Below are 55,889 nucleotides of genomic sequence, written 5' to 3' on the forward strand. Positions count from 1 at the left end.
TGGTAGAGCGTCACCGGATAGTCGCCCGGTGCAACCGTTCGTGCGAGTGCCGGCCGATCGGGCTGGGCGAGGGGATCGGCGGCGACGATGCGTCCCGAGGTCAGTTCGACATTACCCATACGGATCACGCCGATCGACCGTCCGGAAAGCTCGGCGTCACTGAGCGTCACCAGCTCGAAATTGCTGCTGGCCCTGCTAACGTCCCAACCGGCCGCCAATGCAGAAGCCGGGGCATGCACGGCAGCAGCGCAAAGAACAAGGCGCGCCGCTCGCATGATCCGGTTCCGCATGGAAAAGCTCCTTAGAGATCGAGAACCAGGCGCTCCGGATCTTCCAGGCTTTCCTTGACGCGCACGAGGAAGGTGACCGCTTCCTTGCCATCGACGATGCGGTGATCGTAGGAAAGCGCCAGATACATCATCGGACGGATGACCACCTGGCCGCCGATTGCAACCGGCCGCTCCTGGATCTTGTGCATGCCGAGAATGCCGGACTGCGGTGCGTTGAGGATCGGCGAGGACATCAGCGAGCCGTAAACGCCGCCATTGGTGATGGTGAAGGTGCCGCCCTGCATGTCGGCCATGGAGAGCGAGCCGTCACGGGCGGCCTTGGCAAGACGGCCGAGGTCCTTCTCGATCTCGGCGATCGACATCTGGTCGGCGTCGCGGATGACGGGAACGACGAGGCCCTTATCGGTGCCGACGGCCATGCCGACATGGCAGTAGTTCTTGTAGATGACGTCAGTGCCGTCGATCTCGGCATTGACCGCCGGCAGTTCCTTCAGCGCATGCGTCACCGCCTTGGTGAAGAAGCCCATGAAGCCGAGCTTTACGCCGTGCTTCTTCTCGAAAATGTCCTTGTACTTGTTGCGCAGGTCCATGACCGCCTTCATGTCCACCTCGTTATAGGTGGTGAGCATGGCGGCGGTGTTCTGCGCATCCTTGAGACGCTTGGCGATCGTCTGGCGCAGGCGCGTCATCTTCACGCGCTCTTCGCGCGAAGCGTCCTCGACCGTCGACGGGCCGCGCGCCGCGGCGGGCGCTGCCGCCGGGGCGGCGGGAGCGGAAATGCCCTTGGCGACGGCGGCAATGACATCACCCTTCAGCACCTGGCCGCGCTTGCCGCTGCCGTCGATCTGGTCGGCGGAGAGATTGCTTTCGGCCAGCATCTTGGCAGCCGCCGGGGCCGGCGGCATGGTGGAGACGGAAGCGCTCGACGACGCTGCAGCCGCAGCGGCGACCGGTGCCGGCTGAGCAGGAGCGGCCGGCGCTGGCTGGGCAGGAGCGGCGGCCGGTGCGGCAGCAGCCGGCGCGGCGGCAGCGACGGCACCTTCGGCGATCTGGCCGAGCAGCGCGCCGAGGCCGACGGTTTCGCCGGCGGCAGCGACGATTTCCGAAAGCGTGCCGGAGACGGGTGCCGGAACTTCGATGGTCACCTTGTCGGTTTCAAGCTCGAGAATCGGCTCGTCGGCCTTGATGGCGTCGCCGACCTTCTTGAACCAGGTGCCGACGGTTGCCTCGCTGACGGATTCACCGAGAGTTGGAACGCGGATTTCTGTGGCCATTGTTCAGATCCTGATTTCGTGTGTGTTCGTTTTTAAGCGTTTCAGACGGCGGGCGGCCGCAAGATGATCGAGGGCATCGGCAGGATATCGAAACGGAAACCGAAACCGGAGGTGATGATCGGGTCGCCGTCGGCAAGAGCCTGCGCCGCCGTCCGATCCTCGACTTCGACGACCGCCATGCCGAAGGCGCCTTCGCCCTCGAACACGGGACCGACGGCAATTGCCGATCCCGCAAAGGCCTGACGATGCCAGTATTCGACATGACGCTTCATCGCCGCCATTTCCTCCGCCGTCCCGTCATGCGGGAAAGTGGGGCGCGGCGGCAGCAGTCTCAGAAAGAAGTAAGCCATCGCGCCCCCCTTGATTTAACCGCCCAAGGCATCCTCGAGGAATGCGGCGAGCTGTGACAGATGCTTCGACATCAGGCCGGTCGCCGGCGAAGCGGCGGCCGGACGGCCGGTATAGCGGACGCGCTGGTACTTCGCATCGATATGGGCAAGCACCCATTCGAGGAAGGGGTCGATGAACGACCATGCGCCCATATTTTTCGGTTCTTCCTGGCACCACACCATTTCGGCGTTGCGGAAGCGCGACAGCTCGTTGATGAGCGCCTTTGCCGGGAACGGATAAAGCTGTTCGACGCGCAGCAGGTAGATGTCGTCGATACCGCGCTTTTCACGCTCTTCGAGAAGATCGTAATAGACCTTGCCGGAGCACATGACGACGCGGCGGATCTTGTTGTCCTTCTGCAGCTTGATCGGGCCGTCCTTGATCACTTCCGCATCGTCCCAGAGCAGGCGATGGAAAGCCGATTCGCCGGCCAGTTCGGCCAGCGTCGAAACCGCACGCTTGTGGCGCAGCAGCGACTTCGGCGTCATCAGGATCAGCGGCTTGCGGAAGTCGCGCTTCAGCTGCCGGCGCAGGATGTGGAAGTAGTTCGCCGGCGTCGTGACATTGGCGACCTGCATATTGTCTTCCGCGCAGAGCTGCAGGAAGCGCTCCAGGCGGGCCGAGGAGTGCTCCGGACCCTGGCCCTCATAGCCGTGCGGCAACAGGCAGACGAGGCCCGACATGCGCAGCCACTTGCGTTCGCCGGACGAGATGAACTGGTCGAAGACCACCTGCGCGCCGTTGGCGAAATCGCCGAACTGCGCTTCCCAGAGCGTCAACGCATTCGGACGTGCAAGCGAATAGCCGTACTCGAAACCGAGCACCGCCTCTTCCGAAAGCATCGAGTTGATGACTTCGTAGCGCGCCTGCGTCGGCGAAAGATTGGCGAGCGGAATGTAACGTTCCTCGGTCTCCTGATCGTAGAGAACCGAGTGGCGCTGCGAGAAGGTGCCGCGCTCGCAATCCTGGCCGGACAGGCGGATCTTGTGGCCTTCGAGGCAGAGCGCGCCGAAGGAGAGCGCTTCTGCCATCGCCCAGTCGATGCCCTCGCCGGTGGCGATCATGTTGGCCCGGTTTTCCATGAAGCGCTGGATTGTGCGGTGTGCGTTGAAGCCTGCCGGGATCTCCGAGAGCTTGCGGCCGATCTCCTTCAGCGTCTTCATCGGCACTGCGGTTTTGCCGCGACGCTGCTCGTCGGCATTGTCGGCGGTGCGCAGGCCCGACCACTCGCCGTCCAGCCAGTCGGCCTTGTTCGGCTTGTAGCTCTGGCCGGCCTCGAACTCCTGCTCGAGATGCGCGCGCCAGTCGGCCTTCATCTTTTCGACTTCGCCATCCGTGAGCAGGCCTTCGCGAACCAGGCGCTCTGCATAAAGCTGCAGCACCGTCTTGTGGCCACGGATGACCTTGTACATCTTCGGCTGGGTGAAGGACGGCTCATCGCCCTCATTGTGGCCGTAGCGGCGATAGCAGAACATGTCGACCACAACCGGCTTGTGGAACTTCATGCGGAATTCGGTCGCAATCTTGGCGGCGTAGACCACGGCTTCCGGGTCGTCGCCATTAACGTGCAGGATCGGCGCCTCGATCATCTTGGCGACGTCCGACGGATAGGGCGAGGAACGCGAAAAGGCCGGGTTCGTGGTGAAGCCGATCTGGTTGTTGATGATGACGTGCATGGTCCCGGCGACGCGGTGGCCGCGCAGACCCGACAGACCGAGAATTTCGGCAATGACGCCCTGGCCGGCGAACGCCGCGTCGCCGTGGATCAGCAGCGGCAGCACCTTGGAGCGTTCGGACAGCGGAATGATATCGCCTTCCCATACCGTCGCGCTCATGTCCTGCTTCGCGCGAGCCTTGCCCATGACGACAGGGTCGACGATTTCGAGATGCGACGGATTTGCCGTCAGCGAGACGTGCACCTTGTTGCCGTCGAATTCGCGGTCGGAGGACGCGCCCAGATGGTACTTCACGTCGCCGGAACCTTCGACTTCGTCGGGCGCATAGGAACCGCCCTTGAACTCGTGGAAGATGGCGCGATGCGGCTTGCCCATCACCTGGGAGAGCACGTTCAGACGGCCGCGATGGGCCATGCCGAACACCGCTTCCTTGAGGCCGAGATGGCCGCCGCGCTTCAGGATCTGTTCCAGCGCGGGGATCAGCGATTCGCCGCCATCGAGACCGAAGCGCTTGGTGCCCTTGAACTTGACGTCGAGGAACTGCTCGTAACCTTCGGCTTCGATGAGCTTGGCAAGGATCGCCTTCTTGCCTTCGGCGGAGAAGGCCACGCCCTTGTCGGGACCTTCGATGCGCTCCTGTATCCAGGCTTTCTCCTCCGGATTGGAGATATGCATGAACTCGACGCCGAGCGTCGAGCAGTAGGTGCGCTCGAGGATCTCGATCATCTCGCGGATGGTCGCGTATTCCAGGCCGAGCACATTGTCGATGAAGATCTTGCGGTCGTAATCGGCTGATGTGAAGCCGTAATTTTCCGGCGACAGCTCACGATAGTCGTCGACGGTAGCGGCGATGCCGAGCGGATCGAGCTTGGCGTGCAGATGGCCACGCATGCGATAGGCGCGGATCATCATGATGGCGCGCACCGAATCGCGGGTCGCCTGCAGCACGTCGGTGGTATCGGCGGGCTTGCCGGCGGCTTCGGCCTTCGCCTTCACCTTGGTTTCGATCGCCTTCTCGACGATGCCCCAATTGCCGTCGAGCGCCGACACCAGATCGCCGCCGGCGGCCAGCGGCCAGTTCTTCTTGCGCCAGGAAGCTCCCTTGGCCGCCTTCTTCACATCGGCAGGATCGTCTTCCAGTGCCTTGAAGAAGGCACGCCACTGGTCGTCGACCGATGCCGGATCCTCTTCGTAGCGCGCATAGAGCTGCTCGATATAGGCCGCGTTGGCGCCATCCAGAAACGAGGTGATCTGAAACTGCTCGTTGGCTTCTTGCCGTGCCATGGTGATATGCGGACGCTTCCGTCCGCCTCCTGACTTTGATGAATTTGCCGGCTTCGTCACCGGCTGCCGCATTCCGATTGCCGCCTATCCGCGGCGCATCTGCTGGTCTCGTACAGTCACACCGGGCGGAAACGCAGATGCCGTTCTTCCGCCCGGTCTATATGGCTGGCTTAGCCCTTGAGGACTTCAACCAAGGTCTTGCCCAGACGGGCCGGAGACGGCGAGACGCGAATGCCTGCCGATTCCATCGCCGCGATCTTCGATTCCGCATCGCCCTTGCCGCCGGATACCACGGCGCCGGCATGGCCCATGGTGCGGCCCTTCGGCGCCGTGCGGCCGGCGATGAAGCCGGCCATCGGCTTCTTGCGGCCCTTCTTGGCTTCGTCCTTGAGGAACTGCGCAGCGTCTTCTTCTGCCGAGCCGCCGATCTCACCGATCATGATGATCGACTGCGTGGCTTCGTCGGCCAGGAACATTTCCAAGACGTCGATGAACTCTGTGCCCTTGACCGGGTCGCCGCCGATGCCGACAGCCGTCGTCTGGCCAAGGCCTTCGTTGGAGGTCTGGAAGACGGCTTCATAGGTCAGCGTGCCCGAGCGAGAGACGATGCCGACCGAACCCTTGCGGAAGATCGAACCCGGCATGATGCCGATCTTGCATTCTTCCGGCGTCAGAATACCCGGGCAGTTGGGGCCGAGCAGGCGCGACTTGGAGCGGTCGAGGCGCGCTTTGACGCGCACCATGTCCATGACCGGGATGCCTTCGGTGATGCAGGTGATGAACGGGATTTCGGCGTCGATCGCCTCGATGATGGCGTCGGCCGCACCAGCCGGCGGAACGTAGATAACGGTCGCGTCTGCGCCGGTCTTTTCCTTGCCTTCGGCAACGGTTGCGAAGATCGGCAGGTTTTCACCCTTCGATCCGGTCCAGGTTTCGCCGCCCTTCTTCGGGTGGATGCCGCCGACCATCTGCGTGCCGTAATAGGCAAGCGCCTGTTCGGTGTGGAAGGTTCCGGTCTTGCCGGTCAGACCCTGAACGAGGATCTTGGTGTCTTTATTGACGAGAATAGACATTCTTTCCGATCCTTCAAATTAGCCGTTGATCGCCGCGACGATCTTCTTGGCCGCATCGTCCAAGTCGTCAGCCGCCGTGATCGCGAGACCCGACTCGTTCAGGATCTTCTTGCCGAGCTCGACATTGGTGCCTTCAAGGCGCACGACGAGCGGGACCTTGAGGCCGACTTCCTTAACCGCGGCAATGACGCCCTCGGCGATGACATCGCACTTCATGATGCCGCCGAAGATGTTGACGAGAATGCCTTCGACCTTGGGGTCGGCAGTGATGATCTTGAAGGCCGCCGCAACCTTCTCCTTGCCGGCGCCGCCGCCGACGTCGCAGAAGTTGGCCGGCTCCTTGCCGTAGAGCTTGATGATGTCCATCGTCGCCATGGCAAGGCCTGCGCCGTTGACCATGCAGCCGATATTGCCGTCGAGCGCGACATAGGCGAGGTCCCACTTGGAGGCCTCGATTTCCTTGGCGTCTTCCTCGGTCTCGTCGCGCAGCGTCCTGACGTCGTCGTGGCGGAAGAGCGCGTTGCCGTCGAACGACATCTTAGCGTCGAGAACGCGCAGATGGCCGTCCTTCATGACGATCAGTGGATTGACCTCGAGCAGCGCCATGTCCTTCTCGTTGAAGGCCTTGTAGAGCGCCGGGAAGAGCGACTTGGCGTCTTCTGCAGCGGCACCCTCGAGCTTGAGGGCGGAGGAGATCCTGGCGACGTCGGCAGCCGTCACGCCGGCTTCCGGATCGATGGCGATCGTCTGGATCTTTTCGGGCGTGTCATGGGCGACAGCTTCGATGTCCATGCCGCCTTCGGTGGAAACGACGAAGGCCACGCGGCCGACCGAGCGGTCGACCAGCAGCGAGCAATAAAGCTCGCGAGCAATGTCGGCGCCGTCCTCGATATAGAGGCGGTTGACCTGCTTGCCGGCTTCGCCGGTCTGCGCCGTCACCAGCGTATTGCCGAGCATTTCCTTGGCGTGGGCGACCACTTCGTCGATCGACTTGGCGAGACGCACGCCGCCTTTGGCTTCCGGCGACAGTTCCTTGAACTTGCCCTTGCCGCGGCCGCCGGCATGGATCTGGCTCTTGACCACATAGAGCGGGCCGGGAAGCGACTTGGCGGCAGCCTCGGCCTCTTCGACCTTGAGGACGGCCACACCCTCGGCAACCGGTGCGCCGTAGCCCTTCAGCAGAGCCTTGGCCTGATATTCATGAATGTTCATGGGTTTATCCCTGTTTCGATGACTTCGGCGCCGATTACTTGAGGGCAGGCGCGATGTTGATGCAGGCTTCGCAAAGACCGGCGACGGCGCCGACGGACTTGTCGAAGGCTTCCTTCTCGGTCTTGTTGAGGTCGATCTCGATGACGCGCTCGACGCCGCCGGCGCCGATGACGGTGGGAACGCCGACATACATGTCCTTGACGCCGTACTGGCCGGTGAGATGGGCCGCGCAGGGCAGAACACGCTTCTTGTCCTTGAGGTAGGATTCGGCCATCTCGATCGCCGAGGCGGCCGGCGCGTAATAGGCCGAACCGGTCTTCAGCAGGCCGACGATTTCGGCGCCGCCGTCCCGGGTGCGCTGGATGATCTCTTCCAGGCGCTCCTTGGTGACCCAGCCCATGGTGACGAGATCGGTGAGCGGGATGCCGCCGACCGTCGAATAGCGAGCGAGCGGCACCATCGTGTCGCCGTGGCCGCCTAGAACGAAGGCCGTTACGTCCTGGACCGAGACATTGAATTCCTTGGCGAGGAACAGGCGGAAACGCGAGGAGTCGAGAACGCCGGCCATGCCGACGACCTTGTTGGCCGGAAGGCCGGAAAACTTCTGCAGCGCCCAGACCATCGCATCGAGCGGGTTGGTGATGCAGATGACGAAGGCGTTCGGCGCATATTTCTTGATGCCGGCCCCGACTTGCTCCATGACCTTAAGGTTGATGCCGAGAAGATCGTCACGGCTCATGCCCGGCTTACGGGGAACGCCGGCGGTGACGATGCAGACGTCAGCGCCTTCGATGGCGGAATAGTCGCTGGCGCCGGTCAGATTGGCGTCGAAGCCTTCGACCGGGGAGGACTGTGCGATATCGAGGCCCTTGCCCTGGGGAATGCCGTCGGCAATGTCGAAGAGGACGATATCGCCCAGTTCCTTCAGGCCGGCGAGATGCGCCAGCGTGCCACCAATCATGCCAGAACCAATGAGTGCGATCTTGTTACGCGCCATTTCGCTGTTTCCTTTGCGATCAAATTCGTCGAACGACGCTGAGGCACCGCTCAATGACGCAATCGCATAGACCCAAAGCCCAAAAATGGCAATCCATTAATTTTGATGTAGCGTTTTCAATCGTTTAGATACAAAAATTCTTACGTAAACGTAAGATAATTTATCACCGGGTTGTTACTCGGCGGCGCGTTTGTCATGGTGCAGCGCAAGATATTCGGCGCTCCGCATTTCGAAGAGACGCGACGCCGTGCGGTCGAATTCGAAGCCTTCGGTGCCCCGGCGGCCGACGAGCAGGTCCTCCGGCATCGCCGCCGCCGAAATGTAAAGCCGTACGGCATGATCGTAGAACGTATCGACCAGAATGATGAAGCGCTTGATCTGGTTCCGTTTTTCTGGTCCGAGCAGGGGAACGTGGTCGACGAAGACGATATCGAAGCGTTTGGCGATGGCCAGGAAGTCGGCAGCACCGAGCGGCTTCTCGCAAAGATCGGCGAAAGAGAACCGCGCCATGCGGTCGGCGGCGAGCGGCACATGGACGGCGCGCCCCTTCATCGGAATATCGAGTGGCTGCGCCTTGCGCCCATGCAGCGCCTGCGTCCAGGACGCCTCCATCGCCATGTCGTTATGTTCGTTGATCGGCACCAGATAGACCGGCTGGCTGTTCAGCTTCTCCATCCGGTAATCGGTCGGCGAATCCAGGGTGACGACATCGACATGCTCCCTGAGCAGCGCGACGAAGGGCAGGAACAGGCCGCGGTTGAGACCGTCCTTGTAGAGATTGTCCGGCTCGACATTCGACGTCGCGACCAGCACGCATCCCCGCGCGAAGAGTTCGGAGAACAGCCGCGACAGGATCATCGCGTCGGCAATGTCGGTGACCGTGAATTCATCGAAGCAGAGCAGTTCTGCTTCCTCGTAAAGGGCTGCGGCGACCGGCGGCATCGGATCGGCCTGCTTCGTCTCGCCGTTCTTGAGCTTCAGCCGGTGCGCCGCGATACGGTTGTGCACATCCGCCATGAATTCATGGAAATGCGCCCGCCGCTTCTTCCGGCACGGCGCCATCGAGAAGAACATATCCATCAGCATGGTTTTGCCGCGTCCGACGCTGCCGTGGATATAAAGCCCCTTGATATCGCCTAAGGCTTTCTTCTTCGAGGCGAACAGCCAGCCGAGCGCGCTCGATTTCGCCGCCGGCCGCTGCTGCTTCAGCCCGGCGAGCACCCGATCCAGGCTTTTGGCCACATCCATCTGGGCGGAATCGACCTGCAAAGCACCGGAAAGCGTCAGCGATTTAAGCTGTTCGCAGACGCTGAGCGCATAATCTGGCATTGGCTGCATAAGGGCATGTCCGCCTGTCGGTCATCGGCGGGGCGCCGCCGGATCGTTTACCGGGCCGGTTTGATTACCGCGCCGGTTAATTACCGGCTGAGGCTGATCGGCTGACCGGTATTCGTCTGGCCCTGGAAGCGGTTGTCGGCCGTCTTGTAGACGCTGCCGATCTGGTTGCCCGAACGGTCCTTGAGCAGCACCTGCTTGCCTGCGACTTCCCAGGAGCCCATCGCCGTCAACTCGCCGACGCAACCGCGCGTGCCGCCGCGCGACCCGCTGCCGAGATTGGTCAGCGTCAGGAACATGTCGCAGCTGCCGTTGACGCGCCAGTTTCCGACCATCGATTCCTTCGTGACGTCGAGCGCATTCGCGGCGACCGCGCCCGGCTGGGCACCTGGCATCGGCGATGTCGACGCCGGCGCGGCCGGGAACTGCGAGCTGCCGGTCGGCGGCGGAAGCTGTCCGCCCTGCACGGAGGGAACTGGCTGCGCCGTCAGCGGCGCCGGAGCGGCGCTGGGAGAGTTGGAGCTGTAGTCATATGCCGTACGCTGACAACCGGCTAGCGCGAGAACCACCACCAGACCTGTCATCGCATATCGCAACTGCATCATCATACTCCTGAAATTCGGCTGTCGCCGCAGAGAAACGGGCTTGAGACAAGATCCGATTATCGTAATTCGCTTTGGTTAATCAAGTCGCGCGGCATAAATTGCCCGTGACAACAACTAACCGAAAAACGATACAGTTCAACTGTCCCGCTGCAAAACTTCCTGCACATAGAATTTGTCAGCAAGGTGTTGCGCGCGCTGGTGTCTGTCCGGATCCTTGGTCGAACGCTCACAATATCTCGGAACAACGGTCGAGTGCGTTTTCCGGCGATCTAGACGGCTTCTCGATCGAAGCCGTCTATTCCACCATCGGCATGCACGGGATCAGACCCGGCGCTCGACCATCATTTTCTTGATTTCGGCGATAGCCTTGGCCGGATTCAGGCCCTTGGGGCAGGTCTGCGCGCAGTTCATGATCGTGTGGCAGCGATAAAGGCGGAACGGATCCTCGAGATCGTCGAGGCGTTCGCCGGTCGCCTCGTCTCTGGAATCGATCAGCCAGCGATAGGCCTGCAGGAGAACGGCCGGGCCAAGGTAGCGGTCGCCGTTCCACCAGTAGCTCGGACAGGAGGTGGAGCAGCAGGCGCAAAGAATGCACTCGTAAAGACCGTCGAGCTTCTGCCGGTCCTCATGGCTCTGCTTCCATTCCTTGGCCGGCGTCGGCGACACCGTCTTCAGCCAGGGCTCGATCGAACGATGCTGGGCATAGAAGTTGCTGAGATCGGGCACAAGATCCTTGACGACAGGCATGTGCGGCAACGGATAGACCTTCACCGCGCCCTTGATATCGTCGAGACCCTTGGTGCAGGCCAGCGTGTTCGTGCCGTCGATATTCATCGCGCACGAGCCGCAAATGCCTTCGCGACAGGACCGGCGCAGCGTCAGCGTCGGGTCGATCTTGTTCTTGATATAGAGCAGGCCGTCGAGCACCATCGGACCACAGTCGTCGACATCGATGTAAAAGGTGTCGATCGACGGGTTCTGGCCATCATCCGGGCTCCAGCGGTAGACGCGGAACTCACGGGTGTTCGTCGCACCCGCCGGCTTCGGCCAGACCTTGCCTTCGCGCATCTGAGAATTCTTGGGGAGAGCGAGTTCAACCATACCAGGTTCCTCTTGAAATCAGTAAACGCGGGCCTTCGGCTCGATCTTGTGCGGATCGATGCCTTCCGCGATCAGGTCGGTGTGAACCGGGCGGTAATCGAGCTTGACGTCGCCTGCCTCGTTGACCCAGGCAAGCGTATGCTTGCGCCAGTTGACGTCGTCGCGGCCGGCGAATGCGCCCTCGGTATAATCCTCGCGGGCATGCGAACCGCGGCTCTCCTTGCGGGCCTCGGCGCCGTAGATGGTCGTGATGGCGTTGGCCATCAGATTCTGCAGCTCCAGCGTCTCCACGAGATCCGAGTTCCAGACCATCGAGCGGTCGGTGACCTTGATGTCGCGCATTTCCTGCCAGATCGCCGAGATCCGCCGGCACCCGGATTCCAGCGATTCCTGGGTGCGGAAGACGGCGGCGTCTTCCTGCATGGCGCGCTGCATCTTCTCACGCAGGTTAGCCGTCGGCGTGCCGCCGCCGGCGTAGCGCAGACCGTCGAAGCGGTCCATGATCTTGTCGCAGGCGGGGACGTTCAGATGCGGGATCGGCGCTGCGCGGTCGATGACCTCGCCGGCGCGGATCGCAGCGGCCCGGCCGAAGACCACCAGGTCGATCAGCGAGTTGGAGCCGAGACGGTTAGCACCGTGCACCGAGGCGCAGCCTGCCTCGCCCACAGCCATCAGGCCGGGGATGATCCGCTCCGGATTGGCGCCGTCGGCGTTCAGCACTTCGCCCCAATAATTCGTCGGAATGCCGCCCATATTGTAGTGGACGGTCGGCAGAACCGGGATCGGCTCGCGGGTGACATCGACGCCGGCGAAGATCTTGGCGCTCTCGGAAATGCCCGGCAGCCGTTCGTGCAGCACGGCCGGGTCGAGATGGTCGAGATGCAGGAAGATGTGATCCTTGTTCTTGCCGACGCCGCGGCCTTCGCGGATCTCGAGCGTCATGCAGCGTGAAACCACGTCGCGCGAGGCGAGGTCCTTGGCCGACGGTGCATAACGCTCCATGAAGCGTTCGCCCTCGGAGTTGACGAGGTAGCCGCCTTCGCCGCGTGCGCCCTCGGTGATCAGACAGCCCGAACCGTAGATGCCGGTCGGGTGGAACTGCACGAATTCCATGTCCTGCAGCGGCAGGCCGGCGCGCGCCACCATACCGCCGCCGTCGCCGGTGCAGGTGTGGGCAGAGGTCGCCGAGAAATAGGCGCGGCCGTAGCCGCCGGTCGCCAGCACCACTATCTTGGCGGCGAAGCGATGGATCGTGCCGTCATCGAGGCACCAGGCAACGACGCCCGTGCAGCGGCTGCCGTCTTCCGACATGATCAGGTCGAGTGCGAAATACTCGATGAAGAATTCGGCATTGTGGCGCAGCGACTGGCCGTAGAGCGTGTGCAGGATGGCGTGGCCGGTCCGGTCGGCGACGGCGCAAGTGCGCTGCACCGGCGGGCCTTCGCCGTAATTCTGCATATGGCCGCCGAACGGGCGCTGGTAGATCTTGCCTTCCTCGTTGCGCGAGAACGGCACGCCGTAATGTTCGAGCTCATAGACCGCCTTCGGCGCTTCCATGGTCAGATACTGCATGGCGTCGACGTCGCCGAGCCAGTCGGAGCCCTTGACGGTGTCGTAGAGGTGCCATTGCCAGCTGTCGGGGGTCATGTTGCGCAGCGACGCGGCGATGCCGCCCTGCGCCGCAACCGTGTGCGAGCGGGTCGGGAACACCTTGGTGATGCAGGCGGTGCGGAAACCCTGCTCGGCCATGCCGAGCGTGGCGCGCAAGCCGGCGCCGCCGGCGCCGACGACGATCACGTCATAGGAGTGGTCGACGTAATTGTAGGCCTTGCCGTTCTGGGCGGGGGAAGTCGGTGCCATATCGAGCTTATCCTACGAATGCGATTTTCAGAATGGCGAAGAGACAGAGGCCGGCAATCACGATCGCAAAGAAGGTGTTCAGCATCAGCAGAGCGATCTTGCCGAACTCGCCATGCACGTAATCTTCGATGATGACCTGCATGCCGAGCTTCATATGGATGACGCCCGAGATCACCATCAAGCCCATGACGACGGCGACGAAGGGGTTCGACAGGGCGCGAACCACATCCGCATAGGGCGCGCCGGCATAGGCGATCATGAAGATGACGAAGAACAGGATCAGCGGAATATTGGAGACGGCGGTCAGCCGCTGACGCCAGAAATGGCTCGTGCCTTCCTTGGCGGAGCCGAGCCCGCGAACCTTGCCGAGGGGGGTGCGCATATCCATGAGAGGACCTTCAGAAGCGAATGAGGAAGCCGATCACCCAGACCAGCACGGTCAGACAGAGCGACCCGATGATGTTGGCGATGGCAAGCTTGGTGGAGACTTCCTTCTCGAAGCCGTGGCCGAGGTCCCACATGAGGTGGCGGAAACCGCCGAGCATGTGGTGCAGCAAGGCCCAGGTGTAGCCGAGCAGCACGAGCTTGCCGAGAAGGCTGCCGAGCACCCAGTTGGCCCAATCATACGACGCTTGGCCGCTTGCCGCCGCGATCAGCCACCAGGCGACGAGCAGCGTGCCGACATAGAGCGCCCCACCTGTAATGCGGTGGACGATGGACATGACCATGGTGGGAATAAGTTTGTAGACTTGCAAATGCGGCGATAAGGGCCGGTTATTTGTCACGTTCGCCATCAGAACCTCGCGGCGGCTTCTCTGCGCTCCCGGATTTCGGAGCATGCTCAGTCAACCACACGAATGACAAAATTCTCTGTGTGCGTTGCATCAATTGCGACGTTTACTCACCGGAAAGCCCGACGACAAGCACAATCGCTGTCTGCTTTTAATTTAATCGATTCGGGTTACCGGGAAGTTTGCGGGCTAACGAAACTGGGCCTTCGCGCTCAATACTTGCGCCGCGCCTCCCTTTGATTGGACAAGCCGCAGCTTTTGGCGCAATCTGGCATTAACGATTTGTTAACGATTGGATTTCCGGAGTTCGGCACCATGTTTCGCAGTCTGTCCCCAGTCATCCTGCTTGCGCTCGCGGCGCTTGCCGCATTCCCGGCCACGGCAGGCGAGCGCCGCCATGACTATCGCTTTGCCGGCCATCGCCACGTGTTCCATGGCGGATTGTTTCTCGGCGAACGTGCGAACTGGCGCGATCGCAGCATCCGTTTCGACCATGCTTACGGCCGCCGGCCCGGCAGGATCAGGATGCCGATACTGACGCGGTTCTCGGCAGCCGCGACACATCGCACGGCTCACCACAGCCTCGTCATCCTCGCGCCGCGGGCGCCGGGCTGGGATGGCGGCGGCACCTATTCCGGTTCCGCCTACGTCTATCAAGCCGATGGCGGAACCTATGTCGGCGGCGACGGCTACAGGTTCTATCCGAACGTGCGGTCGGAGCCGCTGACCCCGAAGGCGAAAGTTATCGACGTCGCCGTGCAGGACGATCCCTGCTCATACGAAGCCAATGTCTGCATCATCCGGCCTTGAGAGCTGACGCGAAGCGCCACACCGTCGTCTTCTTGATGTCGCTGTCCTCCAGCTCCCGCGTCACCGGCACCTGATAGACTGCGCAGAATTCCAGCCGGTCCCGAGGCAGATAGCTGCGCCCGGGATCGCCGACCATCACCGGTCTTCCCTCGCCAGCCAGCTTCGAGAACCAGGGAATAAGTGCGTCGGCGAAGCCGCGGTCGTAAAATACATCGCCGGCAAGCACGATATCCGCCTCGACGCTCGCACCGACGAGGTCGGTGCCGGTAAATCCGAGCGCAACATGATTGGCCTGGGCATTCAGCCGGATTGCCGTCTGCGCCCAGGGATCGATATCGGCAGCCACGACCTCCCGGGCGCCGGCCATGACAGCCGCAATGCCGACGAGGCCGGAGCCGCTGGCAAAATCCAGCACGCGCTTGCCGAGCACCATATCCGGATGATCGAGGATGTAGCGTGCCAATCCCTGCCCGCCCGCCCAGGCAAAAGCCCAGAAGGGCGGCGGCAGGCCGATGGCTTCCAGCTCCTCCTCTGTCTTCAGCCAGAGCTCATGCGCCTCGCTCGCCAGATGGAGTGAAATCTCCGGCACATGCGGCGGCGCCATCAGACTGGTATTGGCGCGGATGAAGGCTTCCGGATCGGTTTTCAAAGGTCGTCAGCGCGGCGGATTGTCGAGCCCGCCCATGCGGCAGACTTCGGCCCATTCGTCGTCGGTCACCGGCTGCACGGAGAGACGCATGGAGGTGACGAGCGACATCTTGGCAAGCTTCTCGCTTGCCTTGACGTCCTTCAGCGTCACCGGCTTCGGCATGTCCATGACGGCGCGGATATCGACGCAATCCCACTTCGGATCGCCCTTGGCGGTAGAATCGGGATGCGACAGGGCACAGACTTCGACGATGCCGACGATCTCCAGCCCGTCATTGGAATGGTAGAAAAAGCCCTTGTCGCCGATCTGCATCGCCCGCATATTGTTGCGCGCCAGATAGTTGCGCACGCCCGTCCATTCGGTGCCTTTTTCGCCGGCGGCCTTCTGCTGCTCCCATGACCAGGAGGCAGGTTCGGACTTATAGAGCCAATGCGCCATGCTTTAAGCCTCCGGCTTGTTGAAGACCCAGTTGAAGGGCTTGATCTCAACGCTTTCGAACAGCCCGGCCTGGGCGTAGGGGTCGGCATCGGCGAGCGCCTTTGCCTCCTGCGCCGTCTCCGCCTTGACGAGCACCAGACTGCCGCAGGCCTTGCCCTCGTCATCGAGGAAGGGACCGGCCATGGAGAGCTTGCCTTCGGCATTGAGCTTGTCGAGATAAGCAAGATGCGTCGGCCGCGTCTCCATGCGGACGTTCAGATGTCCCGGCTTGTCCTTGCAGAGCAGGGCGAAAAGCATGTCTGTTCTCCTATTCGGTGGTGATGGGACGCGTCATCAACTGCTCGATGGCGTCCGATATATCGAGCCTGCCGTCGATGATGGCGGAAACGGCGTCGGTGATCGGCATGCTGATCGAAAGCTCCGCGGCAAGCCGCGAGGCGACCGAGGCGGCGAGCGCACCTTCCACCAGTGCGCCCTGCAGCGGGTCGGCCTTTTCGCCGCGCCCGAGCGCGATGCCGAAGCGCAGGTTGCGCGATTGATGGCTGGTAGCCGTCAGCACCAGATCGCCGAGACCGGAGAGCCCGCGCACCGTGTCCGCCTGGCCGCCTTTGGCGACGACGAAGCGCGACATTTCCGCGAGGCCACGGGCAATCAACGCCGCACGCGCGGATTCGCCGATGCCACGGCCCTCGACGATGCCGCAGGCGATCGCTAGCACATTCTTCAGCGCACCGCCGAGCTGCACGCCGATGCGGTCGCTGGAGGCGTAGAGCCGGAAGGTGCGGCCCGATATCGCCTGGGCGAGCCGCTCGGCAGTCTCCATATCCGCCGCCGCGATCGCCATCGCCGTCGGCAGGCCTTTGGCGATGTCGGCGGCAAAACCGGGGCCGGACAGCACCGCCACCGGATGGTCCGGCAGCTCCCGCTCCAGCATGTCGGTCAACAGATTGCCCGTCGCCCGCTCGATGCCCTTCGCGCAGGTGACGACGACGGCATCCCTAGACAGATAGGGGCCATATTGCCGTGCCGCATCGCCCTGCGCTTGCGACGGCATCGCAAAAAGCACGATGGAGGCGCCGGCGATCGCCTCCGCCTCGGCGGAAAATTCGAGCGATTCCGGCAGGGCAATGCCGGGCAGCACCGCATCATGCAGACGCTCGGCCCTGAGATCGGCCATCAGTGACGGATTGCGTCCGACAAGTATCACCGCGCTGCGGCCGGCAAGGGCGATGACGGCGGCAAGCGCCGTTCCGAAAGCACCCGATCCGATAACGGCGATTTTTTCGCTCATGCCTTGGCTCCTCTCTTTCCAAAGCCGATCAGCCTTTCGGCATTGGCATCGAGCGGCCAGCGCGAACGCGGCTGCACGTCGAGCGGATCGGGCGCGATACCTATGGCCATGCGCTCCAGGCCTGCCCAGGCGATCATCACCGCATTGTCGGTGCAGAGGCTCAGCGGCGGCGCGATGAAGCGGAAGCCGTTCTTGTCGCAAAGACCCTGCAAAGTCGCCCGCAATTCGAGATTGGCGGCGACACCGCCGGCAACGACCAGCGCCGGCTTTTCTGCGGTGGCCGAAAATTCCGCCTTGAACCGCTGCAGACCTCGGCCGATGCGGTCCTTCAGCGTGCGCGAAATCGCCCGCTGGAACGAGGAACAAATATCCGCCACGTCCTGATCGCTGAGCGGCGCGACCTCCTGCGCCGCCTGCCGCACGGCCGTCTTCAGGCCGGAGAAGGAGAAGTCGAGCCTTGCCTCGCCGACCAACGGCCGCGGAAAATCGAAGCGGCTGGCATTGCCGTCCCGCGCCATGCGTTCCACCGCCGGACCGCCGGGATAGGGCAAGCCGAGCAGTTTTGCCGTCTTGTCGAAGGCTTCGCCGAGCGCATCGTCGATCGTCGTGCCCCAGCGCTCATAATCTCCGACGCCGCGCACCAGGATGAGCTGGGTATGGCCGCCGGAGACGAGCAGCATCAGATAGGGAAAGGAAAGCCCGTCGGTCAGCCGCGCCGTCAGCGCATGGCCTTCGAGATGGTTGACCGCATAGAGCGGCTTGCCGGCGGCCTTGGCGATCGCCTTGCCGGTCATCAATCCCACCAGCAGCCCGCCGATCAGCCCCGGCCCTGACGTGGCCGCGATGGCGTCGACATCGGCCAGCGACACATTGGCGCGCTTCAGCGCCGCCTCGATCAGCTCGTCCAGCGCCTCGACATGGGCGCGCGCGGCGATCTCCGGCACGACGCCGCCATAGGCACTATGCTCATCAAGCTGGGAAAGCACCACGTCGGAGAGTATTCTGGAATGCCCCTCCGCATCGCGCTCGACGACCGCCGCGGCGGTCTCGTCGCAGCTCGTCTCGATGCCAAGGATGCGCAGAAAGGGAACCATAGGGCCTGTTCGTTCATTGCGATGGGGCCGAAACCCGGTTACGAGAACTCCGGTAACAACGGAACAGAGCGGATGCAAACAAAACCTTTCCGGATCGGCACGCGAGGCAGCCCGCTGGCGCTCGCCCAGGCGCATGAGGCCCGCGACAGGCTGATGGCGGCGCATGGCTTGCCTGAAGAGATGTTCGAGATCGTCGTGCTGTCGACGAAGGGCGATCGCATCACCGACCGGTCGCTGGCCGAGATCGGCGGCAAAGGCCTCTTCACCGAGGAGCTCGAACAGAAGCTTGTCTCGGGCGAGCTGGATTTCGCCGTGCACTCCACCAAGGACATGCCGACGCACCTGCCGGACGGTCTTCATCTCTCCGCCTACCTGCCGCGCGAGGATATCCGCGACGCCGTCGTCGGCCGCACCGCACCCAAGCTGATCGACTTGCCGCATGGCGCCACCGTCGGCTCCTCGTCGCTGCGCCGCCAGGCGCTGATCCGCCGCATGCGGCCCGACATCAACGTCATAACCTTCCGCGGTTCGGTCGAAACCCGGCTGCGCAAGCTCGAAGAAGGTCAGGTGGATGCGACGCTGCTGGCGCTTGCCGGCCTCAAACGTCTCGGCAAGGTCGAGGTGCTGACCGATATCCTCGATCCCGACACCTTCCCGCCGGCGCCGGCCCAGGGAGCGATCTGCATCGAAAGCCGCGTCGGCGATACGGGGACCGACGACCTGCTGGCCGCGGTCAACGACGCCGCGACCTTCGACACCGTCTCCTGCGAACGCGCTTTTCTCGCCGCCCTCGACGGTTCCTGCCGCACGCCAATCGGCGGCTATGCCGTCTGCGAGGGCGACCTCATCCGCTTCTCCGGCCTGATCATCACACCCGACGGTCGCAGCCAGCATGCCGTGACGACCGACGGACATCGCCGTGATGCCGCCGCCCTCGGCACCCGCGCCGGCCAGGACGTGCGCGCAAGGGCCGGCAGCGCCTTCTTCGACGACTGGCACTGAAGCGGCCATGCGCGTGCTCGTCACCCGCCCCGCGCATTCGGCCGAGACAACCGCACAACGTCTGCGCGACATGGGCCACGAGCCGCTGCTGCTGCCCCTGCGTCGGCCACAACATGACAGTGCCGCAGCCGCCGGCGCGCTTGCCGCCACCAGCGGCGCGATCGCGGTGACCAGCGCCGAAGCCATGAGGGTGCTGTCGGCTCTCGGCGAGACACTTGGTCCGCACCTAGACCGCCCGATTTTTGCGGTCGGCGAGATGTCGGCGCAAGCGGCGCGGCGCCTTGGCTTCCGGTCCGTCACCGCCTCTTCGGGCAACGGCCGCGACCTCGCCGATCTCGTCGCCGCGCAGAAAACGGAGAGGTTGCTCTATCTCGCCGGCCTGCCGCGCGCCGAAACCTTCGGAGGCAGACTGCGTGAACTCGGCATCCGCTTTTCCATCGCCGAATGTTATCGCATGCAGCCGGTCGCTCCCGGCCCGACCGACATCGAGGCGATTTTTTCGGGCCATGGCCCGGATGCCGTTCTGTTCTATTCCCGGCAGACGGCCGAGGATTTCTTTCAGGTGGCGGAGCTGCGATCAGCTCTGTCGGAACAGGGCGGAATCCGCCTCCTCTGCCTCAGCGAGGCGGTGGCGCAGGCCATTCCGACCTTCCTGAAGGGAAGCGTGACGATTTCGCCGATGCCGGATGAGATAAGCCTTTTGTCGCTGCTTTGAATGCCCTAGCTGCCCAAATTTGATCTAACCTCTTCCCTTAATTGGCATCACTGTCTAGTTTCGTTGCAATGCAGGATAAAGAGGACCTCATGGTATCGGGAAACCCGCCACGCCATTCGAAGAGCGCCGACGAGCCGGTCACGATCGACCTTGAAGCACAGGATTTCGCCTCTGCAGCCGATACCGAAAAGCCGGTGGAGAATGATGTCGGCGATACTGACAACCGCCCCGCCGAGGCCAGCGTGACGCCCGAAACCGAAGCCGCGTCGCTGACCGAGCATGAACGCGCCGAACAGGAACAGCCGGAATTCGAAGGCCAGCCCGGGACGGATGCGCGAGAAGAGGAGCCTGCAGCTCCGGAACCTTCCTTCACGCCCGCTCCAGAACAGCAGGCGCCGCGGGGCGCCGGCACCTCCGCTCTCATCGCTGCCGGCATCTTCGGCGGCCTCGTGGCGCTGCTTGGCGCAGGCGCCATTCAATATGCCGGATACCTTCCGGGTTCCTCGGCGCCGCAGACGACGTCGCCTGACATCGCCGATCTTTCCAGTGAGATCGACGGCCTGAAACAGACGGTCGCCAATCTCGCCGCCAATCCCGCAGGTACCGGCGACGGCGCGCTTGAGACACGCCTCGCGGCGCTGGAAGCGGCTGCGAAAAACCCCGCAGCGGCGACGCCGGCCGATTCGACAAATGTTGAGGCGCTCAACCAGAAGATTGCCGAGCTCAGCGGCCAGGTCGATCAGCTGCGCGCCACACTTGCCCAGTCCTCCGTGCAGCAGACGAGCAATGGCGCCGATATCGCCAAGCGCCTCGAGGAAGCCGAAAAGAAGCTGAACGAACCGCGCCAGGATGTCGCCGTCGCCCGGGCGATCGCGGCAGCCGCCCTCAAGGCGGCGATCGATCGCGGCGGCCCGTTCCTCGCTGAACTCGAGACCTTCGCCGGCGTCGCGCCCGACGATCCTGCGGTTGCCGACCTGCGTAGCTTTGCCGAGATCGGCATTCCCTCGCGCGCCGAGCTCGTGCGCCAGGTTCCCGACGTTGCGACCGCGATCGTCGAAGCCGTCAACCAGCCGGATCCGAACCAGAGCTGGTCGGACCGGCTGATGGCGAGCGCAAAATCGCTGGTGACCGTCCGTCCCGTCGGCAATATCGAGGGCGAAAGCGTCGAAGCGATCGCCGCCCGTATGGAGGATAAGGTGAAGAACGGCGACCTGCCCGGCGCTTCCGCTGAATGGAATTCTCTGCCGGCTCCCGGAAAGCAGGCGTCCGCCGCCTTCAAGCAGTCGCTGGAGGCGCGCATCCGGGTCGAGGAACTGGTCGGCGGGGCGCTGTCGAAAGCGGTCAGCGGCGCCGGCAAGGAGGGCTGAGACATGATCCGACTCGTTGTCTTCGCCCTGCTCGTATTGCTTCTAGCCTATGGCTTCTCCTGGTTCGCCGATCGTCCCGGCGATCTCTCGCTGATCTGGGAAGGCCAGATCTACCAGACGAAGCTGATCGTCGCGGTGAGCGCGATCATCGCTCTGATCGCCGCCGTGATGATCGTCTGGTGGTTCGTTCGCCTGATCTGGACCTCGCCGCATTCGGTGACGCGTTATTTCCGCGCCCGCAAGCGCGACCGCGGCTATCAGGCGCTGTCGACCGGCCTGATCGCCGCCGGCGCCGGCAATGCGCTCCTTGCCCGCAAGATGGCGGCCCGCTCGCGCGGCCTCATCCGCGCCGATCAGGAGCCGCTGATCAACCTGCTCGAAGCCCAGGCCGCCCTGATCGAGGGCCGCCACGACGAGGCGCGCGCCAAATTCGAGGCCATGGCCAACGACCCGGAAACGCGCGAGCTCGGCCTGCGCGGCCTCTATCTCGAAGCCCGCCGTCTCGGCGCCAACGAAGCCGCCCGCCAATATGCCGAAAAGGCGGCCGACAACGCTCCCTATCTGCCCTGGGCCGCCCAGGCGACGCTCGAATATCGCAGCCAGGCCGGCCGCTGGGACGATGCGATCCGCCTGCTTGAACAGCAGAAGGCTGCCCGCGTCGTCGAAAAACCCGAAGCCAACCGCCTGCACGCGGTGCTGCTGACGGCGCGCGCCATCGAGAAGCTGGAAGGTAACCCGGCCGGCGCCCGCGATGACGCGTTGCAGGCGCTGAAGCTCGCCGCCGACTTCGTCCCGGCCGCCCTCATCGCCGCCAAGGCCTTGTTCCGCGAAGGCGGCCTGCGCAAGGCCGCTTCGATCCTCGAACAGGCGTGGAAATCGGCGCCGCATCCCGAAATCGGCCAGACCTATGTCAGAGCCCGCAGTGGCGATTCCACGCTCGACCGGCTGAAGCGCGCCGAGCGGCTGGAGGCGTTGCGCCCGAACAATGTTGAATCTCTTCTCATCGTCGCCCAGGCCGCGCTCGACGCGCAGGAATTCGCCAAGGCCCGCGCCAAGGCGGAAGCGGCCGCGCGGATCGAGCCGCGCGAAGCTGCCTTCCTGCTGCTCGCCGACATTGAGGAGGCCGAGACCGGCGATCAGGGCCGCGTGCGCCACTGGCTCGCCCAGGCGCTGAAGGCCCCGCGCGATCCGGCCTGGGTGGCGGACGGCTTCGTCTCCGACAAATGGCTGCCGGTGTCGCCCGTCACCGGCCGTCTCGATGCCTTCGAATGGAAGGCGCCTTTCGGCCAGATCGAAGGTCCGCTCGAAGACGGTTCGGCGCCCGCCGCGATCGAAACTGCCCTGAAGACCCTGCCGCCGCTGCGTGACGTCAGGCCGGAAAGCCCGGTCAACGATCACCGCATCATCGAGCTGGAGCGCGCCGCGACGATCGCCGAGGCCGTGCGCCCCGCGCCGGCGCCGGCAAAGCCGAAGCCCGTCGAACCGGTCGCCGGCGATAAAGCGCCGGTGCCGAACGAAGCAAAGCCCTTCTTTGGCGGGCTGCCGGATGATCCCGGCGTTCGCGATTCCAGGGCGGAACCGGAACCCAAGACACGGCTTCGCCTTTTCTGAAATGGAATGAAAACCGCATGTTCGAACGCTTTCAGGCATTCTTTCAGAAGCTCACCGCCGACCACCCCAGGAAGGGTTTCGCCCCGGATGATCCGCGCATCGCGGTGGCGGCGCTGTGCATGCAGGTCATGGAGGCCGACGGGCGGATCAAGGCCAGCGAGAAGAAGCGGCTACGCAAACTCCTGAAGGAACAGTATGCGCTCGACGGCAAACAGCTTAACGCCCTGATGGCCGCCGGCCTCGAGGCCGAAAGCTCCGCGGTCGACTATTATCGCTTCACATCCGACCTGAAGCGGCACCTGAACACCGAGCAACGGCTAGAGCTGATCGGCATCCTCTGGGACATCGTCTATGCCGATGGCGAACGCAGCGAGATGGAAGATCATGTGATCTGGCGTATCGCCGATCTGTTGGGCGTTTCCGCGCGCGAGCGCATCCAGAAACGGCAGGAGGCCGCCGCCAGGGTGACGGATGTCCGGGTTTTACAAGATGATTCCGACTGAGCGAATTCAGCACCGCGACGAGCGTCCGATCCTCATCGTCCTGCATCAGGAGCGATCGAGCCCCGGCCGCGTGGGTCAGTTGCTCGTCGAAAAGGGCTACCGCCTCGACATCCGCCGACCGGTGCTCGGCGAGCCGCTTCCGCCAACGCTCGAAGATCATGCCGGTGCCGTCGTCTTCGGTGGGCCGATGAGCGCCAATGATCCGGATGACTTCATCAAGAAGGAAATCGACTGGATCAGAATTCCGCTGCGGGAAAAACGTCCCTTTCTCGGCATCTGCCTCGGTGCGCAGATGCTGGTGCATCATCTCGGCGGCAAGGTGCAGGCGAATACCGACGGCTCGACCGAGATCGGCTGGTATCCGTTGCGTCCGACCGAGAAGGGCCGGCTGCTGATGCATTGGCCGAAGATGGTCTATCATTTCCACCGCGAGGGTTTCGAGCTGCCGCATGGCGCCGATCTCCTCGCCGAAGGCGATGCCTATCCGAACCAGGCCTTCCGCTACGACGGCAACGCCTGGGGCCTGCAATTCCATGCCGAACTCACCCGGGTGATGATGCATCGCTGGGTCGTGCACGGCGCCCATCGCTTCATCCTGCCGAACGCCCAGCAGGGCCGCGAACATCTCGAAGGCCGCATGCTCTTCGACGCGCCGCTGAGAGCCTGGCTGACCGAATTTCTCGATATCGTCTTCGAAGGCAAGACGGCGAAAGCCGTCTCCCCGATCACCCTTTCCGCATAGGCCGCCGCGGCCCGGCAGCCGCGCTCTATGCCGATGCGCTGGGCGCGTCGAGGGAATCGATCCGGCGCAGTTTTGGGAAACTCGAAGCCCAGATCGCCGCAACCGCTAGCGTTCCGATACCGCCGATGACGACTGCCGGCACCGCGCCGAAGATCGATGCCATCGTGCCTGCCCTGAATTCGCCGAGCTCGTTCGAAGCGCCGACGAAGACCATGTTGACCGCATTGACCCGGCCACGCAGGTGATCCGGCGTCCAGAGCGCGATCAGGCTTTCACGCACATAGACCGATATCATGTCGGCCGCCCCCATCAGGGCGAGTGCGGCAATCGAGACCTCGGTGCTGGTCGAGACGCCGAAGATGATGGTTCCGACCCCGAACAGGGCAACGCCGATGAACATATAAAGGCCGGCGCGGTGCTTCAGCGGATAAGCGGCCAGAAAAATCGCCATCACGATGGCGCCGAGCCCGGGAGCGGCCCGCAGCAATCCGAGGCCCCACGGCCCGAGCGTCAGGATATCGCGGGCGAAGATCGGCATCAGCGCCGTAGCGCCCCCGAGCAGCACGGCGAAAAGATCGAGCGAGATCGCCCCGAGTACAACTTTCTCGGCGCGGATGAAACTGAAACCGCCGAGGATCATCGCCCAGCTCTTCGCTTCGGCCGTCGTTTTCTGTTCCGGCTTCGGGATCATATAGAGCAGGGCCGCGCCGAGGATGGAAAAGACCACCGCAACCGTATAGGCCGTCGAGGCGCTGATGCCGTAGAGCAGACCGCCGAGCACCGGTCCGGTGATCGCCGCAAGCTGCCAGGACGAGGAGTTCCAGGCGACCGCGTTGGAAAGCGCATGCTCCGGCACCAGATTGGGCGCGAGGGACTGCACCGCCGGCGACATGAAGGCGCGTTCGATGCCGAAGATCAGGAGCACCGCGAACACCGGCCAGGGCGCGAACGTGTCGGTCGCCGTCATGACGAGCAGCGCCAGCGTGCAGAGCGCGCTCACCAGCGAGCACAGCGCCGCGATGGCGCGGCGATTGTGCCGGTCTGCCACCGAGCCGGTGACGAGGATGAGCAGCAGCGACGGCAGGAACTGCACCAGGCCAATCAGGCCGAGATAGATCGCCTTGCCCGTCTGATCGTACATCTGCCATCCGACGGCGACGCTGACGATCTGCTGCGAGAAGGAGAGCAGAAAGCGGGCAAAGAAGAAGCGGGTGTAAGACGAATGCCGGAACGCGGCAAAACGGTCTCCGGTGGGCGAAAACGACATGAGCCTTGTCCGAGGAAGCAGGCGCCGGAATGGTTGCGAGGCCGCCCGTTAAACATGATTTGCCCTGCGTTCCCACACGGCACTTGCTCGTTTAGTTGCCAATGTCTACATGTCTGTCAACAACCAATTGGAGATGACGATGTTTGCCTTGTTTCAAACCATTGATTTGGTTTTGAATATTTATACGTGGATCCTGATTGCCAGCGCCGTTTTCTCCTGGCTCTATGCGTTCAACGTCATCAATTCCAGCAACCAGTTCGTCAATTCGGTCGGCATGTTCCTCTATAATGTCACCGAGCCGGTGCTGAAGCCGATCCGTCGTCGGCTGCCGAACCTCGGCGGCATCGACATTTCGCCGATCATCCTGCTGGTGATCATCTTCTTCCTGCGCACCTTCCTTTGGACGACAGTCTATCCGCTGGTCTCTTGAGCCCTCCCTGGAGGCTCTTCGCCGATCATCTGCGCCTGACTGTACGGCTGACGCCGAATGGCGGGCGCAACGCGTTCGACGGCGTTGAGACGGACAGCCAAGGCGAGACTTATCTGAAGGCGCGCGTCACCGCCGTTCCGGAAAAAGGAAAGGCCAATAAAGCCCTGATCGCGCTCGTTTCCAAATCGGTCGGCGTTGCCAAATCCAGCGTCAGCCTCGTTTCCGGCGAAACCGCGCGCAAAAAAATCCTCCGGATCGAGGGTGACCCGGAGGATTTGGCAAAAAAGCTTGAAACACTTTCAGGCTGAGCGATCAGCCTTTCGTCTTCTTGGCACGCTCGATGGCCTCGAGGATAAGGGCGCCGGCTTCGCCGGAATCGCCCCAGCCGAAAATCTTCACCCACTTGCCGGGCTCCAGATCCTTGTAATGCTCGAAAAAGTGCTCGATCTGCTTCAGCGTGATCTCGGGAAGATCGGTATAATCCTTCACCTTCTCATAGCGCAGCGTCAGCTTCGGCGACGGCACGGCAATGATCTTCTCGTCCTTGCCCGAGTTGTCTTCCATCTTCAGGACGCCGATCGGGCGCACGTTGATGACGCAGCCGGGAACGAGCGGGCGGGTGCTGGCGATCAGCACGTCGATCGGGTCGCCATCTTCCGACAGCGTGTGCGGCACGAAACCGTAATTGCCCGGATAGGTCATGGGCGTATAGAGGAAGCGATCGACGACCAGCGTGCCGGCGTCCTTATCCATTTCATACTTGATCGGATGACCGCCGACCGGAACCTCGACAATAACGTTGACGTCTTCAGGGGGATTATTACCGATGGAAACGGCGTCGATGCGCATACGAAACTCCTGCGAGGTTGAATTGCTCGCAGCCAGATAATCAGTTTCATGCGGCAACGCAACATTGGAGATCACCAATGCGTGATGGCGTCGGCACCCAACCACATCAAAATTCTAGCAGGAGATGAGCGAACTGCAGGCTGGACGGCTCAGTTCCAGATGAAGCCGATTTTCTTCAACTGCTTGTGGTCGAAACTTTCCATGCCTTCGCAGAAATCGATCCCGCCGTGATGGCGGTAAAAGCGGCTGGCGGTCTCGTTTTCCTCGAGGCACCAAACGACCAGCCCATTGCAGCCGAGTGACTTCAACAACCGGCGCGCCTCGCCGAACAGCATACGGCCGAGACCGATGCCCTGATATTCGGGACGAAGGTAGAGCTCGTAGATCTCGCCTTCCTGCGGCAAAGCGCGGGCGCGGTTGAGTCCGAGCGTCGCATAACCGGCGACCGTTCCGGCGACATCGAGAACCAGCAATGTTGCAGGTCCGCGCGTTGCCTTGCGCCACCAGTTTTCGCCGCGTCGCTCGATCATCTGCGTCAGGGCGCGATGCGGAATGATGCCTGCGTAAGTGTGCTGCCAGGCGAGCCTATGGGTTTCCGATATGGCTCGGGCATCGTGCGGTTCAGCCCGCCGGACATCGATCGACAACGTCTTCATAACGTTTACTCTGGTCCTGCCGGGGGCAATTAACCATACGCGATGACGCATTCGGCTCGATTGCCCACAGACTTAACATGTGGACGACAGTCAAAATTTAACGCTTTTTTAACGATTGTCACAAGTCGGAATCGACGCAGCGCACAATAAAAAACCCCGGCGCGGAGGCCGGGGTTTTTAAGGAGTAACTCCAGACGCTCAGAGAGCCGCCTTGGTCTTTTCGAACCGCTTGCGGTCGTTGGCGTCGAGATACATCTTGCGCAGGCGGATGGACTTCGGCGTCACTTCGACCAGTTCGTCTTCCTGGATCCAGGAGAGCGCGCGCTCGAGCGTCATGCGGATCGGCGGGGTAAGCTTGACGGCTTCATCCTTGCCGGCGGCGCGGATGTTGGTCAGCTTCTTGCCCTTCAGTACGTTGACTTCGAGGTCGTTGTCGCGCGTATGGATGCCGATGATCATGCCCATATAGACCTTTTCGCCGGCATCGATGATCATCGGGCCGCGGTCTTCCAGGTTGAACAATGCATAGGCAACGGCTTCGCCGGCTTCATTGGCGAGCAGCACGCCGTTGACGCGGCCGCCGATCTCACCCTTGTAGGGCTGATAGCTGTGGAACAGGCGGTTCATGATCGCCGTGCCGCGCGTATCCGTCAGCAGTTCCGACTGATAGCCGATCAGCCCGCGGGTCGGCGCGTAGAAAACGAGACGGACGCGGTTGCCGCCCGACGGACGAAGCTCGACCATTTCGGCCTTGCGCTCCGACATCTTCTGCACGACCACGCCGGAATGTTCTTCGTCGACGTCGATCAGGACTTCTTCGATCGGCTCCAGGAGCTGGCCGCTCTCATCCTTGTGCATGACGACGCGCGGACGCGAAACGGCAAGCTCGAAGCCTTCGCGGCGCATGTTTTCGATCAGGACGGCGAGTTGAAGTTCGCCGCGGCCGGAGACGAAGAAACTATCCTTGTCGGCGCTTTCCTCGATCTTCAGCGCGACGTTCCCTTCGGCTTCCTTGAACAGGCGGTCGCGGATGACGCGGCTGGTGACCTTGTCACCTTCGGTGCCGGCCAGCGGCGAGTCGTTGACGATGAAGGACATGGTAACGGTCGGCGGGTCGATCGGCTGCGCCTTCAGGGCTTCCGTCACGGACGGATCGCAGAACGTATCGGCGACGGTGCCCTTGGAGAGCCCGGCGATCGCGACGATGTCGCCGGCATGCGCTTCTTCGATCGGCTGACGCTCGATGCCGCGAAACGCGAGGATCTTGGAAATGCGGCCCTGTTCGATCAGCTTGCCGTCCTGTCCAAGAACCTTGACGGCCTGGTTCGGCTTGATCGAGCCGGACGCGATGCGGCCGGTGATGATGCGGCCGAGGAAGTTGTTGGCCTCGAGGATGGTGCCGATCATCCGGAACGGCCCTTCCTCGACCTTCGGCTCGGGCACGTGCTTGACGACGAGGTCGAGCAGCGGCGCGAGGCCTTGGTCAGTCGGGCCTGCCGGATCATAGTTCATCCAGCCGGCGCGGCCGGAACCGTAGAGGATCGGGAAGTCGAGCTGCTCGTCGGTCGCATCGAGCGCAGCGAAAAGATCGAAAACTTCGTTGACCACTTCGTCGGCGCGGGCGTCGGGACGGTCGATCTTGTTGATGGCAACGATCGGGCGCAGGCCGACCTTGAGGGCCTTGCCGACGACGAACTTGGTCTGCGGCATCGGGCCCTCGGCCGCGTCCACGAGAACGATCGCGCCGTCCACCATCGACAGAATGCGCTCGACCTCACCGCCGAAGTCGGCGTGGCCGGGCGTGTCGACGATGTTGATGCGGGTATCCTTCCACTCGATCGAGGTCGCCTTGGCGAGAATGGTGATGCCGCGCTCTTTTTCGATGTCGTTGGAGTCCATCACGCGCTCCATGACGCGCTGGTTCTCACGGAACGAGCCGGATTGTTTCAGAAGCTCGTCAACAAGGGTGGTCTTGCCATGGTCAACGTGCGCGATGATCGCGATGTTGCGAAGTGCCATATGTCATAATCTCTGAGGCTGGGGCGCTACGCCAAGTGGACGCGCCATTTACGTTTGGCGCGCTCTTACCGTTTTTTTCGCGATTGCGAAAGGGGGTCGCGCGCGAAAGCTGCGGCATGGCTGTCGCCATGCCGCACGGGTCTCTGTCATCAAATTGTCTCAAGCGTCGCTGCCTGTCAATTCCTCGAAGGTCGCAAGTCCCTTCTTGACGAGCATCGCATCCGGCCTCGGCAGCTTGCCGCGGAAGCCCCTATAGGCATCCTCCGGATCGACCGAGCCGCCGGTGGAATAGATGTTTTCCTTGAGCTTTTTCGCCATCTCGCCGTTGAAGGCGTCGCCCGTCTCCTCGAAGGCAGCAAAGGCGTCGGCGTCGAGCACCTCGGACCACATGTAGGAATAATAGCCGGCCGAGTAGCCGCCGGAGAAGATGTGCTGGAAGTGCGGTGTGGCGTGGCGCATGACGATCGATTTCGGCATGTCGATCTCGGCCAGCACCTCCGCCTGCACTGCCATTGGGTCCTCGACCGCCTCGCGCGTATGGAAGGCCATGTCGACCAGCGCCGACGAGGTGAACTCGACGGTGTTGAAGCCGGCATTGAAGGTGCGGGCCGCCAGCACCTTGTCGAGCAGCGCCTGCGGCATCGGTTCGCCGGTTTCGAAATGCACGGCATAGCGCTTCAGGATATCGGGTACCGTCAGCCAGTGCTCGTAGAGCTGCGACGGCAGTTCGACGAAATCGCGCGAGACGCCGGTGCCGGAAACCGAGGGATAGGTGACATTCGAAAGCATGCCATGCAGCGCATGGCCGAATTCGTGGAACAGCGTGCGCGCATCGTCGAGCGACAGCAGCGCCGGCTTGCCTTCGGCCGGCTTGGCAAAATTGCAGACATTGTAGATGATCGGCAATTCGCCGTGGCGGCCGTTCTTCAGTTCGAGCTTGTGCTGCGATTGCAGCGAGCTCATCCAGGCGCCTGATCGTTTCGAACCGCGGGCGAAATAGTCGCCGAGGAACAGGGCGACCAGCCTGTCCTCGCGGTCCCTGATTTCGAACACCCTCACGTCAGGGTGATAAGCGGCGACGCCCTTCTTCTCGACTGCATGGATGCCGAACAGCCGACCGGCGACGTCGAAGCAGGCCTCGATGATCTTCTCGAGCTGCAGATAGGGCTTGAGCTCGGCCTCGGAGAAATCGAACTTCCTTGCCCGGATCTTTTCGGAATAGTGGCGCCAGTCCCAGGGCATGACCTCGTGGTTCCGGCCCTCTTCGGCGATCAGCGCAGCGATGTCGATCTCCTCCTCCCCGGCGCGCTTCACCGCCCGCGCCCAGACCGCCTTCAGCAGGCCGTTCACCGCTTCCGCCGTCTTCGCCATGGTGTTGTCGAGCTTCAGCTCGGCGAAATTGCCGTAGCCGAGCAAGCTCGCCACCTGATGGCGCAGCGCCAGCATTTCCCGAATGACGGCGCGATTGTCCGTCTCTCCGCCGTTTTCGCCGCGCGCCACCCAAGCCTTGAAGGCCTGCTCGCGCAAATCACGGCGCTCGGAGAAGGTGAGGAACGGCTCGATGATCGAACGTGACAGTGTCACCGCGAATCTGCCCTCCTCGCCGCGCTCGCGCGCCGCCGCAGCCATCGCGTCGCGCAGGAATTCCGGCAATCCGTCGAGCTCGGGCCCATCGGAAAGCACCAAGGCCCAGGCCTTTTCGTCGGCCAGCACGTTCTGGCCGAATTGCGTTCCGAGGCCGGCAAGCCTTTCGTTGATTTCGGCAAGTCTCTCCTGCTCGGCCTTCTCGAGCTTGGCGCCCGACTTGACGAAGCTCTTCCAATGGCGTTCCAGCACCCGCGTCTGTTCCAGCGTCAGGCCGAGGCTCCCGCGCTTCTCCCAGAGCGTGTCGATGCGTGCAAAAAGCGCGGCATTCATGCCGATCTTCGAATAGTGGCGCGACATCTTCGGCGAGATCTCCCGCTCCAGCGCCTGGATCACATCATTGGTATGCGCACCTGCCTTGTTCCAGAACAGCGCCGAAACGCGCGACAGCGCATCGCCGGCAATCTCCAGCGCCGTGACCGTGTTGTCGAAGGTCGGCGCATCGCTGTTCCCGGCGATCTCGTCGATTTCCTGTTCATGCGCGGCCAGCGCCGCATCGAAGGCGGCAGCAAAATCGCCGTCATCGATGGCGTCGAAACGCGGCAGGCCGTGCAGGCCGTCCCAATTGGTGAGCGCCGGATTGAAATCATGGGGAGAAGGCATGGGAGAATCCTTTTGGTATGCGACTGGATGGATCAATATAGGAGGGCCGCCATGGAATTGGTATGTTTCGGCAGCCAGGCTTTTGTCTCGCGCCCAGCAATCTGATGCACGCCAGCCAAATTGGTGGACAAGCCTTGTCACGTGCAAATTAACCATTTGTTAACGATTGACGCGAATCACGCGCAAGCGCTAGTTTCCGGGTGATCTTCCTGCCAGGGGACATGCGCCATGGAAATTTTTTCCCTGCGGTCTTCTCAGAGTTTGCTATTTAAAAACAACCCCAATAACGCAAAAAATTCGAAGACTGTCGATATTCACATCGAGATCAAGGCTCCGGCCCCCGTCTCGTTCCAGATCGAAGACAATCCCGACGAGGGGCCCGATTTTACTGCCGTCAGCCCCGGAGAGCTGCGCACTTACGCCCGCCAAAGCTTCGACAGCGGCGTGATCGATCAGAACACCTACGCCGCGATCTCCGAGCCTCTGCCGATGCACGCAATCGATCCGCTCGGCAACATCATCGACCTCTCCGGCGTCACCGACGGCACGAGCTTTAATTTCCTCGATTATTACAGGAACCAGCTGCAGGTCGCCATGTCGATCGGTAATTCCAACGACGTTCAGACGCTGAAATCGATCGTCAATTTCCTGGATGGCTGAATCAGGCCTTGCGCCAGCCGATGAGGCCGGGCGTCGCGTGCCATAACGCTTGGGCGGCAAAACCCATGAAGAGGACGCCGGAGCAGCGCACGATCAGCCGTTCATGGGCGCGATAGAAGCGCCGCACGGCGCCTGCGCCGATAATGCCGATCAGGATGACGTCGGCCGTCACGAATCCCAGGAAGGACACGCCGAGAAGCACCGGCAGTGCCTCGAAATCGAGCGCGCCGGCAGAACCGGCGACCAACGCGGTGAAGGTGGCGAGCGCCACCGGATAACCCTTCGGATTGGTGACGCCGAAGATCAGGCCGCGGCGAAACGGCCGCTCGACCATGACAAGCGGCTGCCCCTCCGCTTTCGGCTTGGCATTGACCGCGCTCCAGCCGATCCACGCGAGGTAGAAACCGCAGGCGAGACCGAGCAGATCGAAGACGAAGGTCCCGATCGTCTTCGCGCCGACGATCGCGATCAGCGCAAGCGACGACCAGATCAGATCCCCGACCAGATGTCCCATCATGAAGAAGGCCCCGGCCTTGCGCCCCTGCCCGGCGCCGATGCCGAGCAGCTGCAGGAAGGCGGGTCCGGGAATGAGCACATAGAAAAGCGCCGCCAGGAAGGCGCCGAACAGCAGGGACTGCGTCATGGAAATGCTCCGGAGGATATTGATCGCAGAGTAAGCCATCCGCGGCGTCGGTCAAGGCGGTTGAACGTCCGATCGGGTAATGAGCGCCATCAGGGCGGCTTCTGCCCAAACGGCCATCTGCTTCTAGCCAGGTGAGAGAGCCTCAACAATTTGGCAACACTCTTCTGCAACGTTTCCGCTTTAATTTCATGATCATGGATATGGGTGCGAATTTGAAAGCAATTCATTCGAGGCCCTCGCGACGAGCGTCAAATCGTTTGGGCAACGACAAGCTAGGCCGGTGCTCGGTTGGTGGTCTGCTCGCGAAGGAGAGGAACGTCTCGTTCGCAGCGACGGAGCATGCGTCCGTTTTCTCGGTTTCGCCAGTCGGGATGATGAACGCGGCAGAGAAACGACAGGCGCTGGATGCGGTTCGAAGCGACAGGTGCCAATCGCTCAATACAACTGTACGTGCAGCAGCGTGATGTCTTTAACCCTTCCGGTTCCCGCCTCTTAATCTGGCGTCTTGATTACGCCTTTTCCTTGCAAACTTCTGGACAGTTGCGCATCAAAGGGCTTTACACAGCTCACGGTTACGACAGCGCCGCAGCACGGACTGTCTGGCTTGAGCGATCCTAAGTCCACTGTTGTCCAAGTGGGGTCAAAGACGCCGGCAGGTAGGAGCAATGTGGTCGCTTAGTCCTGGCGCGACTGCTTGATCTCGACAGGCGTCCTCATGATGATTTCCCGGTGCGGGAACGGGATCGACACGCCGGCTTCCTTGAACGCGTCCCAAAGCGCCATCAACACCTGGCCCCTGACATTCGTCAGACCATTTGCGGGATCGGAGATCCAGAAGCGGAGCCGGAAATCAAGCGACGAAGCGCCAAAAGATGTAAGCCAGCATACCGGCGCCCTGTAGTCGTTGGCAACGCGATCCACCGTAGAGGCAGTCGCGATTGCGATTCGAGCGACTTCATGTGGATCGCTGTCATAAGCCGTACCGAAGTCGACGTCGATCCTGACATAGTCACTGGAGAACGACCAGTTGACGACCTGTTGGGAAATGAAGTCCTCGTTGGGGATCAGGTATTCTTTGCCGTCACGCGTAATGACCGAGACGAACCGCGAGCGCAAATCGCGGATCGAACCGAAGGTATCTCCGAGCGTGATCGTGTCGCCTGGCTTGATGGATTTATCGAGCAGGATGATGATGCCCGAGATGAAGTTCGATACGACCTTCTGAAGGCCGAAGCCTATTCCGACGCCGACTGCGCCGGAAAATACGGTCAACGCCGTAAGGTCGATGCCAGTCGCTGACAAGGCAATTGCGCCGGCGATCATGATCAAGCCGATTTTTATGAACTTGCTGATCAGGACCTTGATCGATGGCGAAAGATCGCCCGACCTCTGCACCCAACGGGACAGGACATTGCCGACGAGAACCGCCACCCAGATGAGCGCGACGGCCAAGACGACCGCTTTCAGCACAAGGAGAAGTGAAAGCCGCACGGCCCCCAGATTGACAGCCAGGCCATCGAGCGCGGAAAGCACCGGGCCGTCAAGCCGAAGCGCGTACAGCGCGACGTAGCTCCAACTGACGATGGCGACCGTGCGCGACAAGGTAGGATTATGGATAATCTTGGTCAGCACGGAGATGATGAACCACGCCGCCGTCAGCGTCAGGGCAGTCGCCACGAGCCACCGTTGCGACGGCCAGGTGTTTTGGGTGAGGGCGACGTTTGCAAGCCACAGCCATACCGCAAGAAAGAGCCACTTCAAGCGCCGCATGAAGGCGATGATGACGCGCAAGAGGTCCGGATTACCTTTGATGCGCCTGGCTTTCGCTTCCAACGCGGGTTCAGTGCGTGATGCGAGGAACGACGCTGCGACGTAACCGACGGCGATAATCCCGAATTGGTAGAGCGTCCATTCGCTGAAGACAAACGTTCGGAACCACTGTTCGAACGCGTCGATTGTCTGCCTGACATCCATGGTTCCGGCCTTTATAGCCCTTCAAGGCAGATAAAGGCGTCGACACGATTTTTGTTCAATTATCCACATCCGGGGCATCTGGTGATCTCAACTATTTTGAGATGAGTGACAATTGCCGCTGCTTCCACGAAAACGCCCGCGCGGCAAAGCCGGCGGGCGCATTTACAATTCGAAAGCGAACCGGTATTTACTTCGCGAGGTTCCGCTTGCCGAGCGTGCGCAGGCGCAGCGCGTTGAGCTTGATGAAGCCGGCTGCGTCCTTCTGGTCGTAGGCGCCCTGATCGTCCTCGAAAGTGACGAGCTTGTCGGAATAGAGCGACTTTTCGCTTTCCCGGCCGATGACCATGACATTGCCCTTGTAGAGCTTCAGCGTCACTTCGCCTTCGACATGCTCCTGGCTCTTGTCGATCAGCGCCTGCAGCATCTCTCGCTCCGGCGAGAACCAGAAGCCGTAATAGATCAGCTCGGCGTAACGCGGCATGATCTCGTCCTTGAGATGAGCGGCCCCGCGGTCGAGGGTGATCGATTCGATGGCGCGGTGCGCCGTAAGCAGGATCGTGCCGCCGGGGGTCTCATAGACACCGCGCGACTTCATGCCGACGAAGCGGTTCTCGACGAGGTCGAGGCGGCCGATGCCGTTGTCGCGGCCATAGGTGTTGAGCGTTGCGAGCAGCGTCGCCGGCGACATCTCGACGCCGTTGATCGACACGGCATCGCCCTTGCGGAAGCCGACCTTGATCACCGTCGCCTTGTCAGGCGCGGCTTCGGGAGAGATGGTGCGCATATGCACATACTCGGGCGCCTCCTGCGCGGGATCCTCGAGAACCTTGCCCTCGGAGGAGGAGTGCAGCAGGTTGGCGTCGACGGAGAACGGCGCCTCGCCCTTCTTGTCCTTGGCAACAGGGATCTGATGCTGTTCGGCGAAGGCCAGCAGTTCCGTGCGGCTCTTGAACGCCCAGTCGCGCCACGGCGCGATGATCTTGATGTCGGGGTTCAAGGCATAGGCCGACAGCTCGAAACGGACCTGGTCGTTGCCCTTGCCAGTCGCGCCGTGGGCGATCGCATCGGCGCCGGTCTTGCGGGCGATATCGATCAGGTGCTTGGAAATCAGCGGACGGGCGATCGAGGTGCCTAGTAGATAGACGCCTTCATAGACGGCATTGGCCCGAAACATCGGGAAGACGAAATCGCGCACGAACTCCTCGCGCACATCCTCGATGTAGATCTCCTTGATGCCGAGCATCTCGGCCTTCTTGCGCGCCGGCTCCAGCTCTTCGCCCTGGCCGAGATCGGCGGTGAAGGTGACGACTTCGGCGCCGAGTTCCGTCTGCAGCCACTTCAGGATGATCGAGGTGTCGAGACCGCCGGAATAGGCGAGCACGACTTTCTTCACGTCTTTGTATGATGCCATGATGATGAGGTCCGTTGCATAAAGGCCGGCGAAAACCCGGTGTCGCGGCACTTTTAGCGAGATTGGCGCGTGACGCAAGGGCAAGTGCGGCGCCACCGGCGCGATAGCGTTTGACAGCGCGAAAGCGGAGCCCATATTCGCCAACGTCCGAACAATGATCGAGGAGGGGCTCCCCGTGACGAATCTTCAAGAGATTTTCAAGAAATCCAATGTTGCGGTCGTCACCGGCGGCGCGTCCGGCATTGGCCTGGCGGCGGCGAAATATTTCGCCGGCCGCGGCATGAGCGTCGTCATCGCCGATCTCGGCGGCGATCGGCTGGCCGCTGCCGCCGACGAACTCAAGGCCATTGCCGGCGAAGAAGACGTCATGGCTGTCGAGACCGACGTCGCCAGCCGGGACTCCCTGGAGGCGCTTGAACGCGCCGTGCTCCAGCGTTTCGGCCGCGTGCACGTGCTGATGAACAATGCGGGCATCGGCCCGGAGACCTCGATCTTCAGCCCGCAGGCCAACTGGGACCACATCCTTGCCGTCAACCTGATGGGCGTCATAAACGGCACACGCACCTTCGGCCCTAAGATGCTGTCGCACGGCGAGCCTGGCCTCATCATCAACACCGGCTCGAAACAAGGCATCACCACGCCTCCCGGCAATCCAGCCTATAATATCTCCAAATCGGGCGTGAAGGTCTTTACCGAGGCGCTCGAGCACGAGCTGCGCAACATCGAAGGCGGAAAGATCTCCGCCCATCTGCTGATCCCCGGCTTCGTGTTCACCGGCCTCACCAAGGGCGACCGCGCGGAAAAGCCAGCTGGCGCCTGGACGCCGGAGCAGACCGTTGACTTCATGGTGGAAAGCCTCGAACGCGGAGATTTCTATATCCTCTGCCCCGACAATGATGTTGCCCGTCCGGTCGACGAACGCCGCATGGCCTGGGCGATGGGCGACATCATCGAGAACCGGCCGCCGCTGTCGCGCTGGCACCAGGACTATGCCGACAAGTTCAAGGCCTTCCTGGAGCAGAAGTGATCGGCGCTAATGTCGCCCGGAAGTGTGCAGCGGTTCGGGATAATGACATGCATGAACCAAGCAGCGAATGCGCGTTGCATGATCAAATTTAGTGCGACGCGCATGAGAAGGTTTGGTTGGTAATTTTTCTGAAGGCCAAATAAGAAATCGTCGGATCTGCCCGGCTTTCAGAGTACGCCCATGAATTTCCTGCCCAGCCTGCCGACCCTTCTGGCTTTCGCCGCCGCTACGCTGCTGCTCGCGGCAACCCCGGGGCCCGACATGACGCTGTCGATCAGCCGTTCGCTGGCCCAGGGCAAGAAGGCGGCTCTGTTCGTCGTCGTCGGCACCAGCCTCGGCATCGTCGTCCACACCATGCTGGTCGCCTTCGGCATATCGGCGCTGATCACCGCCTCGCCGACCGCCTTTCTCATTCTGAAAACCGGCGGCGCCGCCTACCTGTTCTGGCTCGCCGTGCAGGCGATCCGTTTCGGCTCGAAGCTCACTGTCACCAAGGTCGAGACGCAGAAAGGCACGGCGCTTGCCAACATCTCGTCGGGCTTCTGGGTCAATCTTCTGAACCCCAAGGTCATCATCTTCTTCATGACCTTCCTGCCGCAATTCGTCAGCGCCGGCGATCCTGCCGTGACGCAGAAGCTGCTTTTCCTCGGATTTTGCTTCATCCTGATCGGCATGCCGGTTAATGCCGCCGTCGTCTTTGCCGCCGACTGGCTGGCCTCCTGGCTGCAGAACAACAGAAAGGTGCTGCGCGGCATGGACTATACCTTCGCCGGCGTCTTCTCGATCTTCGCCGCCAAGATCCTGCTTACGCAGGCGAAATAATCGCGGTCGGCGCAAGCCGATCCGCACGCGGTCGGACCGGTTAACCAGCCACGACCTAGCAGATCAGCCCGCTGTCGGGTTCAGCCGATCAGCAAAGCATCGTCATCCAGCGTCTGGCCGCGCATCTTGCGGAACATGGCGATCAGGTCCTCGACCTGCAGGTTCTTTCGGTTGTCGCCCGCCACATCGAGGACAATCTCGCCGCCATGTAGCATGATCGTGCGGTGGCCGTAATCCAGCGCCTGGCGCATGGAGTGTGTCACCATCATTGTCGTCAGCTTGCGCTCGGCCACGATCTTCTGCGTGAGGTTCATCACGAACTCGGCCATCCCGGGATCGAGCGCGGCCGTATGTTCGTCGAGCAGCAGCACCTCCGACCCGGCAAGTGTCGCCATGACGAGCGAAACGGTCTGCCGCTGCCCGCCGGAGAGCAGATCCATGCGGTCCTTCAGCCGGTTTTCCAGCCCGAGATTGAGTTCGGCGATCCGCTCTTTGAAATAATCGCGCCTCTTGCCGCCGAGCGCCGGCACAAGCCCGCGCTTCTCGCCGCGGCGGGCCGCCAGAGCGAGGTTCTCCTCGATCGACAATGAGCCGCAGCTTCCCGTCAAGGGATCCTGGAAGACGCGTGCCACCAGGCCGGCTCGGGCCGCGGTCGACTTGCGCGTCACTTCAGTCTTGCCAATCAGCACCTGTCCCTCGCTCGGGATGACATCGCCGGCGAGCACGCCGAGCAGCGTGGATTTGCCGGCGCCGTTGGAGCCGATGACGGTGACGAAGGAGCCCTGCTCGATGGTCAGGCTGACGCCGTTCAGCGCCTGCTTCTGCAGCGGCGTGCCGCGCCCGAAAACGACCTTTATGTCCTTGACGCTGATCACGATGCGGCACCTCTGCGAAGGCGAGGAAGAATGAGCGCGAAGGTCACGAGAACCGCCGTCACGAAATTGAGGTCGGAGGCCTGCAGCCCGATGACGTCGCTCGACAGCGCCAGCTGGATGGCGATGCGATAGAGGATCGAGCCGAGCACGCAGCCGATGAGCGCGATCAACAGCCCGCGGCGCCCGAGCAGGGTCTCGCCGATGATGACGGCGGCAAGACCGACGACGATGGTGCCGACGCCAGAGGTGACGTCGGCAAAACCGTTGGTCTGGGCAAACAAGGCACCGCCGAACGCCACCAGCGCATTCGAGATCGCCATGCCGAGATAGATCTGCCGGCTGGTGTCGACGCCCTGAGCCCGCGCCATCCTGGCATTGGCGCCGGTCGCGCGCATGGCCAGCCCGGCGTCGCTTTCGAGGAAGCGCCAGACCAGGACGAGCGCGACGATGACGAGAACGCCGACGAAGAGCGGCCGCACATAGAAATCGCGCAGGCCATGGCCGAAGAACGGGCTGATCATCGTATCGGCATTGATGAGGGCGACGTTGGGTTTGCCCATCACTCTGAGGTTGACGGAAAACAGCGCGATCATCGTCAGGATCGAGGCGAGCAGGTTGAGGATCTTGAAGCGCACATTGAGCAGCGCCGTCACCATGCCGGCGGCGGCACCGGCCGCCATCGCGATCAGCGCGGCAAGCCAGGCATTAACGCCGGCGATGATCAGCACGGCGGTTACCGCTGCACCCAGCGGAAAGGAACCGTCGACCGTCAGGTCGGGAAAATCGAGGACTCGGAAGGCGAGATAGACGCCGAGAGCGACGAAGGAATAGACCAGGCCGAGCTCGACGGCCCCCCAGAATGCGATTTGGCTCAAGGCATTCAGCCCCTTTTTGTTTCCGTTCCGCCCGTCGCGAAACCGCAGCCTTGTAATACTTCAGCCGCCCCCGCGCAAACGGGAGCGGCTGAATGTGAATGGTCGATGGACCGGCGGCCGATTAGTCGATGACTTTGTTGGCCCGCGAAAGCACGCTGTCGGGCAGCGTGACACCCATCTTGGCAGCAGCCCCTTTGTTGACGACGAGATCGCTGCCGGCGGCGGTCTTGACCGCGATATCACCGGGGTTTTCGCCTTTCAGCACGCGCACGACGATTTCGCCCGTCTGCTTGCCGACGTCGTAATAGTTGAAGCCGAGAGCGGCGATCGATCCGCGCGACACCGAATCCGTATCGGCGGTGAAGAGCGGCAGCTTGCTTTCTTCGGCAACCGCGACGGCGCCTTCGAGCGCCGAGATGATCGTGTTGTCGGTCGGAATGTAGATCGCATCGGCGCGGCCGACGAGGGCGCGGGCCGCACCCTGAACCTCGGCCGACTTGGTGGCGGCTGATTCGACCACCTTCAGCCCGGCCTTTTCGGCTTCTGCCTTCAGCACGGCGAGCAGCGAAACCGAATTCGCCTCACCTGAGTTGTAGAGATAGCCGATGGTTTTCACATCAGGCAGGATTTCCTTGATCAACGCCAGGTGCTCGCCGACGGGCGACATGTCGGAAAGGCCCGTGACATTGCCGCCCGGCTTGTCCATGTTCTTGACGAGCTGGGCGCCGAGCGGGTCCGATACGGCCGTGAAGACGACGGGAATGTCGCGCGTCGCCGAGACGACGGCCTGGGCCGACGGCGTGGAGATCGGCACGATGACATTGGGCTCGTCGCCGGCGAACTGGCGGGCGATCTGGGCTGCGGTCGCCGGATTGCCCTGCGCCGATTCGAACACGAATTTCAGGTTCTCGCCTTCCTTGTAGCCGGCGGTCGTCAGCACGTCGAGAACACCCTTGCGGGCCGCATCCAGCGCCGGATGCTCGACAATGGCCGTCACCGCGACGGTCACGTCATCGGCTTTAGCGGGCAGGGAAAGGACCAAACTGGCGGCAAGAGCGAGCAAAATCGGGCGCATGGTGTATCCTCCATATGATTTTGGCGGCACTTTTAGGAAAAGCGCCTCCTGAAATCAATCGCTGAGAATTGTAGCGAAGATCAAACTTGCTGATCAGTCGTCGGCGCCGTGATTGGCGATCATCATCGCTTCGAAGGCTAGCCGCTCGGTCTTGCGCATGCGTTCGGATTCCGATTTCAGCTGGCCGCAGGCGGCAAGAATGTCGCGGCCGCGCGGCGTGCGGATCGGCGAGGCATAACCCGCCGAATTGATGAAATCGGCGAATTTCTCGATCTGCTCCCAGTCCGAACACTGGTAGTTGGTGCCGGGCCAGGGGTTGAACGGAATGAGGTTGATCTTTGCCGGCACGCCTTTCAGAAGCTTGATCAGCCCCTTGGCATCCTCCAGACTGTCATTGACGTCCTTCAGCATCACATATTCGAAGGTGATGCGCCGCGCATTGGAAAGGCCCGGATAGGCCTTGCAGGCGTCGATCAGTTCCTTCAGCGGATACTTCTTGTTGATCGGCACCAGAATATCGCGCAGGTCGTCGCGCACCGCATGCAGCGAGATCGCCAGCATGACGCCGATCTCCTCGCCGGTGCGGAAGATTTCCGGCACGACGCCGGAGGTGGAAAGCGTCACGCGACGTTTGGACAGCGACAGTCCGTCGCCATCCGTCGCGATCAGCAGGGCCTGCTTGACCGCATCGAAATTATAGAGCGGCTCACCCATGCCCATCATCACGATATTGCTGACCTTGCGGCCTTCGGCCGGCATGATGGTGCCCTGCGGCGCTTCGCGATCCGGGAAGTCGCCGAGCCGGTCGCGGGCGAGCAGCAGCTGCGACAGGATCTCCTCTGCCGTCAGGTTGCGCACCAGCCGCTGCGTGCCGGTGTGACAGAAGGAACAGGTCAGCGTGCAGCCGACCTGGCTGGAAATGCACAGCGTGCCGCGGCCCTCTTCCGGAATGTAGACGGCTTCGATCTCGACCGGGCGGCCTGCGCCGCGCGCGGGAAAGCGCAGCAGCCATTTGCGGGTGCCATCGTTGGAGACCTGCTCCTCGACGATCTCAGGACGCGCGATGGTGAAATGCTGCTTCAGCATTTCACGCATGTCCTTGGCGACATTCGTCATATGGTCGAAATCGGAGACGCCCCGCACATAGATCCAGTTCCAGAGCTGCGCGACGCGCATCTTGATCTGCTTCTCGGCCACGCCTTTTTCCCTGAGCGCCGCCGCCATTTCCTCGCGCGACAGCCCGATCAGGGAAGGCTTTTCGGCGCCGGAAGAGGCGTTCGGCGCCCGTGGCTTGGTGACATCAATCGCATCCATGACGGACATGGTCTTTAGATCCCGAATTCGAACACGTAACCGCCCCGCAAGCCCCGCGGACTTCAGGAACAAGCCGGAAGAGGTGAGGCGCATGACGGCACATGGGCAGAAATTGAATGGCGGAACGGCGACTGATATCGCGATCTGTCCGCTGTCGGCCCGGCCTTTAGCATCATTTTGCCGGCGCGTCACTACAGATGGAAAACAGCAAGGGCCGGCGCAAGGCCGGCCCTTGAAATTCCGTTGGCCAAAAGGGCGCCTACTTGCAGCTTTCGATCTGTTTCAGCGCCGCCGAGATGCCCGAGAGCGAATAGCTGTAGGACGTGCCCGTGCCCTTGCGCGAGACCGCATTGACTGTCATCGAATGACCGGTCTTCATCGCCGCGACGAGGGCCGGCTCCTGAGCAGCGTTCTCGACCCAGCCGGCCTTGTCCTTGGTGAACATCACGAAGGTCTTGTTGTCGATGACGACGTTGATCTTCGAATTTTCCTTCACCGTATAGCCCATCATCGCCTGCGGCTCGTAGGAGATGTTCTGGCCGGGGCGCTGCGAGACGATGAAGAAATTGTCGCCGTGGTCGACGCTTGCCGGCTGCTTTGTCGTCGGCACGGACAGCACGTAGCAGACGGTGCTGGCGCCCGACTTGTAGGAATAGGCGCCCCACGCCTGGAACTGCTGAATGCGAGTCGGCGCGGCCTGCTGCGCTGTCGCAACTCCGGCCATACCAAGGGTGAGTGCGAGGGCGGATACGATACTTCTTACAAACATGGATTCCTGCCGGTTCCTGCGATTCAAGGCCCGAAGCGATCATAGCGGGCGGCGCATAATCACGATCTGCTTTATTTTGACTTAACTCAGGTTACCAAATGGTCAACAATAGCTGCGATTTGTATGTGCCTGTGTCATTTCAGCTCGACCACGACTTTTGCCCCTTGCTGAAATCGGCGCGATGCCGGTGCGCCGATGGCACCGGCCGGCCGTTCGGGTGAATCTAAGACACAAAGATTCAGGCAAGAGTTTGACCTTTCAAAAATCCGTTGTACCTCATTAAGACTTTGGAAATCCGGGACGAAATTTCCGCCGCAGGGGGCTCGTGAGACGACATGGATGCCGAGGAAAGACGGCGTTTTGCTGCCCTCGCAAAGGCTGTCGCAGACGATCGCGACCAGCAGGCCTTCTCCATCCTGTTTGACTATTTCGCCCCGCGTCTGAAGACCTGGCTGATGCGCCGGAAAATGACCTCAGGCGAGGCCGAGGAGCTGGTTCAGGAGATCATGATCGTGCTCTGGCACAAGGCCTATCTTTACGATGCCACGCGGTCTTCACTCTCGACCTGGCTCTTTCGCATTGCCCGCAATCGCCGCATCGACCTGCAGCGCCGCGCCAACACCCGCATCTTCGACGAGACGGACCCGGCCCTGCAGCCGCCGGCCGACATCGGCGCCGAAGAAATCATCGTCAATGACGATCGCGACGCCAAGATCCGTGCCGCGGTCGGCCAACTGCCGCAGGAACAGCGCGACATGCTGCGTGCCGCCTTTTTTCTTGGCCAGTCGCACGCCGAGATCGCTGAAGCGACCGGGCTGCCGCTCGGCACGGTGAAATCACGGATTCGGCTTGCCTTCGGCAAACTCCGCAAGGTGCTGGAGCAGGAGTTCGGCTGAACCGGCGCCGGCTCTTCAAATCGTTTTCATCGTATCCGCTGGCGGGTCGGCAAGGACGCGATCCGCCGCGTCGTAATGGCCTGGCCGGATATGGCTGCGTACCATGGCGAAGGCGGCCGAAAGCACGGCGACATCGTCAGAAAAGCCGACGACGGCGAAAATATCCGGGATCATGTCGACCGGCATGACGAAATAGGCGAGTGCTGCGAGCAGCACACCGCGCACCTTGGTCGGTGTTTGTGGATCGAGCGCGCAGTAAAAGCCGGCGACGACGTCGCGTGAGAACGGGATCTGCCGCACGGCGCGACGGAAAGTCGGCCAGAATTTCTGCCGCACCGTCTTCTCCCGCCGGCTCTGGGTGTCCTCGTCGCCCGGCAGCAGGATTTCCCCGAATTTGACCTCGTCCATCCCTGACATCCTTTCGTCCCTGCGCACATATGGTGATGACGCCCAGGCTTTCAATCGGCCCCTTTCAATCGGCCCCGTTCAACCGGCAAGGCCTTCAGCCGAGACGTCGTGCCGCCGCCTTCTCCATCGCCTTGGCGAGCTTGAAATCCAGTTCCGTCAGTCCGCCGGCATCATGCGTGTTCAGCGTCACATCTACTCGGGAATAGACGTTGAACCATTCGGGATGATGGTTGAGCTTTTCGGCCGTGATCGCTGCCTCCGTCATGAAGCCGAAAGCCTCGATGAAATTCGAAAACTTGAATGTCTTCGAGATCGAGGAAGCCGCGTCATTGATCGCCCAACCGGCAAGCCCCGCGAGTTGCGCCTCGACTGCCGCCCGTTCCAGTTTTTCCCATTTCATGCCATGTTCCTCTTGTTCTTCCGACAGGTCTACCGACGCCTATCAGTATCCTCTTCGTTTGCATGGGCAATATATGCCGTTCTCCGCTTGCCGAGGAAATTTTTCGCCATTTTGTCGCCGAGGCCGGGTTGAATGGCCGTTTCACCGTCGATTCCGCCGGCACCGGCGGCTGGCATGAGGGCGAGCCGCCCGACCGGCGTTCGATCGCCACCGCGCAACGCCATGGCATCGACATAGCCGCGCAGCGCGCCCGCCGCATCCGGCCAACTGATTTCAGCAATTTCGAGCTGATCCTTGCCATGGACCGCGACAACCTGGCGACGCTTGGCAAGATCGCGCCGCCCAAGGTGAATATCCGCCTGTTTGGCGATGCCGCGCTAGGCTGTGGTGACAAATTAACGAATTGGGATTCCGTTTGAGGAGCAAATCAGATTCAACGCTGACTTTTGGAGGTCAGCGATGGAAGGTGAAGTTCTCCGGGACGATCAGTGGGATCTGTTGAAGCCGTTCGTGCCTGGCGGTCGCAAAGGCAGGCGGGGTCCCCGCAGCGACGGACGGCGGTTCTTCGATGCGATCTTGTGGCTGGCCCGCTCCGGTGCGCGTTGGCGCGATCTGCCCGAAGACCGCTTCGGCCCGTATCAGACAGTCAAACGGCGTTACTACCGCTGGATCGATCAAGGTGTATTCGACCGGATATTTGAAGCGGTGGCTGCCGATCCGGATATGGAATGGCTATCCATCGATGCCACCGTGATCCGAGCACAGGCGCAAGCGGCTGGCGGACGCCGTAAAAGGGGGGATCGCAAGCCCAGGCTCTCGGCCGCTCCCGTGGCGGGTTTGGCAGCAAAATCCATGCTGTAGTGGATGCCCTCGGGCTGCCGGTTCGTTTCCATCTCGGCCCAGGACAGCAGAACGACATGGCTCCGGCTTGCGACCTCGTTCGGGGACTGCCAGCCAAACAGGTGCTCGCCGACCGCGCCTATGATGCCGACAGCCTGCATGACATCATCCTTGATCAGGGCGGTGAACCGGTCATTCCGCCGCGACGCCATCGCAAGCACCAGCATGCTTACAATCGCATCGCCTACAAGCAGCGCTGGGGCATCGAGAGCTTCTTCGCCAAGCTCAAACAATGGCGACGTCTCGCCACACGCTACGACAAACTCGCAGCCAATTTCCTCGGCTTCATCAACCTGGCAAGCATCATGCTTTGGCTCAAATAGTTAATTTGTCACCACGGCCTAGAGCCTTTCCTGGTCAGAGTGAAGCATTCTGTTGGCTCAAACGGAGTCGGATGGTCGACCGGCCGGCGCGTGTCGTAGCCAAGCTCTACGGCCAAGCCGGCCGGTCGATCAGCCGGCCCGTTTCAGCCAACCCTCCCGCAGATTTGCCCGGCAAATCTGCAAGACTTGAAAATCGCCGGACGCACTGATCGCTTCGCCATAGCGAAGCGGTGCGGCCGGTGGGCCGGGCATCTCTAGCCAGGATCAAAGGCGATCGGCTCGGACGTACCTAGGGGTATGCCCGTCGCCAATCGCCTCTGCCCTGACGAAAACCTGCTCCGGCAGAATGCTTCAATCTAACCAGGAAAGGCTCTTGGAACGGGAGAGGATATTCCCGATCCCTATTATGGCGGCCCCGATGGTTTTGAGCTGGTCTATACCAGGCTCTTGACCGGCTGCAGCAAGCTGCTCGAAACGCTGGGCGTCAAGCGGGCCTCGTGCAGCGGAAACACTTCTTCGGTCAGGTAAGGCCCGCCGCCCACCGATTCGCGCGATGAAAGCAGCACGAAGCGCGGCGCCGTGAAAGTTGCGGTGTGAAAGTTGCCGCGCCCGGCCAGATACTGCACGACATCGTCGAGCCGCGACGATTTGAGCCGTGCCAGCGTCACATGCGGCATGAATTTGCGGGGATCCGGCGGCAGGCCGATGCGCTGGCAGATGCGCTCGATCTCACCCTGCAGCGCGTACATCTCAGGCGATTGCGAGACGCCTGCCCAGACCGAATGCGGTTTCTTCGAGCCGAAGGAACCGATGCCTTCGAGGCGGAACTGGAATTCCGGCCGGTCGATCCGGTCGAGGCGTTCGACGATTTCATCGGCGGTGCGGCCGTCGACATCACCGATGAAGCGCAGGGTGATGTGGTAATTCTCCACATCGATCCATCGTGCTCCGGGGAGGCCGCCGCGCAGCAATGAAAGGCTCATCGCCGCATTGCGCGGAATTTCGAGGGCGGTAAACAGTCTCGGCATAACGAGCACTCCCCGAATCTTTTGCAGGTGCTTACACGGAATCATGCAATCAATGAGCGCGCAAGCCCCTATTTCTTCACAGTAGAAATCGTCCCGACGAAATTTGTGACATCGGCTTCCATCTTCTGAACCATGACATCCACGCCTTTCGCATTCGGATGCATGCCGTCGCTGAGTTTGAGCCCTGCATCGAGCACCACGCCGTCAAGGAAGAAGGCATAAAGCCGAACTCCGTGTTTCTCCGAAAGTTTCCGATAAATCGGATTGAAGCGTTCGGCATAATCCGCGCCCATATTCGGTGGCGCCATCATGCCGACGAGGAGCACGGCAATGCCGCGTTCCTTCAACCGCGTTATCATCTGGTCGAGATTCCTTTCGCTCTCTTCGGGCGGAATGCCGCGCAGCGCATCGTTGGCGCCGAGCTCCAGGATGACGCCATCGGTGCCGTCAGGCACTGACCAGTCGATGCGGGCCAGCCCCCCTGTCGTCGTATCGCCCGAAACGCCGGCATTGGCGATGGCGACGTCGAGGCCCTTCGCCTGCAAGGCCGCCTGCAGCTTTTCGGGAAAGCCGTCGCCGGGCGGCAGCTGATAGCCTGCCATCAGGCTGTCCCCGAATCCGACGAGATTGATTGTCCGCGCATTTGCGCCGGCGGCAAAGATTAGCGAGAGGGCAATGACGGTGAATTGAAGGACGGCAACTTTAAATCTCATCCTGCTTTCCCTAGATTGGCGGGGTGCCGTTATGCGGCAATTTGATTACGGGCTTATATAGGGCGATTTCCGTTGGCAAAAACCATCATCGAGTTGAAGAGCGCCGATCTGACCCTTGGCAGCGCCGCGGCCTCCGTCCATGTGCTGAAGGGTATCGATCTCGATATATCAGCGGGCGAATCCGTCGGCATCGTCGGCCCTTCCGGTTCCGGCAAGTCCACCCTGCTGATGGTGCTTGCCGGATTGGAGAAGCTCGACAGCGGCGAAATCAACATCAACGACACGCCGCTCCACGCGCTGAGCGAAGATGAGGTCGCCGATTTCCGCGGCCGTAACATCGGCATCGTCTTCCAATCCTTCCACCTGATCGCCAACATGACGGCGCTGGAAAACGTCGCCGTGCCGCTGGAGCTCGCCAATGTCCGCAACGCCTTCGAGATCGCCCACCGCGAGCTGAATTCGGTCGGTCTCGGGGAACGGTTGAACCACTATCCCGGCCAGCTTTCCGGCGGCGAACAGCAGCGCGTGGCGATCGCCAGAGCGCTCGCCCCTTCGCCCGCTTTGCTGATCGCCGACGAGCCCACGGGCAATCTCGATACCGAGACTGGCCGCCAGATCGCCGACCTATTGTTTTCCAAACAGGCCGAACGCGGCATGACCCTGCTTCTCGTAACCCACGACGTCTCGCTTGCGAGCCGCTGCTCGCGCCAGATCCGCGTCCGCTCCGGCCGGATCGAAGACGACAGCGCTGCCCGCCGCAGCGAGGCGGCATTCGCATGAGAATGATCACGCCGCGCACCGCGCTTGCTTTTCGCCTGGCGCTGCGTGAGCTGCGCGGCGGCATTCGCGGCTTCTACATCTTTCTCGCCTGCATCGCGCTCGGCACAGGCGCGATTGCCGCCGTCAATTCGGTTTCGCAGTCGATCACCGACACGATCGCCTCGCAGGGGCAGGAGCTCCTGGCCGGCGACGTCCGCTTCGAGCTCAACAACCGCGAGGCCACACCGCAGGAAATGGCTTTCCTCGAAAGTCTCGGCACCGTCTCGGTGTCGACCGGTCTGCGCTCGATGGCCCGCAAGCCGGATGGTTCCGACCAGGCGCTGGTCGAGGTCAAGGCGGTCGACGACGCCTACCCGCTCTACGGCCGCTTTGCGGCCGAGCCCGATTATCCGCTTGCAGCCCTGCTTCCGGCCCAAAGCGGCACCTATGGCGCGGTCGCAGCTCCGCTGCTGCTCGATCGGCTTGGCCTTGCGGTCGGCGACGAATTGCTGCTCGGCAATGTCAAACTCAGCATCACCGGCACCGTCAAGACCGAGCCGGACGCCCTCTCCGAAGGTTTCGGCTTTGCGCCGCGCCTGCTCGTCAGCCGCCGGGCGCTCGAAGCCTCCGGCCTGATCCAGACCGGAAGCCTGGTCGAACATGCCTACAAGATCCGGCTGGAGGACAAGCGCGCGATATCGGGCATCCAGGCGCGCGCCTCCAGGGAATTCCCTTCCGCCGGCTGGGCGATCCGCACCAGCGACCGGGCCGCACCCTCGCTTACCGAAAACATCACCCGTTTCTCGCAGTTCCTGACGCTGGTCGGCTTGACCGCGCTGATCGTCGGCGGCGTCGGCGTCGCCAATGCGGTGCGTGCCTTCCTCGATTCCAAGCGCACCACCATCGCCAGCTTCAAATGCCTCGGTGCACCGGCCGCCGTCGTCGTGCTGATCTATCTCTTCCAGATCACCATCATTGCGCTTGGCGGCATCATGATGGGCCTCGTCATCGGCGCCTTGTCGCCGATCTTCGCCGCGCAGTTCCTGGCGCAGTTCCTGCCGGTGCCCACGGCGCCGACCCTCTATCCCGGCGCCCTGCTGCTTGCGGCGCTCTTCGGCATCCTGACGACACTCGCCTTCGCCATTCTGCCGCTCGGCCATGCCCGCGAAGTGCCGGCGACGGCGCTCTTCCGCGAGCAGGGCTTCGAGACCCGCCACCTGCCCTCCTGGCCCTATATCCTGCTTGCGACGCTGTTCATGGCGGCCCTGGCCGGCCTTGCCATCCTCACCGCCTATGACCGCTACATCGCCGTCGTCTTCGTCGGCGCCATCATCTTCGCCTTCGCCGTCCTGCGGCTCGTCGCCGCGCTGATCGCCTGGCTCGCCCGCCGCAGCCCGCGAGTTCACTCGCCGGCGCTCAGGCTCGCGATCGGCAATATCCACCGACCCGGCGCCCTGACGCCCTCGGTGGTGCTGTCGCTCGGCCTCGGCCTGGCGTTGCTGGTGACGCTGACCTTGATCGACGGAAACCTGCGCCAGCAGCTGACCGGCCGCATGAACGAGGGCGCGCCGAACTTCTTCTTCGTCGATATCCAGAGTGCCGAGGTCGACGCATTCCGCAACCTCGTCCAGGCGCAGGCGCCGAAGGGCAAGCTCATGGAGGTGCCGATGCTGCGCGGCCGCATCGTCGCCTTCAACGGCGAGGACGTCACCAAGATGAACGTGCCGGCCGCCGGACGCTGGGTGCTGAACGGCGATCGCGGCATCACCTACTCCGACACCGTGCCGGAAAACGCTGCGCTGACCGAAGGCAGCTGGTGGGACAAGGATTACAGCGGCGAGCCGCTCGTCTCCTTCTCCTCGGAAGAGGCCCATGAACTCGGCCTGAAGATCGGCGACACCGTCACCGTCAACGTGCTCGGCCGCAATATCACCGCCAAGATCGCCAATCTGCGCCGCGTCCAGTGGGAATCGCTGTCGATCAATTTCGTCATGGTCTTCTCGCCGAACACCTTCCGCGGCGCGCCGCACGCCTGGCTGGCCACACTGACCGATCCCGCCTCGACGCCGGCCGAAGATGCGGCGATCCTGAAATCCGTCACCAACACCTATCCGACGATCACCAGCGTTCGGGTCAAGGACGCGATCGATATCGTCAACCAGCTGGTGGCCCAGCTGGCGACCGCGATCCGCGCCGCAGCCTCCGTCGCTCTCATCGCCTCGATCCTCGTCCTCGCCGGAGCGCTTGCCGCCGGCAACCGGGCGCGCACCCACGATGCAGTGGTGCTGAAGACGCTCGGCGCTACCCGGGCCATGCTGATCCGCGCCTTCAGTTACGAATATCTGATCCTGGGGATTGCGACCGCGATCTTCGCGCTAATCGCCGGCGCCGCCGCCGCCTGGTTCATCGTCGCCCGCATCATGCGGCTGCCCTCGGCCTTTCTGCCCGATGTGGCGGGGCTGACGCTGGTGACGGCGCTCGTCTTGACCGTCGGCATCGGCCTCATCGGCACTTGGCGCATCCTCGGACAGAAGGCGGCGCCGGTCCTGCGCGAGCTTTGACCGGCGAACGACGGCCAAACCCTTCACCTTACGGCGATTTAACCGGCCAGGCCCTTGCAAGCCTCTTGTTTGCGAGGGGCGAAGGCCTCATATTGTCTGCAGGCATGCTGGAGCTCCGCAGCGGCGCCCGGGTCGAAAACCCCGACACCGTAACTCCATCGGAGCTTGTAAGAGGAAACTATGGCTGATCTTCGTAACTATCAAAGCCGCGCTCAAACCGGCGAGATGATTGATCAGGGCCTGCGCACTTATATGCTCAAGGTCTACAACCTGATGGCGCTGGGTCTGGCGATCACCGGTGTGGCCGCATATCTGTCGTTCCAATTCGCTTTCGCCAATGGCGAGATTACCGCTTTCGGTCAGGCGATCTATCTGAGCCCGCTGAAATGGGTGGTCATTCTGGCGCCGCTGGCTCTGGTGTTCTTCCTGAGCTTCCGGATCCATAACATGACGGTGAGCGCCGCCCAGACGACCTTCGCGATCTATGCCGCGCTGGTCGGCCTGTCACTGTCGTCGATCTTCCTGATCTATACCGGCCAGAGTGTCGTTCAGACGTTCTTCGTCACCGCCGCCTCCTTCGGCGCGCTGTCGCTTTACGGCTACACGACGAAGCGTGACCTGTCGGCAATCGGCTCGTTCCTGATCATGGGTCTGTTCGGCCTGATCATCGCCTCGCTCGTCAACGTCTTCCTGGCCTCGTCCGCGATGCAGTTCGCCATTTCGGTGATCGGCGTGCTGATCTTCGCAGGTCTGACGGCCTACGACACACAGCGGATCAAGGAGCTTTACTACGAAGCTGATGACGTTGCTGTTGCCGGCCGCAAGGCGATTATGGGCGCGCTGACGCTCTATCTCGACTTCATCAACCTCTTCATGTTCCTGCTGCAGTTCATGGGCAACCGTAAATAAGCAGGTCCATCAAGATCGAAAAGGCGGCTTCGGCCGCCTTTTTTGTTGCGCCGTTTTCAGAGGAATGGTTTTAGAGGAGCTCCACCCGCCGCTGGACACCTGCCCGATGTCCTTCCTTCTGCGTGACGCCTCTGAGGCCGATATTCCCGCCATCACCGATATCTATCGCGACTCCGTCCTGAACGGCGTTGCAAGCTACGAGATTTCGCCGCCCTCCGAGGCCGAGATGTCGCAGCGTTTTGCCGCGATCGTCGGCCAGCAATATCCCTATATCGCCGCAGCCGATGACGACGGAAACTTCCTCGGCTACGCCTATGCCTCGGCCTTCCGCACCCGCCCGGCCTATCGCTGGATGGTGGAGGATTCGGTCTACCTGGCGCCCGAAGCGCGCGGCCGCGGCATCGGCAAGGCACTGATGACTGAATTGATCGACCGCTGCATCGCCCTCGGCTTTCGTCAGATGGTGGCCGTCATCGGCGGCGCGAGCCCCGCCTCGATCGCGCTTCATCTCAAGGCGGGCTTCGTGGAGGTCGGCCTGATGCAGGGCACGGGCTACAAGCACGGCCGCTGGCTCGACACGATGCTTATGCAGCGCAGCCTCGGCGAGGGCATGACGACCGATCCGGATCCATCCACCTATCCCGGCACGCTGTTCGCCGGCTGATCAGGCTTACTTGTCGACCAGCTTCAAAGCCTTGTCGAACACCTTGAGGACGTGGTTCAGCTCGTGTCCGCGCTTGAGGATCATGCCGTTGACGTTGATGACGGAGTAGGCGCCTTGCTTGGCAGCGAGCTTCGGATTCTTTTCGATACGGAAAAACGGCATTTCGCCGGATCGCTTGAAGACGGAAAACACCGCCCTGTCTTTCAGGTGATCGATGGCGTAATCGCGCCATTCACCCTCCCCGACCATGCGACCGTAGATCCACAGGATCGCGTCGAGTTCGCGCCTATGGAAAGTCACCGGAAGCGGGTCTTTGCTTTGTTTGTATTCTCTGAGATCGACGACGACTGAACTATTGTCGACGGAGCGGCTTTCGCCGTGTCGCAAATCCGGCTGATCTGTCATCAGTCTCCCGAGGCCTCCGCTTGTGACAGGAGAATGACAGTTTGCCCGAGCCGCCACAAATTGCAAGAGTGCGGCACGTCACATTCGGCCGCAGTGGAAGAGTCGACGCTTTCTCGGCAGCGCCGCATTTCAGTCAAAACAGCGCCTCATTTGCAGGAGAATTATGCATCCCGGTTTGGCGCCAGCGCGCCAAAGGGCCCGGCGGAGCGTATCGACCTTAACCCCAGCCCCGAATACGCTCGGCCGGGCCGCCCGGACCTTCATCCGTATCAGGATGAAATCTCAGATATTTTTGCCCGCCATCACCACCGTCGCGCCAAGAATCGCAGCCGGATCGCCGTCCGCGGTCGCTGACTGCAGCAGGATAGCACAACCCTCGAGCTGTGGCCGCTGCAGGACGCTTGCCGGCAGCGTCAGATTGGTGGCTTTTCCATCCCACATGCCGACGGTTTCGACATTGGTGACGCTGTGCAGATAGGAGAGCTTCTTGCCGCTGTTCTCACCCTTTTCGACGTCGATCGTCTTTTCCTTGTCGAAATAGACCATGACAACATTGGCTTTACCCTGCCCTGCGCCAATCTTGATCTCCAACTCGTCGCCGCGCATCGATGCGCTGATGGGAACGGTCAATCCGTTGCCTTCGCTGCTGTAGCTGTCGATCCGGCTGTTGATGCCCGTGAGATCAGAACCGGCGAGATGGCCGCGCCCGTTGACGATGGCCTGCGGCGTGTAGACGTTGCTGCGGCCCATCGTCCTGGCATAGCCGTATTGCCGCTCGGTGTTTTCCTTCGAGCTCAGCGTATCGGCCCAGCCGAGATAATTCCAGTAATCGACGTGATAGGCGAGCGCGATGACATCGCCCTGATTCACCAGCTTGCGGAAGGCGGCATCAGCAGGAGGACAGGAGGAGCAACCCTGCGACGTGAAAAGTTCGACTACGCCTTTCGGCTTACCGTCTTCGGCATGCAGCGAGCCTGCGAGGGCAACGCCAGCGATCAGCGGGATCAAAAAACGGGGGGACATTCACCTGTACCTCTTCTTCAGGTCCGGCCGGGTGTTGAAACCGGGGGCCCTGACATATGAACGTACGAATAATCCTTCCGGGTCCAAACGAAAAGTCACGAACGGGTGAGACGCAGCACGACCGGAAGCCGCAGAAAACAAATCATCGTGAGCCCGCTCGAATGCTGTCGCGCAAAAGAAAGGCCGCCGGAAGTACTGCGCTCCGGCGGCCATGATAATGTCAGGCTCGTAACGATCAGGCAGCGAGATCGCGCAGAACGGTCTGCAGGATGCCGCCATTGTTGAGGTAGATCACCTCGTCGAGCGTATCGACGCGCGACAGCAGCGGAACGTCCTTCACGGTGCCGTCGCTATAGGTGATCTTGGCGATCTTCCGCTCGCGCGGCTTGATCTTGTCCAGGCCCTCGATGGTGACGAGTTCATCGCCCTTGAGGCCAAGGCTCTGCCAGGTCGTGCCCTCTTCGAAGACGAAGGGGATGACGCCCATGCCGACCAGGTTCGAGCGATGGATGCGCTCGAAGGACTGGGCGATCACCGCCTTGACGCCGAGCAGGTTGGTGCCCTTGGCCGCCCAGTCGCGCGAGGAGCCATTGCCATATTCGACACCGGCGAAGATGACGAGCGGTACGCCCTCGGACTTGTACTGCATGGCCGCGTCGTAGATCGAGGTCTCTTCCTTCGACGGGTAATGGATGGTGTAGCCACCTTCCTTGCCGTTCGGGCCGAGCATGTGGTTGCGGATGCGGATGTTGGCGAAGGTGCCGCGCATCATCACTTCATGATTGCCGCGGCGCGTGCCGTACTGGTTGAAGTCGGCAACGGCGACGTCATGGCCGATGAGGTAGGCTCCGGCCGGCGATGCTGCCTTGATCGAACCGGCCGGCGAGATGTGGTCGGTGGTGATCTTGTCGCCGAACAGGCCGAGAACGCGGGCGCCCTTGATGTCTGCGACGCCGGTGCCCTTCTTGCCCATGCCGACGAAGTAAGGCGGGTTCTGTACATAGGTCGAATTGTCGTCCCAGGCATAGGTCTGGCCCGGCGGGACCTGAACGGCCTGCCAGTTGACGTCGCCCTTGAAGACGTCGGCATACTTGCTTTCATAGAGCTCGCGGGTCACGTATTTCAGGATGAATTCCTGGACTTCCTTCGAGGTCGGCCAGATGTCCTTGAGGTAGACGGGGTTGCCGTTCTGGTCTTCGCCGATCGGCTCCTTGGTGAGGTCCTTCTGAACCGTGCCGGCAAGCGCGTAAGCGACGACGAGCGGCGGCGAAGCGAGGTAGTTCGCCTGGACGTCAGGCGAGATACGGCCTTCGAAGTTACGGTTGCCGGAGAGAACGCCGGAAACGATAAGGCCCTTGTCGTTGATCGTCTTCGAGATCGGCGCCGGCAGCGGGCCGGAATTGCCGATGCAGGTCGTGCAGCCGAAGCCGACAAGGTTGAAGCCGAGCTTGTCGAGATCGGCCTGCAGGCCCGACTTGGCGAGATATTCGCCGACGACCTGCGATCCCGGGGCGAGCGAAGTCTTCACCCACGGCTTGGTCTTCAGGCCCTTGGCAACGGCGTTGCGGGCAAGAAGACCGGCGGCGATCAGCACCGACGGGTTGGAGGTGTTTGTGCAGGAGGTGATGGCGGCAATCGCCACGTCGCCATGGCCGAGATCGAAATCCGTGCCTTCGACCGCATAGCGGTTGGCAAGCTGGCCGGGCTTCTTGTAGTCGGCTTCCATCGAGGTCGCGAAACCGGAAGCGATGTTTTCGAGCGCAATGCGGCCTTCCGGGCGCTTCGGGCCGGCCATCGACGGCACGACGTCGCCGAGGTCGAGTTCCAACGTGTCGGTGAAGACGAGATCGGAACCGTCGCCTTCGCGCCACATGCCC

Annotated in this window: 56 protein-coding genes and 1 pseudogene (2 of these 57 cut by a window edge); 19 read left to right on the plus strand and 38 right to left on the minus strand. The window is 62.1% G+C overall.

The window, feature by feature from the left end:
* The 13 genes from A7X77_RS15645 to sdhC form a co-directional block, all read right to left on the minus strand.
* A protein-coding gene (locus A7X77_RS15645; protein WP_064683793.1) for a DUF4241 domain-containing protein crosses the window boundary here: on the minus strand, nt 1-290 show its 5' portion. Its footprint begins 460 nt before the window's first position; 290 of the gene's 750 nt are visible here — the first part of the coding sequence; the start codon lies at nt 288-290; the stop codon falls past the left edge of the window.
* Nucleotides 291-301: 11 nt separating this feature from the next.
* Nucleotides 302-1,564, minus strand: a complete 1,263-nt coding sequence (odhB, locus tag A7X77_RS15650) for a 2-oxoglutarate dehydrogenase complex dihydrolipoyllysine-residue succinyltransferase (protein WP_064683794.1) — start codon at nt 1,562-1,564, stop codon at nt 302-304.
* Between the two features lie 41 nt (nt 1,565-1,605).
* Complete coding sequence (locus tag A7X77_RS15655; RefSeq protein WP_064683795.1) at nt 1,606-1,914, minus strand: YciI family protein; 309 nt, start codon at nt 1,912-1,914, stop codon at nt 1,606-1,608.
* A 15-nt stretch (nt 1,915-1,929) separates the two neighbouring features.
* Complete coding sequence (locus tag A7X77_RS15660) at nt 1,930-4,914, minus strand: 2-oxoglutarate dehydrogenase E1 component (protein WP_064683796.1); 2,985 nt, start codon at nt 4,912-4,914, stop codon at nt 1,930-1,932.
* Nucleotides 4,915-5,084: 170 nt separating this feature from the next.
* A complete protein-coding gene (sucD, locus tag A7X77_RS15665) occupies nt 5,085-5,987 on the minus strand; it encodes a succinate--CoA ligase subunit alpha (protein WP_064683797.1) in 903 nt (300 codons plus the stop codon).
* An 18-nt stretch (nt 5,988-6,005) separates the two neighbouring features.
* Nucleotides 6,006-7,199 carry an ADP-forming succinate--CoA ligase subunit beta gene (gene sucC, locus A7X77_RS15670; RefSeq protein ID WP_064683798.1) on the minus strand — a complete coding sequence of 398 codons (1,194 nt, stop codon included), beginning with the start codon at nt 7,197-7,199 and terminating at the stop codon, nt 6,006-6,008.
* Between the two features lie 34 nt (nt 7,200-7,233).
* Entirely contained in the window at nt 7,234-8,196 is a 963-nt protein-coding gene (gene mdh, locus A7X77_RS15675; protein WP_010034465.1) for a malate dehydrogenase, read from the minus strand.
* 174 nt (nt 8,197-8,370) lie between these two features.
* On the minus strand, nt 8,371-9,534 hold the full coding sequence (zapE, locus tag A7X77_RS15680) for a cell division protein ZapE (RefSeq protein WP_064683799.1): 1,164 nt from the start codon (nt 9,532-9,534) through the stop codon (nt 8,371-8,373).
* Between the two features lie 80 nt (nt 9,535-9,614).
* The gene (locus A7X77_RS15685; RefSeq protein ID WP_064683800.1) at nt 9,615-10,133 is read right to left on the minus strand and encodes a protease inhibitor Inh/omp19 family protein; all 519 of its coding nucleotides are present in this window, start codon (nt 10,131-10,133) and stop codon (nt 9,615-9,617) included.
* Between the two features lie 324 nt (nt 10,134-10,457).
* Nucleotides 10,458-11,237: a succinate dehydrogenase iron-sulfur subunit gene (locus tag A7X77_RS15690; protein ID WP_038691756.1), complete on the minus strand. Its 780-nt coding sequence runs from the start codon at nt 11,235-11,237 to the stop codon at nt 10,458-10,460.
* Between the two features lie 18 nt (nt 11,238-11,255).
* Nucleotides 11,256-13,097 carry a succinate dehydrogenase flavoprotein subunit gene (sdhA, locus tag A7X77_RS15695; protein ID WP_064683801.1) on the minus strand — a complete coding sequence of 614 codons (1,842 nt, stop codon included), beginning with the start codon at nt 13,095-13,097 and terminating at the stop codon, nt 11,256-11,258.
* A gap of 7 nt (nt 13,098-13,104) precedes the next feature.
* Complete coding sequence (gene sdhD / locus A7X77_RS15700; RefSeq protein ID WP_010020712.1) at nt 13,105-13,485, minus strand: succinate dehydrogenase, hydrophobic membrane anchor protein; 381 nt, start codon at nt 13,483-13,485, stop codon at nt 13,105-13,107.
* Between the two features lie 10 nt (nt 13,486-13,495).
* The gene (gene sdhC, locus A7X77_RS15705) at nt 13,496-13,891 is read right to left on the minus strand and encodes a succinate dehydrogenase, cytochrome b556 subunit (protein ID WP_016736366.1); all 396 of its coding nucleotides are present in this window, start codon (nt 13,889-13,891) and stop codon (nt 13,496-13,498) included.
* A 312-nt stretch (nt 13,892-14,203) separates the two neighbouring features.
* On the opposite strand from sdhC, the gene A7X77_RS15710 reads away from it, so the two are divergent.
* Nucleotides 14,204-14,698: a hypothetical protein gene (locus tag A7X77_RS15710; RefSeq protein ID WP_064683802.1), complete on the plus strand. Its 495-nt coding sequence runs from the start codon at nt 14,204-14,206 to the stop codon at nt 14,696-14,698.
* Here the strand turns inward: A7X77_RS15710 and A7X77_RS15715 are convergent.
* Genes A7X77_RS15715 through tsaD form a run of 5 tightly spaced genes read right to left on the minus strand, consistent with a single transcriptional unit; the run spans nt 14,685 to nt 18,170 of the window.
* Nucleotides 14,685-15,347, minus strand: a complete 663-nt coding sequence (locus tag A7X77_RS15715) for a class I SAM-dependent methyltransferase (protein WP_064683803.1) — start codon at nt 15,345-15,347, stop codon at nt 14,685-14,687. The genes A7X77_RS15710 and A7X77_RS15715 overlap by 14 nt on opposite strands.
* A gap of 6 nt (nt 15,348-15,353) precedes the next feature.
* Complete coding sequence (locus A7X77_RS15720) at nt 15,354-15,785, minus strand: EVE domain-containing protein (RefSeq protein WP_064683804.1); 432 nt, start codon at nt 15,783-15,785, stop codon at nt 15,354-15,356.
* Nucleotides 15,786-15,788: 3 nt separating this feature from the next.
* Nucleotides 15,789-16,082, minus strand: a complete 294-nt coding sequence (locus tag A7X77_RS15725; protein WP_064683805.1) for a YciI-like protein — start codon at nt 16,080-16,082, stop codon at nt 15,789-15,791.
* A 10-nt stretch (nt 16,083-16,092) separates the two neighbouring features.
* Nucleotides 16,093-17,076, minus strand: a complete 984-nt coding sequence (locus A7X77_RS15730; RefSeq protein ID WP_064683806.1) for an NAD(P)H-dependent glycerol-3-phosphate dehydrogenase — start codon at nt 17,074-17,076, stop codon at nt 16,093-16,095.
* Nucleotides 17,073-18,170, minus strand: coding sequence for a tRNA (adenosine(37)-N6)-threonylcarbamoyltransferase complex transferase subunit TsaD (gene tsaD / locus A7X77_RS15735; RefSeq protein ID WP_064683807.1), 1,098 nt, complete (start codon nt 18,168-18,170; stop codon nt 17,073-17,075). Before tsaD ends, A7X77_RS15730 begins: the two co-directional genes overlap by 4 nt.
* A gap of 72 nt (nt 18,171-18,242) precedes the next feature.
* On the opposite strand from tsaD, the gene hemC reads away from it, so the two are divergent.
* The 6 genes from hemC (at nt 18,243) to A7X77_RS15765 (ending at nt 24,110) form a co-directional block, all read left to right on the plus strand.
* Nucleotides 18,243-19,172, plus strand: coding sequence for a hydroxymethylbilane synthase (hemC, locus tag A7X77_RS15740; protein WP_064683808.1), 930 nt, complete (start codon nt 18,243-18,245; stop codon nt 19,170-19,172).
* A 7-nt stretch (nt 19,173-19,179) separates the two neighbouring features.
* Nucleotides 19,180-19,887 (plus strand): uroporphyrinogen-III synthase, encoded by a 708-nt coding sequence (locus A7X77_RS15745; protein ID WP_064683809.1) that lies wholly within the window; start codon nt 19,180-19,182, stop codon nt 19,885-19,887.
* A 68-nt stretch (nt 19,888-19,955) separates the two neighbouring features.
* Entirely contained in the window at nt 19,956-21,254 is a 1,299-nt protein-coding gene (locus A7X77_RS15750) for a COG4223 family protein (RefSeq protein WP_197486845.1), read from the plus strand.
* Nucleotides 21,255-21,257: 3 nt separating this feature from the next.
* Complete coding sequence (locus tag A7X77_RS15755) at nt 21,258-22,865, plus strand: heme biosynthesis protein HemY (protein WP_064683811.1); 1,608 nt, start codon at nt 21,258-21,260, stop codon at nt 22,863-22,865.
* Between the two features lie 17 nt (nt 22,866-22,882).
* The gene (locus A7X77_RS15760) at nt 22,883-23,368 is read left to right on the plus strand and encodes a TerB family tellurite resistance protein (protein WP_064683812.1); all 486 of its coding nucleotides are present in this window, start codon (nt 22,883-22,885) and stop codon (nt 23,366-23,368) included.
* The gene (locus A7X77_RS15765; RefSeq protein ID WP_064683813.1) at nt 23,337-24,110 is read left to right on the plus strand and encodes a glutamine amidotransferase; all 774 of its coding nucleotides are present in this window, start codon (nt 23,337-23,339) and stop codon (nt 24,108-24,110) included. The genes A7X77_RS15760 and A7X77_RS15765 overlap by 32 nt, the downstream gene beginning before the upstream one ends.
* Nucleotides 24,111-24,135: 25 nt before the next feature.
* On the opposite strand, the gene A7X77_RS15770 is transcribed toward A7X77_RS15765, so the two are convergent.
* Complete coding sequence (locus tag A7X77_RS15770) at nt 24,136-25,377, minus strand: MFS transporter (protein WP_064683814.1); 1,242 nt, start codon at nt 25,375-25,377, stop codon at nt 24,136-24,138.
* A 139-nt stretch (nt 25,378-25,516) separates the two neighbouring features.
* Between A7X77_RS15770 and A7X77_RS15775 the strand changes: the two genes are divergently transcribed.
* Both A7X77_RS15775 and A7X77_RS15780 read left to right on the plus strand, forming a co-directional pair.
* Nucleotides 25,517-25,807, plus strand: coding sequence for a YggT family protein (locus tag A7X77_RS15775; protein ID WP_009993319.1), 291 nt, complete (start codon nt 25,517-25,519; stop codon nt 25,805-25,807).
* Entirely contained in the window at nt 25,804-26,115 is a 312-nt protein-coding gene (locus A7X77_RS15780; RefSeq protein ID WP_064683815.1) for a DUF167 domain-containing protein, read from the plus strand. The genes A7X77_RS15775 and A7X77_RS15780 overlap by 4 nt, the downstream gene beginning before the upstream one ends.
* A 4-nt stretch (nt 26,116-26,119) precedes the next feature.
* Here A7X77_RS15780 and ppa read toward each other — a convergent pair whose 3' ends face one another.
* The 4 genes from ppa to A7X77_RS15800 form a co-directional block, all read right to left on the minus strand.
* Nucleotides 26,120-26,656: an inorganic diphosphatase gene (gene ppa, locus A7X77_RS15785; protein ID WP_064683816.1), complete on the minus strand. Its 537-nt coding sequence runs from the start codon at nt 26,654-26,656 to the stop codon at nt 26,120-26,122.
* 149 nt (nt 26,657-26,805) lie between these two features.
* Nucleotides 26,806-27,312 (minus strand): GNAT family N-acetyltransferase, encoded by a 507-nt coding sequence (locus tag A7X77_RS15790; RefSeq protein WP_064683817.1) that lies wholly within the window; start codon nt 27,310-27,312, stop codon nt 26,806-26,808.
* Between the two features lie 198 nt (nt 27,313-27,510).
* On the minus strand, nt 27,511-29,331 hold the full coding sequence (typA, locus tag A7X77_RS15795; RefSeq protein ID WP_064683818.1) for a translational GTPase TypA: 1,821 nt from the start codon (nt 29,329-29,331) through the stop codon (nt 27,511-27,513).
* A 159-nt stretch (nt 29,332-29,490) separates the two neighbouring features.
* A complete protein-coding gene (locus A7X77_RS15800; RefSeq protein WP_064683819.1) occupies nt 29,491-31,578 on the minus strand; it encodes a M3 family metallopeptidase in 2,088 nt (695 codons plus the stop codon).
* 228 nt (nt 31,579-31,806) lie between these two features.
* Between A7X77_RS15800 and A7X77_RS15805 the strand changes: the two genes are divergently transcribed.
* Nucleotides 31,807-32,238 (plus strand): hypothetical protein, encoded by a 432-nt coding sequence (locus A7X77_RS15805; RefSeq protein ID WP_064683820.1) that lies wholly within the window; start codon nt 31,807-31,809, stop codon nt 32,236-32,238.
* Between the two features lies 1 nt (nt 32,239).
* Here the strand turns inward: A7X77_RS15805 and A7X77_RS15810 are convergent, their stop codons facing one another.
* The 3 genes from A7X77_RS15810 to A7X77_RS15820 all read right to left on the minus strand — a co-directional run bounded on the left by A7X77_RS15810 (nt 32,240) and on the right by A7X77_RS15820 (nt 36,266).
* Nucleotides 32,240-32,881: a LysE family translocator gene (locus A7X77_RS15810; RefSeq protein WP_064683821.1), complete on the minus strand. Its 642-nt coding sequence runs from the start codon at nt 32,879-32,881 to the stop codon at nt 32,240-32,242.
* A 675-nt stretch (nt 32,882-33,556) separates the two neighbouring features.
* A complete protein-coding gene (locus A7X77_RS15815; RefSeq protein WP_064683822.1) occupies nt 33,557-34,855 on the minus strand; it encodes a mechanosensitive ion channel family protein in 1,299 nt (432 codons plus the stop codon).
* A 187-nt stretch (nt 34,856-35,042) separates the two neighbouring features.
* On the minus strand, nt 35,043-36,266 hold the full coding sequence (locus A7X77_RS15820; RefSeq protein ID WP_064683983.1) for an argininosuccinate synthase: 1,224 nt from the start codon (nt 36,264-36,266) through the stop codon (nt 35,043-35,045).
* Nucleotides 36,267-36,441: 175 nt separating this feature from the next.
* Here A7X77_RS15820 and A7X77_RS15825 point away from each other — a divergent pair, with 175 nt between their 5' ends.
* Complete coding sequence (locus tag A7X77_RS15825; protein WP_064683984.1) at nt 36,442-37,293, plus strand: SDR family NAD(P)-dependent oxidoreductase; 852 nt, start codon at nt 36,442-36,444, stop codon at nt 37,291-37,293.
* 180 nt (nt 37,294-37,473) lie between these two features.
* The gene (locus A7X77_RS15830; RefSeq protein WP_064683823.1) at nt 37,474-38,115 is read left to right on the plus strand and encodes a LysE family translocator; all 642 of its coding nucleotides are present in this window, start codon (nt 37,474-37,476) and stop codon (nt 38,113-38,115) included.
* An 80-nt stretch (nt 38,116-38,195) separates the two neighbouring features.
* Here A7X77_RS15830 and A7X77_RS15835 read toward each other — a convergent pair whose 3' ends face one another.
* The 5 genes from A7X77_RS15835 to A7X77_RS15855 form a co-directional block, all read right to left on the minus strand.
* Nucleotides 38,196-38,990, minus strand: a complete 795-nt coding sequence (locus A7X77_RS15835) for an ABC transporter ATP-binding protein (protein WP_064683824.1) — start codon at nt 38,988-38,990, stop codon at nt 38,196-38,198.
* On the minus strand, nt 38,987-39,865 hold the full coding sequence (locus tag A7X77_RS15840) for an ABC transporter permease (protein WP_037116868.1): 879 nt from the start codon (nt 39,863-39,865) through the stop codon (nt 38,987-38,989). The genes A7X77_RS15835 and A7X77_RS15840 overlap by 4 nt, the downstream gene beginning before the upstream one ends.
* 121 nt (nt 39,866-39,986) lie before the next feature.
* The gene (locus tag A7X77_RS15845) at nt 39,987-40,940 is read right to left on the minus strand and encodes an ABC transporter substrate-binding protein (RefSeq protein WP_064683825.1); all 954 of its coding nucleotides are present in this window, start codon (nt 40,938-40,940) and stop codon (nt 39,987-39,989) included.
* A gap of 93 nt (nt 40,941-41,033) precedes the next feature.
* Entirely contained in the window at nt 41,034-42,263 is a 1,230-nt protein-coding gene (rlmN, locus tag A7X77_RS15850) for a 23S rRNA (adenine(2503)-C(2))-methyltransferase RlmN (RefSeq protein ID WP_064683826.1), read from the minus strand.
* Between the two features lie 250 nt (nt 42,264-42,513).
* Nucleotides 42,514-43,023, minus strand: a complete 510-nt coding sequence (locus A7X77_RS15855; RefSeq protein WP_064683827.1) for an invasion associated locus B family protein — start codon at nt 43,021-43,023, stop codon at nt 42,514-42,516.
* A gap of 335 nt (nt 43,024-43,358) precedes the next feature.
* On the opposite strand from A7X77_RS15855, the gene A7X77_RS15860 reads away from it, so the two are divergent.
* Nucleotides 43,359-43,919 (plus strand): sigma-70 family RNA polymerase sigma factor, encoded by a 561-nt coding sequence (locus A7X77_RS15860; protein ID WP_064683828.1) that lies wholly within the window; start codon nt 43,359-43,361, stop codon nt 43,917-43,919.
* Between the two features lie 15 nt (nt 43,920-43,934).
* Here A7X77_RS15860 and A7X77_RS15865 read toward each other — a convergent pair whose 3' ends face one another.
* Together A7X77_RS15865 and A7X77_RS15870 are read right to left on the minus strand one after the other, a co-directional pair.
* Entirely contained in the window at nt 43,935-44,327 is a 393-nt protein-coding gene (locus tag A7X77_RS15865; protein WP_064683829.1) for a YkvA family protein, read from the minus strand.
* Nucleotides 44,328-44,421: 94 nt separating this feature from the next.
* Nucleotides 44,422-44,727, minus strand: coding sequence for a 4a-hydroxytetrahydrobiopterin dehydratase (locus A7X77_RS15870; RefSeq protein ID WP_064683830.1), 306 nt, complete (start codon nt 44,725-44,727; stop codon nt 44,422-44,424).
* 62 nt (nt 44,728-44,789) lie between these two features.
* Here A7X77_RS15870 and A7X77_RS15875 point away from each other — a divergent pair.
* Nucleotides 44,790-45,125: pseudogene (locus A7X77_RS15875) on the plus strand (low molecular weight protein-tyrosine-phosphatase); the annotation flags it as partial.
* 61 nt (nt 45,126-45,186) lie between these two features.
* A protein-coding gene (locus A7X77_RS32380) for an IS5 family transposase (RefSeq protein WP_156668116.1) occupies nt 45,187-45,950 on the plus strand; the annotation gives its coding sequence in 2 pieces (ribosomal slippage) (nt 45,187-45,517 and nt 45,517-45,950; 765 coding nt in all).
* A 434-nt stretch (nt 45,951-46,384) separates the two neighbouring features.
* On the opposite strand, the gene thpR is transcribed toward A7X77_RS32380, so the two are convergent.
* Both thpR and A7X77_RS15895 read right to left on the minus strand, forming a co-directional pair.
* Nucleotides 46,385-46,978: an RNA 2',3'-cyclic phosphodiesterase gene (thpR, locus tag A7X77_RS15890; RefSeq protein WP_064683832.1), complete on the minus strand. Its 594-nt coding sequence runs from the start codon at nt 46,976-46,978 to the stop codon at nt 46,385-46,387.
* A 68-nt stretch (nt 46,979-47,046) separates the two neighbouring features.
* A complete protein-coding gene (locus A7X77_RS15895) occupies nt 47,047-47,691 on the minus strand; it encodes an arylesterase (protein ID WP_064683833.1) in 645 nt (214 codons plus the stop codon).
* Between the two features lie 72 nt (nt 47,692-47,763).
* Between A7X77_RS15895 and A7X77_RS15900 the strand changes: the two genes are divergently transcribed.
* The 4 genes from A7X77_RS15900 to A7X77_RS15915 all read left to right on the plus strand — a co-directional run bounded on the left by A7X77_RS15900 (nt 47,764) and on the right by A7X77_RS15915 (nt 52,584).
* Entirely contained in the window at nt 47,764-48,471 is a 708-nt protein-coding gene (locus tag A7X77_RS15900) for an ABC transporter ATP-binding protein (protein WP_064683834.1), read from the plus strand.
* Entirely contained in the window at nt 48,468-51,011 is a 2,544-nt protein-coding gene (locus tag A7X77_RS15905) for an ABC transporter permease (protein WP_064683835.1), read from the plus strand. The genes A7X77_RS15900 and A7X77_RS15905 overlap by 4 nt, the downstream gene beginning before the upstream one ends.
* Nucleotides 51,012-51,191: 180 nt before the next feature.
* On the plus strand, nt 51,192-51,920 hold the full coding sequence (locus A7X77_RS15910; protein ID WP_064683836.1) for a Bax inhibitor-1/YccA family protein: 729 nt from the start codon (nt 51,192-51,194) through the stop codon (nt 51,918-51,920).
* A gap of 106 nt (nt 51,921-52,026) precedes the next feature.
* Nucleotides 52,027-52,584: a GNAT family N-acetyltransferase gene (locus tag A7X77_RS15915; protein ID WP_064683837.1), complete on the plus strand. Its 558-nt coding sequence runs from the start codon at nt 52,027-52,029 to the stop codon at nt 52,582-52,584.
* A 6-nt stretch (nt 52,585-52,590) separates the two neighbouring features.
* Here A7X77_RS15915 and A7X77_RS15920 read toward each other — a convergent pair whose 3' ends face one another.
* From A7X77_RS15920 to acnA, 3 genes are all read right to left on the minus strand, one after another.
* Nucleotides 52,591-52,989 carry a DUF2794 domain-containing protein gene (locus tag A7X77_RS15920; protein ID WP_064683838.1) on the minus strand — a complete coding sequence of 133 codons (399 nt, stop codon included), beginning with the start codon at nt 52,987-52,989 and terminating at the stop codon, nt 52,591-52,593.
* Between the two features lie 282 nt (nt 52,990-53,271).
* Nucleotides 53,272-54,012 carry a DUF1223 domain-containing protein gene (locus A7X77_RS15925; RefSeq protein WP_064683839.1) on the minus strand — a complete coding sequence of 247 codons (741 nt, stop codon included), beginning with the start codon at nt 54,010-54,012 and terminating at the stop codon, nt 53,272-53,274.
* Between the two features lie 235 nt (nt 54,013-54,247).
* On the minus strand, nt 54,248-55,889 hold the 3' portion of the coding sequence (gene acnA / locus A7X77_RS15930) for an aconitate hydratase AcnA (RefSeq protein WP_064683840.1). 1,049 nt of this gene lie beyond the right edge of the window; 1,642 of the gene's 2,691 nt are visible here — the last part of the coding sequence; its start codon lies beyond the right edge, outside the window — the gene reads right to left on this strand; the stop codon is at nt 54,248-54,250.

The sequence above is a fragment of the Rhizobium bangladeshense genome, from assembly GCF_001662075.1.
Lineage (GTDB): Bacteria > Pseudomonadota > Alphaproteobacteria > Rhizobiales > Rhizobiaceae > Rhizobium > Rhizobium bangladeshense_B.

Excerpts from the sequence above, each read along its gene's own strand:
- odhB (WP_064683794.1), bottom strand. The coding sequence starts at position 1,564 with ATGGCCACAGAAATCCGCGTTCCAACTCTCGGTGAATCCGTCAGCGAG.
- A7X77_RS15655 (WP_064683795.1), bottom strand. The coding sequence starts at position 1,914 with ATGGCTTACTTCTTTCTGAGACTGCTGCCGCCGCGCCCCACTTTCCCG.
- A7X77_RS15660 (WP_064683796.1), bottom strand. The coding sequence starts at position 4,914 with ATGGCACGGCAAGAAGCCAACGAGCAGTTTCAGATCACCTCGTTTCTG.
- sucD (WP_064683797.1), bottom strand. The coding sequence starts at position 5,987 with ATGTCTATTCTCGTCAATAAAGACACCAAGATCCTCGTTCAGGGTCTG.
- sucC (WP_064683798.1), bottom strand. The coding sequence starts at position 7,199 with ATGAACATTCATGAATATCAGGCCAAGGCTCTGCTGAAGGGCTACGGC.
- mdh (WP_010034465.1), bottom strand. The coding sequence starts at position 8,196 with ATGGCGCGTAACAAGATCGCACTCATTGGTTCTGGCATGATTGGTGGC.
- zapE (WP_064683799.1), bottom strand. The coding sequence starts at position 9,534 with ATGCAGCCAATGCCAGATTATGCGCTCAGCGTCTGCGAACAGCTTAAA.
- A7X77_RS15685 (WP_064683800.1), bottom strand. The coding sequence starts at position 10,133 with ATGCAGTTGCGATATGCGATGACAGGTCTGGTGGTGGTTCTCGCGCTA.
- A7X77_RS15690 (WP_038691756.1), bottom strand. The coding sequence starts at position 11,237 with ATGGTTGAACTCGCTCTCCCCAAGAATTCTCAGATGCGCGAAGGCAAG.
- sdhA (WP_064683801.1), bottom strand. The coding sequence starts at position 13,097 with ATGGCACCGACTTCCCCCGCCCAGAACGGCAAGGCCTACAATTACGTC.
- sdhD (WP_010020712.1), bottom strand. The coding sequence starts at position 13,485 with ATGGATATGCGCACCCCCCTCGGCAAGGTTCGCGGGCTCGGCTCCGCC.
- sdhC (WP_016736366.1), bottom strand. The coding sequence starts at position 13,891 with ATGGCGAACGTGACAAATAACCGGCCCTTATCGCCGCATTTGCAAGTC.
- A7X77_RS15710 (WP_064683802.1), top strand. The coding sequence starts at position 14,204 with ATGTTTCGCAGTCTGTCCCCAGTCATCCTGCTTGCGCTCGCGGCGCTT.
- A7X77_RS15720 (WP_064683804.1), bottom strand. The coding sequence starts at position 15,785 with ATGGCGCATTGGCTCTATAAGTCCGAACCTGCCTCCTGGTCATGGGAG.
- A7X77_RS15725 (WP_064683805.1), bottom strand. The coding sequence starts at position 16,082 with ATGCTTTTCGCCCTGCTCTGCAAGGACAAGCCGGGACATCTGAACGTC.
- A7X77_RS15730 (WP_064683806.1), bottom strand. The coding sequence starts at position 17,076 with ATGAGCGAAAAAATCGCCGTTATCGGATCGGGTGCTTTCGGAACGGCG.
- tsaD (WP_064683807.1), bottom strand. The coding sequence starts at position 18,170 with ATGGTTCCCTTTCTGCGCATCCTTGGCATCGAGACGAGCTGCGACGAG.
- hemC (WP_064683808.1), top strand. The coding sequence starts at position 18,243 with ATGCAAACAAAACCTTTCCGGATCGGCACGCGAGGCAGCCCGCTGGCG.
- A7X77_RS15745 (WP_064683809.1), top strand. The coding sequence starts at position 19,180 with ATGCGCGTGCTCGTCACCCGCCCCGCGCATTCGGCCGAGACAACCGCA.
- A7X77_RS15750 (WP_197486845.1), top strand. The coding sequence starts at position 19,956 with ATGCAGGATAAAGAGGACCTCATGGTATCGGGAAACCCGCCACGCCAT.
- A7X77_RS15755 (WP_064683811.1), top strand. The coding sequence starts at position 21,258 with ATGATCCGACTCGTTGTCTTCGCCCTGCTCGTATTGCTTCTAGCCTAT.
- A7X77_RS15760 (WP_064683812.1), top strand. The coding sequence starts at position 22,883 with ATGTTCGAACGCTTTCAGGCATTCTTTCAGAAGCTCACCGCCGACCAC.
- A7X77_RS15765 (WP_064683813.1), top strand. The coding sequence starts at position 23,337 with ATGTCCGGGTTTTACAAGATGATTCCGACTGAGCGAATTCAGCACCGC.
- A7X77_RS15770 (WP_064683814.1), bottom strand. The coding sequence starts at position 25,377 with ATGTCGTTTTCGCCCACCGGAGACCGTTTTGCCGCGTTCCGGCATTCG.
- A7X77_RS15775 (WP_009993319.1), top strand. The coding sequence starts at position 25,517 with ATGTTTGCCTTGTTTCAAACCATTGATTTGGTTTTGAATATTTATACG.
- ppa (WP_064683816.1), bottom strand. The coding sequence starts at position 26,656 with ATGCGCATCGACGCCGTTTCCATCGGTAATAATCCCCCTGAAGACGTC.
- A7X77_RS15790 (WP_064683817.1), bottom strand. The coding sequence starts at position 27,312 with ATGAAGACGTTGTCGATCGATGTCCGGCGGGCTGAACCGCACGATGCC.
- typA (WP_064683818.1), bottom strand. The coding sequence starts at position 29,331 with ATGGCACTTCGCAACATCGCGATCATCGCGCACGTTGACCATGGCAAG.
- A7X77_RS15800 (WP_064683819.1), bottom strand. The coding sequence starts at position 31,578 with ATGCCTTCTCCCCATGATTTCAATCCGGCGCTCACCAATTGGGACGGC.
- A7X77_RS15805 (WP_064683820.1), top strand. The coding sequence starts at position 31,807 with ATGGAAATTTTTTCCCTGCGGTCTTCTCAGAGTTTGCTATTTAAAAAC.
- A7X77_RS15810 (WP_064683821.1), bottom strand. The coding sequence starts at position 32,881 with ATGACGCAGTCCCTGCTGTTCGGCGCCTTCCTGGCGGCGCTTTTCTAT.
- A7X77_RS15815 (WP_064683822.1), bottom strand. The coding sequence starts at position 34,855 with ATGGATGTCAGGCAGACAATCGACGCGTTCGAACAGTGGTTCCGAACG.
- A7X77_RS15820 (WP_064683983.1), bottom strand. The coding sequence starts at position 36,266 with ATGGCATCATACAAAGACGTGAAGAAAGTCGTGCTCGCCTATTCCGGC.
- A7X77_RS15830 (WP_064683823.1), top strand. The coding sequence starts at position 37,474 with ATGAATTTCCTGCCCAGCCTGCCGACCCTTCTGGCTTTCGCCGCCGCT.
- A7X77_RS15845 (WP_064683825.1), bottom strand. The coding sequence starts at position 40,940 with ATGCGCCCGATTTTGCTCGCTCTTGCCGCCAGTTTGGTCCTTTCCCTG.
- rlmN (WP_064683826.1), bottom strand. The coding sequence starts at position 42,263 with ATGTCCGTCATGGATGCGATTGATGTCACCAAGCCACGGGCGCCGAAC.
- A7X77_RS15855 (WP_064683827.1), bottom strand. The coding sequence starts at position 43,023 with ATGTTTGTAAGAAGTATCGTATCCGCCCTCGCACTCACCCTTGGTATG.
- A7X77_RS15860 (WP_064683828.1), top strand. The coding sequence starts at position 43,359 with ATGGATGCCGAGGAAAGACGGCGTTTTGCTGCCCTCGCAAAGGCTGTC.
- A7X77_RS15865 (WP_064683829.1), bottom strand. The coding sequence starts at position 44,327 with ATGGACGAGGTCAAATTCGGGGAAATCCTGCTGCCGGGCGACGAGGAC.
- A7X77_RS15870 (WP_064683830.1), bottom strand. The coding sequence starts at position 44,727 with ATGAAATGGGAAAAACTGGAACGGGCGGCAGTCGAGGCGCAACTCGCG.
- thpR (WP_064683832.1), bottom strand. The coding sequence starts at position 46,978 with ATGCCGAGACTGTTTACCGCCCTCGAAATTCCGCGCAATGCGGCGATG.
- A7X77_RS15895 (WP_064683833.1), bottom strand. The coding sequence starts at position 47,691 with ATGAGATTTAAAGTTGCCGTCCTTCAATTCACCGTCATTGCCCTCTCG.
- A7X77_RS15905 (WP_064683835.1), top strand. The coding sequence starts at position 48,468 with ATGAGAATGATCACGCCGCGCACCGCGCTTGCTTTTCGCCTGGCGCTG.
- A7X77_RS15910 (WP_064683836.1), top strand. The coding sequence starts at position 51,192 with ATGGCTGATCTTCGTAACTATCAAAGCCGCGCTCAAACCGGCGAGATG.
- A7X77_RS15915 (WP_064683837.1), top strand. The coding sequence starts at position 52,027 with ATGTCCTTCCTTCTGCGTGACGCCTCTGAGGCCGATATTCCCGCCATC.
- A7X77_RS15920 (WP_064683838.1), bottom strand. The coding sequence starts at position 52,989 with ATGACAGATCAGCCGGATTTGCGACACGGCGAAAGCCGCTCCGTCGAC.
- A7X77_RS15925 (WP_064683839.1), bottom strand. The coding sequence starts at position 54,012 with ATGTCCCCCCGTTTTTTGATCCCGCTGATCGCTGGCGTTGCCCTCGCA.